The 56482-nt window shown below is 72.9% G+C and carries 51 protein-coding genes, 2 tRNA genes and 3 pseudogenes (2 of these 56 only partly in view); 16 read left to right on the top strand and 40 right to left on the bottom strand.

Annotation, left to right across the window (positions count from 1 at the left end):
• Positions 1–279, top strand: the 3' end of a protein-coding gene (locus tag QI554_RS14990) for a dynamin family protein (RefSeq protein ID WP_281470199.1). It extends 1698 nt beyond the left edge of the window; 279 of the gene's 1977 nt are visible here — the last part of the coding sequence; its start codon lies off the left edge, out of view; it ends in the stop codon at positions 277–279.
• An 82-nt stretch (positions 280–361) separates the two neighbouring features.
• On the opposite strand, the gene hemW is transcribed toward QI554_RS14990, so the two are convergent.
• Positions 362–1600, bottom strand: a complete 1239-nt coding sequence (gene hemW, locus QI554_RS14985) for a radical SAM family heme chaperone HemW (RefSeq protein WP_281470198.1) — start codon at positions 1598–1600, stop codon at positions 362–364.
• A gap of 104 nt (positions 1601–1704) precedes the next feature.
• Positions 1705–3582, bottom strand: a complete 1878-nt coding sequence (locus tag QI554_RS14980) for an AMP-dependent synthetase/ligase (protein WP_281470196.1) — start codon at positions 3580–3582, stop codon at positions 1705–1707.
• Positions 3583–4054: 472 nt separating this feature from the next.
• On the opposite strand from QI554_RS14980, the gene QI554_RS14975 reads away from it, so the two are divergent.
• On the top strand, positions 4055–4567 hold the full coding sequence (locus QI554_RS14975; RefSeq protein WP_281470194.1) for a C40 family peptidase: 513 nt from the start codon (positions 4055–4057) through the stop codon (positions 4565–4567).
• A gap of 100 nt (positions 4568–4667) precedes the next feature.
• Here the strand turns inward: QI554_RS14975 and lepA are convergent, their stop codons facing one another.
• On the bottom strand, positions 4668–6527 hold the full coding sequence (lepA, locus tag QI554_RS14970; protein WP_281470192.1) for a translation elongation factor 4: 1860 nt from the start codon (positions 6525–6527) through the stop codon (positions 4668–4670).
• Between the two features lie 281 nt (positions 6528–6808).
• Here lepA and QI554_RS14965 point away from each other — a divergent pair, with 281 nt between their 5' ends.
• The 3 genes from QI554_RS14965 to rpsT all read left to right on the top strand — a co-directional run bounded on the left by QI554_RS14965 (position 6809) and on the right by rpsT (position 8522).
• Positions 6809–7744 (top strand): phosphotransferase family protein, encoded by a 936-nt coding sequence (locus QI554_RS14965; protein WP_281470190.1) that lies wholly within the window; start codon positions 6809–6811, stop codon positions 7742–7744.
• A gap of 58 nt (positions 7745–7802) precedes the next feature.
• Positions 7803–8096, top strand: coding sequence for an antibiotic biosynthesis monooxygenase family protein (locus QI554_RS14960; RefSeq protein ID WP_281470188.1), 294 nt, complete (start codon positions 7803–7805; stop codon positions 8094–8096).
• 159 nt (positions 8097–8255) lie between these two features.
• Complete coding sequence (rpsT, locus tag QI554_RS14955; protein WP_281470186.1) at positions 8256–8522, top strand: 30S ribosomal protein S20; 267 nt, start codon at positions 8256–8258, stop codon at positions 8520–8522.
• 196 nt (positions 8523–8718) lie between these two features.
• On the opposite strand, the gene QI554_RS14950 is transcribed toward rpsT, so the two are convergent.
• The 13 genes and pseudogenes from QI554_RS14950 to QI554_RS14890 all read right to left on the bottom strand — a co-directional run bounded on the left by QI554_RS14950 (position 8719) and on the right by QI554_RS14890 (position 26106).
• The gene (locus QI554_RS14950; RefSeq protein ID WP_281470184.1) at positions 8719–9309 is read right to left on the bottom strand and encodes a hypothetical protein; all 591 of its coding nucleotides are present in this window, start codon (positions 9307–9309) and stop codon (positions 8719–8721) included.
• Positions 9310–9960: 651 nt separating this feature from the next.
• Entirely contained in the window at positions 9961–10938 is a 978-nt protein-coding gene (holA, locus tag QI554_RS14945; protein WP_281470182.1) for a DNA polymerase III subunit delta, read from the bottom strand.
• 384 nt (positions 10939–11322) lie between these two features.
• Positions 11323–11451: pseudogene (locus tag QI554_RS14940) on the bottom strand (SDR family oxidoreductase); the annotation flags it as partial.
• A gap of 436 nt (positions 11452–11887) precedes the next feature.
• A pseudogene (locus QI554_RS14935) lies at positions 11888–13354 on the bottom strand (ComEC/Rec2 family competence protein); the annotation flags it as partial.
• A 692-nt stretch (positions 13355–14046) separates the two neighbouring features.
• Positions 14047–15027: a ComEA family DNA-binding protein gene (locus QI554_RS14930; protein WP_281470180.1), complete on the bottom strand. Its 981-nt coding sequence runs from the start codon at positions 15025–15027 to the stop codon at positions 14047–14049.
• A gap of 424 nt (positions 15028–15451) precedes the next feature.
• Complete coding sequence (locus QI554_RS14925; RefSeq protein ID WP_281470178.1) at positions 15452–16297, bottom strand: DegV family protein; 846 nt, start codon at positions 16295–16297, stop codon at positions 15452–15454.
• A 133-nt stretch (positions 16298–16430) separates the two neighbouring features.
• Positions 16431–17009, bottom strand: a complete 579-nt coding sequence (locus QI554_RS14920) for a hypothetical protein (RefSeq protein ID WP_281470176.1) — start codon at positions 17007–17009, stop codon at positions 16431–16433.
• A 290-nt stretch (positions 17010–17299) separates the two neighbouring features.
• Positions 17300–20182: a leucine--tRNA ligase gene (gene leuS / locus QI554_RS14915; RefSeq protein ID WP_281470175.1), complete on the bottom strand. Its 2883-nt coding sequence runs from the start codon at positions 20180–20182 to the stop codon at positions 17300–17302.
• Between the two features lie 239 nt (positions 20183–20421).
• Positions 20422–21273 (bottom strand): lysoplasmalogenase family protein, encoded by an 852-nt coding sequence (locus tag QI554_RS14910; protein WP_281470173.1) that lies wholly within the window; start codon positions 21271–21273, stop codon positions 20422–20424.
• 138 nt (positions 21274–21411) lie between these two features.
• On the bottom strand, positions 21412–22203 hold the full coding sequence (locus QI554_RS14905; RefSeq protein ID WP_281470171.1) for a gamma-glutamyl-gamma-aminobutyrate hydrolase family protein: 792 nt from the start codon (positions 22201–22203) through the stop codon (positions 21412–21414).
• 276 nt (positions 22204–22479) lie between these two features.
• On the bottom strand, positions 22480–23244 hold the full coding sequence (locus QI554_RS14900) for a 3-oxoacyl-ACP reductase (RefSeq protein WP_281470169.1): 765 nt from the start codon (positions 23242–23244) through the stop codon (positions 22480–22482).
• A 69-nt stretch (positions 23245–23313) separates the two neighbouring features.
• A complete protein-coding gene (locus QI554_RS14895) occupies positions 23314–24681 on the bottom strand; it encodes an aldehyde dehydrogenase family protein (protein ID WP_281470167.1) in 1368 nt (455 codons plus the stop codon).
• Between the two features lie 66 nt (positions 24682–24747).
• The gene (locus QI554_RS14890; RefSeq protein ID WP_281470165.1) at positions 24748–26106 is read right to left on the bottom strand and encodes a glutamine synthetase family protein; all 1359 of its coding nucleotides are present in this window, start codon (positions 26104–26106) and stop codon (positions 24748–24750) included.
• Between the two features lie 157 nt (positions 26107–26263).
• Between QI554_RS14890 and QI554_RS14885 the strand changes: the two genes are divergently transcribed.
• Positions 26264–27046: a FadR/GntR family transcriptional regulator gene (locus QI554_RS14885; protein ID WP_281470163.1), complete on the top strand. Its 783-nt coding sequence runs from the start codon at positions 26264–26266 to the stop codon at positions 27044–27046.
• Between the two features lie 63 nt (positions 27047–27109).
• Here the strand turns inward: QI554_RS14885 and QI554_RS14880 are convergent, their stop codons facing one another.
• Together QI554_RS14880 and QI554_RS14875 are read right to left on the bottom strand one after the other, a co-directional pair.
• Positions 27110–27721 (bottom strand): LppU/SCO3897 family protein, encoded by a 612-nt coding sequence (locus QI554_RS14880; RefSeq protein WP_281470161.1) that lies wholly within the window; start codon positions 27719–27721, stop codon positions 27110–27112.
• A gap of 99 nt (positions 27722–27820) precedes the next feature.
• On the bottom strand, positions 27821–28474 hold the full coding sequence (locus QI554_RS14875; RefSeq protein ID WP_281470158.1) for a signal protein: 654 nt from the start codon (positions 28472–28474) through the stop codon (positions 27821–27823).
• 124 nt (positions 28475–28598) lie between these two features.
• Between QI554_RS14875 and QI554_RS14870 the strand changes: the two genes are divergently transcribed.
• Positions 28599–28895, top strand: a complete 297-nt coding sequence (locus QI554_RS14870; RefSeq protein ID WP_281470156.1) for a hypothetical protein — start codon at positions 28599–28601, stop codon at positions 28893–28895.
• Positions 28896–28905: 10 nt separating this feature from the next.
• The gene (locus QI554_RS14865) at positions 28906–29181 is read left to right on the top strand and encodes a hypothetical protein (protein ID WP_281470154.1); all 276 of its coding nucleotides are present in this window, start codon (positions 28906–28908) and stop codon (positions 29179–29181) included.
• 54 nt (positions 29182–29235) lie between these two features.
• On the opposite strand, the gene QI554_RS14860 is transcribed toward QI554_RS14865, so the two are convergent.
• From QI554_RS14860 to QI554_RS14830, 7 genes are all read right to left on the bottom strand, one after another.
• A tRNA-Ala gene (locus tag QI554_RS14860) sits at positions 29236–29308 on the bottom strand.
• A 35-nt stretch (positions 29309–29343) separates the two neighbouring features.
• A tRNA-Ala gene (locus tag QI554_RS14855) sits at positions 29344–29416 on the bottom strand.
• A 96-nt stretch (positions 29417–29512) separates the two neighbouring features.
• A complete protein-coding gene (locus tag QI554_RS14850) occupies positions 29513–30286 on the bottom strand; it encodes a glucose 1-dehydrogenase (protein WP_281470152.1) in 774 nt (257 codons plus the stop codon).
• 46 nt (positions 30287–30332) lie between these two features.
• Positions 30333–31283, bottom strand: coding sequence for an alpha/beta hydrolase (locus tag QI554_RS14845; protein ID WP_425527982.1), 951 nt, complete (start codon positions 31281–31283; stop codon positions 30333–30335).
• Positions 31284–31305: 22 nt separating this feature from the next.
• Positions 31306–32085: a glucose 1-dehydrogenase gene (locus QI554_RS14840; protein ID WP_281470148.1), complete on the bottom strand. Its 780-nt coding sequence runs from the start codon at positions 32083–32085 to the stop codon at positions 31306–31308.
• 83 nt (positions 32086–32168) lie between these two features.
• Positions 32169–32927 (bottom strand): glucose 1-dehydrogenase, encoded by a 759-nt coding sequence (locus QI554_RS14835; RefSeq protein WP_281470147.1) that lies wholly within the window; start codon positions 32925–32927, stop codon positions 32169–32171.
• 130 nt (positions 32928–33057) lie between these two features.
• Positions 33058–34206, bottom strand: a complete 1149-nt coding sequence (locus tag QI554_RS14830; protein WP_281470146.1) for an LLM class flavin-dependent oxidoreductase — start codon at positions 34204–34206, stop codon at positions 33058–33060.
• Positions 34207–34313: 107 nt separating this feature from the next.
• Here QI554_RS14830 and QI554_RS14825 point away from each other — a divergent pair, with 107 nt between their 5' ends.
• Complete coding sequence (locus QI554_RS14825) at positions 34314–34928, top strand: PadR family transcriptional regulator (protein WP_281470145.1); 615 nt, start codon at positions 34314–34316, stop codon at positions 34926–34928.
• An 89-nt stretch (positions 34929–35017) separates the two neighbouring features.
• On the opposite strand, the gene QI554_RS14820 is transcribed toward QI554_RS14825, so the two are convergent.
• The 5 genes from QI554_RS14820 to QI554_RS14800 all read right to left on the bottom strand — a co-directional run bounded on the left by QI554_RS14820 (position 35018) and on the right by QI554_RS14800 (position 39533).
• Entirely contained in the window at positions 35018–35662 is a 645-nt protein-coding gene (locus QI554_RS14820; protein WP_281470328.1) for a histidine phosphatase family protein, read from the bottom strand.
• Positions 35659–36075, bottom strand: coding sequence for a ribosome silencing factor (rsfS, locus tag QI554_RS14815; RefSeq protein WP_281470144.1), 417 nt, complete (start codon positions 36073–36075; stop codon positions 35659–35661). Before rsfS ends, QI554_RS14820 begins: the two co-directional genes overlap by 4 nt.
• A gap of 101 nt (positions 36076–36176) precedes the next feature.
• Positions 36177–38399, bottom strand: coding sequence for an LCP family glycopolymer transferase (locus QI554_RS14810; RefSeq protein ID WP_281470143.1), 2223 nt, complete (start codon positions 38397–38399; stop codon positions 36177–36179).
• The gene (nadD, locus tag QI554_RS14805) at positions 38396–39010 is read right to left on the bottom strand and encodes a nicotinate-nucleotide adenylyltransferase (RefSeq protein WP_281470142.1); all 615 of its coding nucleotides are present in this window, start codon (positions 39008–39010) and stop codon (positions 38396–38398) included. The genes QI554_RS14810 and nadD overlap by 4 nt, the downstream gene beginning before the upstream one ends.
• A 94-nt stretch (positions 39011–39104) precedes the next feature.
• Entirely contained in the window at positions 39105–39533 is a 429-nt protein-coding gene (locus tag QI554_RS14800) for a hypothetical protein (protein ID WP_281470141.1), read from the bottom strand.
• A 207-nt stretch (positions 39534–39740) separates the two neighbouring features.
• Here QI554_RS14800 and QI554_RS14795 point away from each other — a divergent pair, with 207 nt between their 5' ends.
• The 5 genes and pseudogenes from QI554_RS14795 to QI554_RS14775 all read left to right on the top strand — a co-directional run bounded on the left by QI554_RS14795 (position 39741) and on the right by QI554_RS14775 (position 42980).
• On the top strand, positions 39741–39989 hold the full coding sequence (locus tag QI554_RS14795) for a hypothetical protein (RefSeq protein WP_281470140.1): 249 nt from the start codon (positions 39741–39743) through the stop codon (positions 39987–39989).
• A gap of 63 nt (positions 39990–40052) precedes the next feature.
• Positions 40053–40796, top strand: a complete 744-nt coding sequence (locus tag QI554_RS14790) for a hypothetical protein (protein ID WP_281470139.1) — start codon at positions 40053–40055, stop codon at positions 40794–40796.
• Positions 40797–40822: 26 nt separating this feature from the next.
• Positions 40823–41017, top strand: a pseudogene (locus tag QI554_RS14785) (helix-turn-helix domain-containing protein); the annotation flags it as partial.
• 201 nt (positions 41018–41218) lie between these two features.
• A complete protein-coding gene (locus QI554_RS14780) occupies positions 41219–41758 on the top strand; it encodes a phage tail tube protein (protein WP_281470138.1) in 540 nt (179 codons plus the stop codon).
• Positions 41759–41873: 115 nt separating this feature from the next.
• Entirely contained in the window at positions 41874–42980 is a 1107-nt protein-coding gene (locus QI554_RS14775) for a hypothetical protein (protein ID WP_281470137.1), read from the top strand.
• Between the two features lie 249 nt (positions 42981–43229).
• Here the strand turns inward: QI554_RS14775 and QI554_RS14770 are convergent, their stop codons facing one another.
• Together QI554_RS14770 and QI554_RS14765 are read right to left on the bottom strand one after the other, a co-directional pair.
• Positions 43230–44555: a TerD family protein gene (locus QI554_RS14770; RefSeq protein WP_281470136.1), complete on the bottom strand. Its 1326-nt coding sequence runs from the start codon at positions 44553–44555 to the stop codon at positions 43230–43232.
• A 151-nt stretch (positions 44556–44706) separates the two neighbouring features.
• Complete coding sequence (locus QI554_RS14765; protein ID WP_281470135.1) at positions 44707–44868, bottom strand: hypothetical protein; 162 nt, start codon at positions 44866–44868, stop codon at positions 44707–44709.
• 218 nt (positions 44869–45086) lie between these two features.
• Between QI554_RS14765 and QI554_RS14760 the strand changes: the two genes are divergently transcribed.
• Positions 45087–46232, top strand: coding sequence for a M48 family metallopeptidase (locus QI554_RS14760; RefSeq protein ID WP_281470134.1), 1146 nt, complete (start codon positions 45087–45089; stop codon positions 46230–46232).
• A 46-nt stretch (positions 46233–46278) separates the two neighbouring features.
• On the opposite strand, the gene QI554_RS14755 is transcribed toward QI554_RS14760, so the two are convergent.
• From QI554_RS14755 to QI554_RS14735, 5 genes are all read right to left on the bottom strand, one after another.
• Positions 46279–47442 carry an SCO2583 family membrane protein gene (locus tag QI554_RS14755; protein WP_281470133.1) on the bottom strand — a complete coding sequence of 388 codons (1164 nt, stop codon included), beginning with the start codon at positions 47440–47442 and terminating at the stop codon, positions 46279–46281.
• Between the two features lie 84 nt (positions 47443–47526).
• Positions 47527–48825: an SCO2583/SCO2584 N-terminal domain-containing protein gene (locus QI554_RS14750; RefSeq protein ID WP_281470132.1), complete on the bottom strand. Its 1299-nt coding sequence runs from the start codon at positions 48823–48825 to the stop codon at positions 47527–47529.
• A gap of 75 nt (positions 48826–48900) precedes the next feature.
• Positions 48901–49467 carry an SCO2584 family spore wall biosynthesis protein gene (locus tag QI554_RS14745; RefSeq protein WP_281470131.1) on the bottom strand — a complete coding sequence of 189 codons (567 nt, stop codon included), beginning with the start codon at positions 49465–49467 and terminating at the stop codon, positions 48901–48903.
• A 92-nt stretch (positions 49468–49559) separates the two neighbouring features.
• Entirely contained in the window at positions 49560–50576 is a 1017-nt protein-coding gene (locus tag QI554_RS14740) for a hypothetical protein (protein WP_281470129.1), read from the bottom strand.
• Positions 50577–50648: 72 nt separating this feature from the next.
• Positions 50649–51947 (bottom strand): glutamate-5-semialdehyde dehydrogenase, encoded by a 1299-nt coding sequence (locus QI554_RS14735; RefSeq protein WP_281470127.1) that lies wholly within the window; start codon positions 51945–51947, stop codon positions 50649–50651.
• Here QI554_RS14735 and QI554_RS14730 point away from each other — a divergent pair.
• Entirely contained in the window at positions 51946–53721 is a 1776-nt protein-coding gene (locus QI554_RS14730) for a fatty acyl-CoA synthetase (RefSeq protein WP_425527978.1), read from the top strand. The two genes, QI554_RS14735 and QI554_RS14730, sit on opposite strands and share 2 nt — an antisense overlap.
• Positions 53722–53775: 54 nt before the next feature.
• Here the strand turns inward: QI554_RS14730 and QI554_RS14725 are convergent, their stop codons facing one another.
• From QI554_RS14725 to obgE, 3 genes are all read right to left on the bottom strand, one after another.
• Positions 53776–54216 carry a hypothetical protein gene (locus tag QI554_RS14725; protein ID WP_281470124.1) on the bottom strand — a complete coding sequence of 147 codons (441 nt, stop codon included), beginning with the start codon at positions 54214–54216 and terminating at the stop codon, positions 53776–53778.
• 91 nt (positions 54217–54307) lie between these two features.
• The gene (gene proB, locus QI554_RS14720) at positions 54308–55438 is read right to left on the bottom strand and encodes a glutamate 5-kinase (protein WP_281470122.1); all 1131 of its coding nucleotides are present in this window, start codon (positions 55436–55438) and stop codon (positions 54308–54310) included.
• Between the two features lie 90 nt (positions 55439–55528).
• Positions 55529–56482, bottom strand: partial view of a GTPase ObgE gene (obgE, locus tag QI554_RS14715; RefSeq protein WP_281470120.1) — the 3' portion only. Its footprint extends 486 nt past the window's final position; the window shows 954 of its 1440 coding nt (coding positions 487–1440); the start codon falls outside the window, past its right edge; it ends in the stop codon at positions 55529–55531.

The following is a 56482-nucleotide window of genomic DNA, read 5'->3' as shown; positions in this document are numbered from 1 at the left end:
GAGACCGTCGTCGAGGAACTGCGCGGCCGCGTCGAGCAGGACGTCACGAACCTGGGCGACGAGGTCACCAAGCAGCTCCGCACGATGCGCGACGCCATCGCCCAGGGCCTGGACGCCGAGATCAAGTCCATCCGCGACGAGGTCGGCCAGGCGCTCCAGACCAAGGAGCAGGGCGAGGAGGACGCCAAGAAGACCGGCGCCGACCTGCGGCGTTACGCCGGGGAGCTGAACCGCATCGACGAGCAGCTCGCCGACCTGATCATGGACGTGGCGATCTAGGTCCTCGCGGGACACCTTCGGGTTGCGACCGGGCAGGCCCTTCGGGGTCTGCCCGGGCCTGTTCACGCCCGCTTCGCGCGGCTCAGTCGACGAGGTCGCGGACCACCGCGTCGGCCAGCAGGCGGCCCTTCAGCGTCAGCACCGCGTGGCGGTCGGCGAACTTCGCCGGATCCAGGAGGCCCTCGGCGACGGCGTGTTCGGCGGCGGCCAGGCCCTGTTCCTTGAGCAGCGAGAGCGGGCAGCCGTCCTTCAGGCGCAGTTCGAGCAGGATGCGCTCGACGCGGCGGTCCTCGTCGCCGAGCAGCTCGCGGCCGTGGGCCGGGGACTCGGCGGCGCGCAGGCGTTCCGCGTAGGCCTTCGGGTGCTTGACGTTCCACCAGCGCACGCCGCCGACGTGGCTGTGCGCGCCGGGGCCGGCGCCCCACCAGTCGGCGCCGGTCCAGTACAGCTCGTTGTGCCGGCAGCGCGCGGCGCCGTCGGCGGCCCAGTTGCTGACCTCGTACCAGCCGAGACCGCCGGCGGTCAGGGCCTCGTCTGCCATGAGGTAGCGGTCGGCGAGCACGTCGTCGTCGGGCGCCGGGAGCTCGCCGCGCCGGATGCGGGTCGCGATGCGCGTGCCGTCCTCGATGATCAGCGCGTACGCGGAGACGTGGTCGGGCTCCGCGGCCAGCACCGCGTCGAGCGAGGCCTGCCAGTCCGCGTCGGTCTCGCCGGGCGTTCCGTAGATCAGGTCGAGGTTGATGTGCTCGAACCCGGCGGCGCGGGCTTCGGCGACGCACTCCTGGGCGCGGCCCGGGGTGTGGTGCCGGTCGAGCACCTGGAGCACGTGCGTGCGGGCGCTCTGCATGCCGAAGGACAGCCGGGTGAAGCCGGCCTCGCGCAGCTCCGCGAGGTACGCGGGGTCGACGGACTCGGGGTTGGCCTCGGTGGTGACCTCGGCGCCGGGGGCCAGGCCGAACTCGTCGCGGATGGCGGCCAGCATCCGGCCGAGGTCGGCGGCGGGCAGCAGCGTGGGGGTGCCGCCGCCGAAGAACACCGTCTCGACGGGGCGGTCGGCGTCGCCGAGGACGCGCCGCGCGAGGCGGATCTCCGCGACGGCGTCGTCGGCGTACCCGGCCTGGGACGCGCCGCCGCCCAGTTCGGCCGCGGTGTAGGTGTTGAAGTCGCAGTAGCCGCAGCGTGACGCGCAGTACGGCACGTGGACGTAGAACCCGAAGGGCCGCCCCGGGCGGCCGTCCGCGGGCAGGCCCTCGGCCACGGCGGACGCGGGCAGGGAGCCGTCGAGGGGCGCGGGCAGGCCGTCGGGAAGAGCGGAGGGCATGCGCCCAGTGTCCACGACGAGGCGGGCGGGGCCCAAAACCGCTGCGCGGCTCCCCGCCCGCCTCGTCGCACGTTGTCCTGGCGCCGCGCGGCCGCGGCGGGGTGTCAGGTGACGAGCGTGCCCTCGTACATGCCGTCTATGAGCCCGGAGTAGGTGCGCTCCACGACGACCCGCTTGACCTTGAGGCTCGGCGTCAGCTCGCCGGTCTCGACGCTCAGGTCGCGCGGGAGGACCTCGAACTTTTTGATGGTCTGCCAGCGCTGTAGATCGGTGTTGAGCTGCTCGACGTAGCCCTCGATCAGCGTCCTGACCTGGGGCGCCGCGACGAGCTCGGGGTAGGCCAGGTCGCCGAGGCCGTTGCCGGCGGCCCAGCCGGCGAGCGCGTCGGCGTCGAGGGTGATGAGCGCGGTGCAGAAGTTGCGGTTGTTGCCCAGGACGAGGATGTTGCTGACGTACGGGCACAGGCCCTTGAAGCGGCCCTCGATGTCGGACGGCGCGACGTACTTGCCGCCGGACGTCTTGATGAGGTCCTTCTTGCGGTCGGTGATGCGCAGCGATCCGTGCCCGTCGATCTCGCCGATGTCGCCGGTGTGCAGCCAGCCGTCGGGCTCGAGGACCTCGGCGGTCGCCTCGGGGTTGTTGTGGTAGCCGGACATGACGGACGGGCCGCGCAGCAGCACCTCGCCGTCCTCGGCGATCTTGATCTCGGTGCCCGGCAGCGCGAGGCCGACGGTGCCGATGTGGTTGTCGCCGAGGCGGTTGACGGTGCTGCCGGCGCTCGCCTCGGTCAGGCCGTAGCCCTGGAGGATCGGGATGCCGACCGCCTCGAAGAACTCGGCGACGTCGTCGGACAGCGCGGCGCTCCCGGAGATGCAGCCCTTGAGGCGGCCGCCGAACAGGTCGCGCAGCTTGCCGAAGACGAGCTTGTCGGCGACCGCGTTCTGCACGGTGAGCAGCAGCCCGGGCTGCTTGCCGGCGCGCAGGAGGCGGACGCGCTTGCGGCCGACGCCGACCGACCACGTGAAGATCGCGTACTTGGCGCCGCCGCCTTCCTTCGCGCGCGTGTGCACCGTGTTGTAGACCTTCTCGAACACGCGCGGCGCGGCGGCCATGAACGTCGGCTTCACGATCGGCAGGTTGGCCACGAGCCTGGGGATGCGGCCGTCGACGGCGGTCGGGTAGCCGATGCGCAGCTGCCCGGAGATCATCACCTTGCCGTAGCAGTGCGCGAGCGGCAGCCACAGGTACTGCAGGTCGTTGCCGTCGCTGATGGCGAGCTCGGACTGCGCGGCGGCCTGGTAGGCCCAGCAGTCGTGGGTGAGGCGGACGCCCTTGGGGCGGCCCGTCGTTCCGGATGTGTAGATGAGGGTGGCGAGCTGGTCGCGGTCGATCGCGGCGACGAGCCGTTCGACGAGCTCGGGGTCCTTCTCCAGGACCCCGCGGCCGGCCGCCTCCAGGTCCTCGAGCGTCATGACCCAGTCGTCGTCGGCGGCGGTGTCCTCGGACGCGGCGGTTCCGCCGGATGCGGCGTCGAACACCACGAGGCGGCGCACCGCGCTCAGTCGTTCGCGTTCACCGCGCAGCTTGGCGGCCTGCGCGGCGTTCTCGACGAAGACGATGGTGCTGCCGGAGTCCTCGAGGATGTAGGCGGCCTCGTCGGCGTTGGTGGACGGGTAGACGGTGGTGGTCGCGGCGCCGGCGCACACGATGCCGAGGTCGGCGAGGACCCACTCGACGCGGGTCTCGGACACGATGCCGACCCGGTCGGTGGGCTCGACGCCCAGGCTGTGCAGGCCGGCGGCGATGCCTTTGACGCGGGCCTCCGTGTCGGCCCAGGTGAGCGACTTCCACTCCTCGCCGCCGTCGGGCGTGGGCGAGGGGAAACGGTACGCCTCGCCGTCGGGGGTCGCCGTCACACGGGCGAGGAAGTCGACGGCTATGGACGCGGGGCGGTTCTCGATCGCGGCAGCTGAATCACTCACGTCGGCCTCCGAGACCCCGAATGGGGTGATGCGTGGTGGAGTGCTGTACCTCACGCCAATTGATGATCCGTCAACGTAGTCCGCCGGAGGTCTACGCGGTAGTAGCCGCGGGCGCCGGAACGATTTCTGTGGCCGGGCAACGAAAGCGGGCGAAGGCGGGGCGGACGCCGGGTCGCGGCGGGGCCGGAACGCCGGCGGCGGCAGCCATCAGGATTCCGCATCTCCGCTATAAGCAACTTATGGGACTAATCCGGACGTTCATGGTTAACCTCATCGCCGTCCGGAAGCCGCAAGGACCCCCGGACCGAACCCTCGCACCGGAACGCCTGGTCCCGCCCTCCGGCCGCGCGACACCAACCCCCAGGGCGGGAGCGTGCGTTCGGGGCGTCCCTCCCGGCAGGCCCAGGGCCGGTCACGGCAGCCTGCCCCGCCCCCGAGCGCGCATCAGCAGGCGTACGGGAGAAACCCACGCATGTCCTCAAGCCATATACGCACGCCCCGACGCGTCCTGACCCGGGTCGGGGTCACCGCGACCGCCGTCGCCGCTGTCATGGCGGTCTCGTCGGTCGCCACCGCCGAGGCCGCGCCCGCCGCGCGCCGCGCGCCGGTCACCGCCAAAGCGTCGCCGTCGGCCGCGGACGTCCTGTCCGTCGCGGCGTCCCTCAAGGGGACGCCGTACCGCTACGGCGGCAACGGGCCGAGCGGGTTCGACTGCTCCGGCTACACCAGGTACGTCTTCGCGAAGGCCGGCAGGAGTCTGCCGCGCACCACATCACAGCAGTACGCCGCGTCCCGGAAGATCCCGCTGGGCCGACTGCGGCCCGGCGACCTGGTCTTCACCCGCAAGGGCGGCGCCATCACGCACGTCGGCATCTACGCCGGCAACGGCATGGTGTGGCACTCGCCGCGCCCCGGAAAGACCGTCCGCCTGGAGCGGATGGACTGGGCGATGGGCAGGAGCGTCGTCGCGGGACGGGTGACCTGACGCCCGGCTGACGTCCGAACCCGGGAACGACGGAGGCGGCCTCCCCCTTCCTTTGGGGAGGCCGCCTCTTCGCCGTTCGGCGCCGCGAAGTCGCCGGGGACTACTTCTTCTTGTCCCCGCCGCCGTCCGAGTCGGTGGACAGGGCGGCGATGAACGCCTCCTGCGGCACCTCGACCCGGCCGACCATCTTCATGCGCTTCTTGCCTTCCTTCTGCTTCTCGAGCAGCTTGCGCTTGCGGGAGATGTCGCCGCCGTAGCACTTGGCGAGAACGTCCTTGCGGATCGCCCGGATGTTCTCGCGCGCGATGACCCGCGCGCCGATCGCCGCCTGGATCGGCACCTCGAACTGCTGCCGCGGGATCAGCTCGCGCAGCTTCTTCGTCATCTCGACGCCGTAGTTGTAGGCCTTGTCCTTGTGGACGATCGCGCTGAACGCGTCCACCGCCTCGCCCTGGAGCAGGATGTCGACCTTGACCAGGTCGGACATCTGCTCGCCGGTGGGCTCGTAGTCCAGCGACGCGTAGCCGCGCGTCTTCGACTTCAGCTGGTCGAAGAAGTCGAACACGATCTCGGCGAGCGGCAGCGTGTAGCGCAGCTCGACGCGGTCCTCGGACAGGTAGTCCATGCCCAGCAGGCTGCCGCGGCGCGACTGGCACAGTTCCATGATCGCGCCGACGTACTCGCTGGGCGCGAGGATCGTGGAACGCACCACCGGCTCGTGCACCTCGGCGATCTTGCCGCCGGGGAACTCGCTCGGGTTGGTCACCGTGTGCTCGGTGCCGTCCTCCATCACGACGCGGTACACCACGCTCGGCGCGGTCGAGATCAGCTCGAGCCCGAACTCGCGCTCCAGGCGTTCGCGAATGATCTCCAGGTGGAGGAGCCCCAGGAAGCCGCAGCGGAAGCCGAAGCCCAGCGCCACCGACGTCTCCGGCTCCCACACCAGCGCCGCGTCGTTGAGCTGGAGCTTCTCCAGCGCGTCGCGCAGCTCGGGGTAGTCCGAACCGTCCAGCGGATAAAGGCCGGAGAACACCATCGGACGCGGGTCCTTGTAGCCGCCCAGCGCCTCCGTCGCGCCCTTGTGCATCGACGTGATGGTGTCGCCGACGCGGGACTGCCGGACGTCCTTCACACCGGTGATGATGTAGCCCACCTCGCCGACACCCAGGCCGTCGGCCGGCTTCGGCTCCGGCGAGATGACGCCGATCTCGAGCAGCTCGTGCGTCGCGCCCGTCGACATCATCTGGATGCGCTCGCGCTTGGTCAGCTGGCCGTCGACGACACGCACGTAGGTGACGACACCGCGGTACGAGTCGTACACCGAGTCGAAGATCATCGCGCGGGCCGGCGCGTCCTTCACACCGATCGGCGCCGGCACCAGGCGCACGCACTCGTTCAGCAGCTCCGCGACGCCCTCGCCGGTCTTGCCCGACACCCGCAGCACGTCGGACGGCTCGCAGCCGATGATGTGCGCGAGCTCCTCGGCGTACTTCTCCGGCTGCGCCGCCGGCAGGTCGATCTTGTTCAGCACCGGGATGATCTGGAGGTCGTTCTCCAGCGCCAGGTACAGGTTCGCAAGCGTCTGCGCCTCGATGCCCTGCGCGGCGTCGACCAGCAGGATCGCGCCCTCGCACGCCGCCAGCGAACGGGACACCTCGTACGTGAAGTCGACGTGGCCCGGCGTGTCGATCATGTTGAGGATGTGCGTCCGGCCGTCCTCGGCGGTCCACGGCAGCCGCACCGCCTGCGACTTGATGGTGATGCCGCGCTCACGCTCGATGTCCATGCGGTCGAGGTACTGCGCGCGCATCTGCCGCGCCTCGACCACACCGGTGATCTGGAGCATCCGGTCGGCGAGCGTGGACTTGCCGTGGTCGATGTGGGCGATGATGCAGAAGTTGCGGATCAGCGCCGGGTCGGTACGGCTGGGCTCCGGCACGTTCACGGGGGTCGCGGGCACGCAGGCTTCCAGGTTCTCGATCGTGGAGTGAGGGGACGGACGGACCAGCGGACTGCTGATGAGGCTCGCTGGGTGGGGCTACTTGCTCGGGCTTGCGGTGTGACTCGGGTCCTACGGGTCCTACGGGTCTTACGGGTGTTACCGGTGTGGCTGGACGGTGCTCGGTCGGGCTCGGCACGCGGCCGCGCTCGGGGCCGGAACCGCCGCCGGAACCGCGCTCGCGACGAGCTCGGACCGACCGCGTCACCGGCGACCGCAACCGTGTAGACCATCATCGTCCCATGCGCGTCGACTTCCGGTCTCTCCCGGCCGAGGTGTATGCCGCCCTCACAGACCGACTGGGCGCTCCGGTCGCGTCCGCGACCACCCGGCCGGGCGGCTTCAGCGGCGGCGTCGCGGCCCGCGCCGTGCTCACCGACGGCCGCACGGTCTTCGTCAAAGGCTGCCCCGTCGACCACCCCGTCGTCGCGCAGTACGAGGTCGAGGCGTGGTTCGGCCGCCGCCTCGCCGACTGGACGCCGGGCCCGCCCGCGCCGGCGCTGCTCGGCGAGCTCACCGCCGCCGGCTGGTACCTGCTGCTCTTCGAGGACGTCGACGGACACGACGCCCGGCTCGCCGACCCCGCCGACCTCGCCGCCTGCCTGACGCTGTGCGACCGCTTGACCGCGACGCCCTACCCCGCGGCGTGGGCACACCGCATCCCGCCCGTCATGGTGTCGCTCGGCCACCTCACCACCGGCTGGCGACGGATCGCGGAGGCCCCGCCGCCGCGGCTGGACGCGTGGGCGCGCTCGCACCTCGACACGCTGTGCACGCTGGAGGCCGCCTGGCCGCGCTGGGGCGAGGGCGGCGTGCCGGCGCACACCGACCTGCACGGCGGCAACGTGCTCGTCCGGCGGGGACCGGACGGACCCGAGGCGGTCGCCGTCGACTGGACGCGGCCCTCGGTCGGCGCGGCCTGGGTCGACCCGCTCCTGTTCTGCCTGCGCGACCCCGACGTACCGGAGCTCCCGGCATGGTTCGGCGCGCGGTACGACCTGCCGCGTGCCGGCCTGACGGCCTTCCTCGCGGGCGCGGCCGGTCACTGGACCGACGCCGCCCGCCTCGAACCGCCTCCGTACGCCCCCGGCCTGCGCGCCTACGAGGCCGCGCGGGCGGCCAAGGCCCTGCGGTGGCTGCGGGCGGCCTTGGACCGGCCCTTCCGCCCGCGCATGTGACTCATGTGCTTTCCCTGCCCCCTGTGACTCGTGTCCTGTGTAGAGGAGACAAGCGAAGATGACCGTGCTCGAACACGCCCTGCTGAACGTCGGGCCGGGCCGGGAGGACGCCTTCCTGGCCGCCTTCGCCCAGGCCCGGCCGCTGATCGCGGCGCGGAAGGGCTTCCTCGACCTGCGCCTCGAACGCTGTGTCGAGCACCCGTCCCGGTTCCTGCTGCTCGTGCAATGGGAGACCCTGGAGGACCACACCGAGGGCTTCCGCGGCTCGCCCGAATACCAGGAGTGGCGGGCGCTGCTGCACCACTTCTACGAGCCGTTCCCCGAGGTCACGCACTTCACCACCGCGCTGTGACCCGGCGGGGCGGATCGCCCGGTTTGAGGACCCCCGACCGCCCCTGCTAGCCTGACCCACTGCGTGTGCCACTTGTCTCAGCCACGCAAGTCGTCAGTTCACGGAGGGCCCTCTCCCCGACGTGAGCGCAACACGTCCAAAAAGACGAGGCTTTTACCCGTGGCTAACATCAAGTCCCAGATCAAGCGGATCAAGACCAACGAGAAGGCCCGCCAGCGCAACAAGGCGGTCAAGTCGTCGCTCAAGACCGCTGTGCGCAAGGCGCGCGAGGCCGTCGAGGCCGGTGACCTCGCGAAGGCCAACGAGCTGAGCCGCGAGGCCGGCCGCAAGCTCGACAAGGCCGTCACCAAGGGCATCATCCACAAGAACCAGGCCGCCAACAAGAAGTCGGCGCTGGCCAAGAAGGTCGCCGGCCTCCAGGGCTGAGCCACCTCGGGTCGGCCGCCGCGGCGGCCGGTCAGTGGAACTGACGAAGGCGCCGCCCCCGCAAGGGGGCGGCGCCTTCGGCGTTCCCGCATGTACTCGGAAGCTGCCCGGGCGCTGTTCGGCAGCTGTCCGGCGTCGACCCGGCGACCGCTCGGCGTTGCGCAGGCCGTGGGCTCAGCGCTCCGCCGGCCGTCGGTCAGCTCTTGGCGGCGAGCAGCCGGGCCGCGACGGCCCGCAGCGTGTCCCGAACCTTCGCGGTGTCCTTGACGGAGCCGGTGTACGCCACGGTCACGAGCTTCTTGCCGTCCCGCGCCACCACCCGCACCTGCGTCGCCGCCGAGGCCGTCGCGGGCGGGGCCACACTCACCACCGCCTCGTCTCCGACACCGCTGAGCGCCGCGGCCGGGCCCACCGCCCGCGTCGCACCGTCCCGCTCGACGCCGTACTGGCGCTGCGTGTTCGCCGTGCCGCTGGTGGACTTCTTCTTGCCGTTGGTCCGCGTGGTCGTCTTGCCGTAGCTCTTCCACTGCATGTCGAAGAACGCCCCGCCCGCGGTGGCGGCCTGGAACAGGCACTGCGCGGACGTCGCACTCGCCATCGCCGCGGTCGACTGCGCCCGCCCCTGCCCCGTCACCCCGAGCGCGGCCAACTCGGCAGGCAGCACCTGCGCACACGGCTCCTTCGGCGGCTTGGCCGCCTTGTCCCCCGCGCTCCCGCACCCGGTCACCCCGACCAGCACCACCCCCGCCGCCGCACCTGCCACCCATATCCGCTGGGTCCGCCGCACAAGCCACTCCCCTCGTAGTCGGCGCACAGCATGGCAGCTCGGAACAACACCCCGTCAGAGACCGAAGAGTTGGCCGCCAGCGGGCCGCCGACACCACGAACCAGCCCAACGTGCCGCCCCCGCCACGGGGTGCGAGTCACCCGGCGACAGAGGCCTGACCCCGTTCGCGTCCGACGAGGGCCACAGCCCGACCTCATGCTCGACGCGGCGATCGGCGCGGCGCGGCGCGGTGCGGCCGAGCGTCGGCCCTCATAGGGGTATCCGCTCCCCCGAGCCTCGTCACTCCGGCGGGTCCTACGAAGCCGTCGGACGAAGCGGGGCCGTCGATCGGTGCCGTGCGGCCGAGCATCCGCCCTCGTAGGGGCATCCGCTCCCCTCCAGCCTCGTCACTCCGGCGGGTCCTGCGAAGCCGTCGGACGATGCGGGGCCGTCGATCGGTCCGGTGTCGTCGATCGGTGCGGTGTCGTCGAGGCCTGGCCCGTGCGGGGCGAGTCGGTCGCTGGTGCTGAGTGTTCCGCTGGGGCCGGCCCCCCGTTGGGCACTCTGTGGCTTGTCGGGCGCGGACGGCGGCAGGTGCGCGGTATCCGGCGTCCTCCGGCCCTCGCGCGTCGACGGCGGCCGTCGGCAGGTCCGCGGGTGGCGCGTCGGGGGTCAGGTGTTTCGGACGGTGGCTACGGTGACCACGGCCTTCTCCAGGGCGTAGGCCGGGTCGGAGCCGCCGCCCTTGACGGCGGCGTCGGCTTCGGCGACGGCTTGGAGGGCGCGCACGATGCCGTCCGGGGTCCACCCGCGCATCTGTTGACGGACGCGGTCGAGCTTCCACGGGGGCATGCCGAGTTCGCGGGCCAGGTCTCCTGGGCGGGCGCCGCGGGGGGCGCCGCCTAGGCGGGCGATGTTGCGGACGCCTTGTGCGAGCGCGCTCGTCACCAGCACGGGGGCGACGCCGACGGAGAGGGCCCAGCGGAGCTGCTCCAGCGCCTCCGCCGCTCGGCCTTCGACGGCCTTGTCGGCGACGTCGAAGCTGGAGGTCTCGGCGCGGCCCGTGTAGTAGCGGGCGACGATCTCCTCGTCGATCACGCCGTCGGTGTCGGCGGCGAGCTGGCTGCACGCGGCCGCGAGCTCGCGGAGGTCGTTGCCGACGGCCTCGACGAGGGCCCGGGCAGCGTCCTCGGTGACCGAGCGACCGGCGGTGCGGAACTCGGTCTTGACCAGTGCCAGCCGGTCGCCGGCCTTGGTGACCTTGGCACAGGCGACCTCGCGCGCACCCGCTTTGCGGGCGGCGTCGAGCAGGGCCTTGCCCTTGGGCCCGCCGAGGTGCGTGATCACCAGCACCACTTCGTCGGCGGGCGCGCCCAGGTACGCCTTGAGCTCATTGACGAGGTCGGTGCCGAGGTCGTGGGCAGCGCGCACGACGATGACCTTGCGCTCGCCGAACAGCGACGGGCTGGTCAGCTCCGTGAGCATGCCGGGCTGCAGGGCGCCCGGCGCGAGGTCGCGGATGTCGGCCTCGGGGTCCTCGGCCCGCACGGCGCGGGTGACCGCGGACACCGCCCGGTCGACGAGGAGTTCCTCCGGGCCGACCACGAGGGTCACCGGGGCGAGCGGGTCGTCAGCAGCTTTCCTGGCCATCACGCACAGCATCGCACGCTCCGGCGACAGCTCAGGCCACTGCCCGCTCGCCGACGCATGTTCACGTTCGGACGCGCTTCGCGCCTGTCAGGTCGCTGTTGTCGTGTCGCCGATCCGGCACGGAGCGTCAACCGGCCTGGCGCGGACGTCCAACCACGGGCCCGGGCCGTACGCGACAGTCGTACGGCGAGCCGGTTGCCGGCCGTGGCCTGGGAGCGCCGCGGCACGTCGCGCCGTGCCGCCCGGCGCCCTGGCGGCGCGTCGGCCCCGCCGACGCCACGGTTGCATCCGCCCGTGGGCGCCTACGGCCCCGGGCCGGGGGAACGATTGCGCCCGTACCCCGCCCCGGGGCCGCCTCACGAACGCGGTCAGGCGGTCAGGTGGTCAGGCGGGCACAGCCCCGAACAACCCGCCGTCGACGACGAGGTCCTGGCCGTTGACGTAGGACGCGTCGGACGAGGCGAGGAAGGCCACGGCCGCGGCGACCTCCTCGGGACGCCCGACCCTGCCGGCGACGGACGGTGTCCATCGGCGCGTCCACGGCGACAACGCGGCTGGCGCCGACAGCCCGTGATTGTCGGCGCACGGACTGGAGCACGCCCTGGAAGCCCGCGGTCGGCGGGGCTCTGCGGCGGGGTGGCAAGGCCTGGATCGCCGGCGGGGGTTGGCCTTGGGCGATGACGCGGTGGCGGCCACGGGTCGCGATGTGGAGGGTTGCGGGGGTGGTGCCGGTCAGGGCCACGGATCCGTCGCGGTCGGTGCGTGGTGTGCGGGTGGCGCTGCGGGCGAGCACGGCCAGGGTCGACGCCGCCGGGTGACCGTAGCGGTTGCCCGCGCCGACGGAGACGAGGGCGACGCGTGGGTGGAGGCCCAGGAGCAGGGACGGGTCCTGACGGGCCGAGCCGTGGTGCGGGACCTTGAGGATGTCGACCGTGGTCCCGGACAGTTCACCGCGGAGCAGGTGCTGGGCCTCGGGTTCGATGTCGCCGGTCAGCAGGGCGGTGAGGCCGCCGAGACGGGCGAGGACCACCAGGCTGGCGTTGTTGGGGACCGAGCCCGGCTGGCGGCGGACCGCGTCCGGGTCGCGGGGCGCCAGCACGCGCCAGGTCAACCCCGCGCCGGTGGAGCGGACTTCGCCGTACGGCGCGGGCTGCAGCGGGACGTGCGCCGCGCCGGTCCAGCGCCGGACCCGGGACACCTCGCCCGGCGGCTCGGTGATCGGCGTGGTCTCCACCGCCCCGACGGAGCGTCCGCCCAACGCCCCCGGCAGGCCCTCGACGTGGTCGGCGTGGAAGTGCGTGAGCAGGACCAACGGCAGCCGGTCGACGGAGAGTTCGCGGAGGCAGCGGTCGACGGCCCCCGGGTCCGGCCCGGCGTCGACGAGGATGCCCGACCGGTGCCCCGCGTTGAGGACCAGCGCGTCGCCCTGGCCGACGTCGCACATGGTGAGCACCCAGCCCGGTGGCGGCCAGCCCGTGAGCGGGCGGACGAGCGCGGCGGGACGCAGCAACGCGGCGCACAGGACGGCGGCCGCCGCGCACAGCGGCAGCGGTCGGCGGATCAGCACCCGGGCGACCGGGACGAGGGCCGCGGTGGCGACGGCGAGCGCCAGTCCGCCCCACAGGCCGCCGGGCCAGCCGATCGTGGCGCCGGGCAGTGCCGCGCCGGTGCGGGCGACCGCGACGATCCAGGCGACCGGCAGCGCGGCGAGGTGGGCGAGCAGGGCGGCGAGCGGCAGCCACACGGCGGCGGTGAGCAGGACCAGGAAGCCCAGCACCGTGGCGGGTGCGACGGCCAGTTCGGCGAGCAGGTTGCACGGGACGGCGACGAGGCTGACCCGCTCGGTGAACATGACGACGACGGGACCGCAGACGGCCTGCGCGGCACACGGCACCGCGACGGCCACCGCGAGCTTGTGCGGCCATCCGCGCCGCACCAGGGCGTCGGACCAGCGCGGCGCGAGCAGCAGCAGCGCGCCGGTGGCCAGGACGGACAGCGCGAAGCCGAAGCTGCGGGCCAGCCCCGGGTCGAGCAGAAGGAGCACGAGGGCCGCCGCACACAGGGCCGACGGCGCGTGCCGTCGGCGCCCGCCGAACAGCGCGGCCAGCGTCACCAGGCCCATGACGGCGGCCCGCAGCACGCTCGGCTGGGGCCGGGCCAGCACGACGAAAGCGAGCACGGCGCCGGTGCCGAGGACCGGCAGCAGTCGGCCCCGCACTCCGCCGATCCGGAGCACGAACAGCGAGGCGCCGAGCAGGATCGTGATGTTGGTTCCGCTGACGGCGACGAGGTGGGTGAGCTCGGCGGTTTTGAAATCCGCCGCCAGGTCCGGGGCGATGCCGCCGGTGTCGCCGATGACCAGGCCCGGCAGCAGCCCCCGCGCCTCGGCGGGCAGCCCCGCGCACGCCGCACGCATGCGGTCGCGCAGCCGCCCCGCCCAACGCTGATAGGCGGCGGGCTCCGACACGACGCGCGGCGCGGCTTCGGTGCGGAACACGGCGACGCTCTGCGCCCCGGGTCTGGGCGGCGCGAATCGGCCGGTGGTGTCGAGCGTCGTCGACGGCAGCAGCCGCGCCCACGCGCCTACGGCGGGCCCGCTGACCAGGAGGGTTACGGGAGTTCGCGTGCGGGTGGCGGCTCGCGATGGGGCAGGGGTGACGCGGTCGACGCGGACGCCGATCCGTAGCGCCGCGGAAACTCCGCCGGGAGCCTTGGCGGCGACCGGTACCGGGTCGTCGACGACCGTCAGCCGGACCGTGGCGGCGGCACCGCGGCTCGCCAGATCCGGGATCGGGCCGGTGCGTTCACCGGAGACCTGGAGTGCGGCGGCGGCTCCCCCGGCCGCGCAGCACAGCAGCGCCACGGCCACCGTCGCGTGCACCGCGCGCCGACGGGAGGGGGCACGGACGGCACCCGGGCGTTCGCGGACGACGAGGACGATCGCACCGACCGTGCAGCCGGCGGCGACGGACCAGGTGACGGCGGGTGGGGCGACGGGCGCGGACCATGCGGCACCCCAGGCGGCGAACGCCCCTGGCAGGAGGCGGAGATCGACGGCGGCGGGTGGTGAAGCCGCGGGGGTGCGGGCGGCGGTGCCGCCGGTCGCGTTCATACCCGGACCCTCGGGCGCAGGTCCTGGAGCCGGCGTTCGCCGATACCGCGGATCTCGCGGAGCTGGTCGACCGACGAGAACCTGCCGTGGTCGCGGCGCCAGTCGAGGATGTGGGCCGCCATGACCGGGCCGATGCCGGGCAGCGCTTCGAGCTGCTCGACGGTGGCGGTGTTCAGGTCGACGACGGCGCGCGGATCGGCGGCCGCCCCGGAACGCCCGGGCGCGGCGGCAAACGGCGGGGTCGCGCCCGGGACGCCGACGGGGATCTGCTCGCCGTCGGTGAGCTGGCGGGCGAGGTTGAGCGTGCTCAGGTCGGTGCCGGGGAGCACGCCGCCGGCGGCCTTCAGCGCGTCGTCGACCCGGGAGCCGGCGGGCAACGTGAAGAGCCCCGACCGGGCGACGTGACCGACGACGTGGACCGCGACGGGCCCGCCCGCCGACGAGGCCGGAGGCCCGACGGGTGAGGGCTCGGCCGCCGACGAAGCGCCGTGCCAGGCCGCCTTCGCGGCGGTGGACGGAACGCCGGAGGAGGAGGCGGCGACCGGCGGCGGCACGGCGACCTCGTGCGGCCGCGCCTGCCACCATCCGACGACCGCGAGCACGACGGCGAGGAGTGCGAGGACGGCGACGGCGAAGACGGCGCGGCGGTCCACACCCACCCGAAGTGCCTTGACGCCCGGCGGAATCCGATCGGACAACGCACCGACGAGCCGCTCCCCCGTCGCGAGCGGAACCGGCTCGTCCTCGACGGAAGACCGCTCAGGTGGCGGAACCCACGGGGCCTCGGGCGGTGGATGCCCATCCGAAAGGGAGTACGCCGAGTCGACCGAGGCCGGGTCGACAACGGACGGATGCCGCGGCGGCGGGACCCCGGGCCCGACGGGCTGACCGGGCTCGGCGGCCCCGGTCGCCGGAGTCGTCGGCGGAAACAGCGCGGCGAGGCGGGAAAGCGTGGGCGGCGTCGCGGAATTCGTCATGCATCGAAGCTAGGCCCGGCCCGCGGCGCGAAATGACGAGAAGCCCCGCGAGGACCAAATCTGTGGAAAAGCCGCAGGCGCGCAAGCCACCTGTGGACGACGGCTGCCCGGCACACGGAGCGGAAACCCGCGCCGACGCACGCGGAGTTGCGGTGGTGGGCGCGGAAGCGCACGCAGGGGCGAGCGCGGGCACGGGGGTGCACACGCAAGAGCAGGAACGCGTGACGAAGCAACGACGAGCGCCAGGGCCCTCGCCGAGCTCGGCGCAGGCACGGGCACAGGAACAGGAACAGGAACAACCGTGGGCGTGGGAGAGATGCGCCCGGGGATTGCGACGTGCCCTGAGCAGGCGCGGGAACGCACGCAGGCACGAGAACAACGGCGGGTGCACGGCCTCGGGCGGCCAACCCGCCCGCTCCCCGCCCTACTTCGGCGACACCACCACAGCCAGCAACCCCGGCCCCGCATGCGCTCCGATCACCGCGCCGACCTCGCTCGCGTACATCTGATCCAGCAGCGGCAGCCGGTCCTTCAGCCGGTCCGCCAAAGCCTCGGCGCGTTCCGGGCTGGCCAGGTGGTGGACGGCGATGTCGACCGGGTCGTCGCCGGCGGCTTCGATGGCGATTTCTTCGAGGCGGCTGATCGCCTTGGCCGCCGTGCGGACCTTTTCCAGTGGGGCGACGCGGCCGTCGGAGACGTAGAGGAGCGGTTTGACCGCCAGTGCGGCCCCCATCAGGGCCGCCGCGGCGCCGATGCGGCCGCCTCGGCGCAGGTATTCGAGGGTGTCGACGTAGAAGAACCCGTGGGTGGCCGCCGCACGCTTCTCGGCCGCCGCGGCCGCTTCTTCCGCCGAGGCCCCGTCCGCGACCGCCTCCGCCGCGGTCAGGACCGGGAAGCCCATCGCCATCGCCAGGGTCCGCGAGTCGACGACCCGTACCGGGACGGGCGATTCGCGTGCGGCGAGCAGTGCGGCCTCGTAGGTGCCGGAGAGTTCGGCCGAGAGGTGGACGGACACGATCTCGCGGGCACCCTCGTCGGCGATGCGCCGGTATGTCTCCGCGAACGTCTCGGGCGCCGGCCGCGACGTCGTCACCACGCGCTTCTGGCGCAGCGCTTCGGCGAGTCCGGCCGGTGTGGCCTCGGTCCCGTCGTCGAGCGGCCGGCCGCGCAGCACGACCTTGAGCGGGACCACGACGATGCCGTGCCGCTCGACGACCTGGTCGGGCAGGTAGGCCGTGGAATCGGTAACGATCGCGACTTCGGTCGTCATAGGGCTGAAGCTACCCGTCGGCGAAGGGACAAGGAACGAAGAAAGCCGGTCGTGCCCGGGTGTCGGCCCCGCCGCCGGGCACGCCTTCGTGCCCCGTTTCGGCGTTTCGTGACCGGATCAGCCCGGCCCCGGCTCACGGCCCGAGCGCCTCCTTGGCCGACTGCGCCGCTTCGCGGAGCGCCGAGACCTCGTTCTCGACATCGCGGCCGAGCCGGTCCAGCTCGTCGCGTTCGAACGCCCGCTCGCGGTCCTGCGCCGCCCAGCGCAGCGACCCCGCCGCGTGCTGGACGCGCTCGGCGCGCTCCCGCAGTACCGGAAGCTCACGGGCGACGCGCGCCGGGTCGGGCTCGCGTTCGAGCATCCGCAGGTCGGTGTCGAGGCCGTCGGCGAGCCGTTCGAGCCGGTCGAGCAGCCGCAAAGCCTCGGAGAGTTGCGCGTCGCGCGTGTATCCCGCGTCGAGCACGCGCCGGGTGTGTTCGAGGGACCGTCGCAGGGCGTTGCGCAGCCGGGCCGCCTCGCCCGCGCCGCCCATCCTGGTGTAGCCGCGGGCCCGCGAGGCGGCGTCGTCGACCAGCCCGCGCAGCCGCGGGGCGTGCCGCTCGATCCGGCGCCGTACCGACCGCCGTACCACCACCGCGAAGATCACCACCACACCGATGAAGACGAGCAGGGCCGCGACCCCGGCGCCCAGCACGAGTGCGACGGCCTGCATACCATCGGAGGCGAGTGACACGGTTGGTCTCCTCCCAGGTCGCCACCTGCGAATTCCAACACTAGCGCCGTATGGCGGCCAGGCGTTCACGCCGGACGAAATCCCCCCGTTCCCGGGCGATCCGTCACAGCGCGGAAATCGACCGGACACCGCGTGGAAACGGCCGGTCGCTCCACCGCCCCGACTGCCCGGGAATCACGCGAACAGTCGACACCGAGGGCAACCCGGGCGGGTACGCCGCGGGGCCCGCACCGGTCCGGAGACCGGGGCGGACCCCGCAGCGTGTCCGATCAGCTCGGGACGATGTTGACCAGTTTCGGTGCCCGCACGATCACCATGCGTACACCCGCGCCGTCCAGCGCCGCCTGCACCGTCGGGTCGGCCAGCGCCAGTTCGCGCAGGTCGTCCTCGCCGATCGCGGGCGGGACCTCCAGGCGGGCCTTGACCTTGCCCTTGATCTGCACGACGCAGGTGACGGTGTCGTCGACCAGATAGGCCGGGTCCGCCTCCGGGTAGTCGAGGTGCGCCAGCGAGCCCTCGTGGCCCAGCTGGGCCCACAGCTCCTCGGCGATGTGCGGCACCAGCGGCGCGACCATCAGCACCAGCTGCTCGGCGACGCCGCGCGGCACCGCGTCCAGCCTGGTCAGCTGGTTGTTCAGCTCGATGGCCTTGGCGATGGCGGTGTTGAACCGCATGCCGTCCAGGTCGCGGCGCATGCCGTCGATGGTCTTGTGCAGCGCGCGCAGCGTCGCCTCGTCCGGCTCGGCGTCGGAGACGCGCGGCAGGCCGGTGCCCTCGTCGACGATGTTGCGCCACAGCCGCTGCAGGAAGCGGTACGAGCCGACGACCGCGCGGGTCTCCCAGGGGCGCGACATCTCCAGCGGGCCCATGGACATCTCGTACAGGCGCAGCGTGTCGGCGCCGTACTCGTCGCACATCTGCTCGGGGGTGACCGAGTTCTTCAGCGACTTGCCCATCTTGCCGTACTCGCGCTTGACCTCCTGGCCGCCGTGGAAGAACTTGCCGTCCTCCTCGGTGACCTCGTCGGCCTGCACGTACACGCCGCGCGAGTCGGTGTAGGCGAACGCCTGGATGTAGCCCTGGTTGACCAGGCGGTGGAACGGCTCGAACGACGAGACGTGGCCCAGGTCGAACAGCACCTTGTGCCAGAAGCGCGAGTACAGCAGGTGCAGCACCGCGTGCTCGACACCGCCGACGTACAGGTCGACGCCGCCCGACGCGCCCTCGGTGCGCGGGCCCATCCAGTAGCGCTCGTTCTCGGGGTCGACCAGCACGGCGTCGTTGGTCGGGTCCAGGTAGCGCAGCTCGTACCAGCACGAACCGGCCCAGTTGGGCATGGTGTTGGTCTCGCGGCGGTACGTGCGCGGCCCGTCGCCCAGGTCCAGCTCGACGGTGACCCAGTCCTCGCGGCGCGACAGCGGCGTCTCGGGCTGCGTGTCGGCGTCGTTCGGGTCGAACGTGCGCGGCCGGTAGTCGTCGATCTCGGGCAGTTCGACGGGCAGCATCGACTCGGGCAGCTCGTGCGCGACGCCGTCCTCGTCGTAGACGATCGGGAACGGCTCGCCCCAGTAGCGCTGCCGGCTGAACAGCCAGTCGCGCAGCTTGTAGGTGATCGTCGGCGCGCCGACGCCCTCGGCGGCCAGGTGCGCGTCCATCGCCTTCTTGGCGTCGGGCACCGCCAGGCCGTTCAGGCTGAAGTCGCCCGCCGCCGAGTTGATGATCTTCGCGGTCTTCGAGTCGAACGCGTCGTCCCAGGTCGCCGGGTCGGTCGAGCGGCCGTCCTCCGGCTCGACGACGCAGGTCATCGGCAGGTCGAACTTGCGCGCGAACTCGAAGTCGCGGTGGTCGTGCGCGGGGACCGCCATGATCGCGCCGGTGCCGTAGCCGGCCAGCACGTAGTCGGCGATGAAGACCGGGACGCGGGCGCCGCTCGCGGGGTTGACCGCGTACGCGCCGGTGAAGACGCCGGTCTTGTCCTTGCCCTCGGTCTGCCGTTCGACCTCGGACTTGGCGGCGGCCTGCGCGCGGTACGCCGCGACCGCCTCGGCCGGCGTCGCCGCGCCGCCCTTCCACGCCTCGGGGGTGCCCTCGGGCCACGCCGCCGGGACGACGGAGCCGACCAGCTCGTGCTCGGGCGCCAGGACCATGTACGTCGCACCGAACAGCGTGTCCTGCCGCGTCGTGAAGACCCGCACGGTGGTGTCGGCGTGCCCGTCGAACGCGAAGTCGATGTGCGCGCCCTCGGAGCGGCCGATCCAGTTGCGCTGCATCAGCTTGACCGGCTCGGGCCAGTCCAGCTCGTCCAGGTCGTCGATCAGGCGGTCGGAGTACGCGGTGATGCGCATCATCCACTGCTTCAGATTGCTCTTGAAGACCGGGAAGTTGCCACGCTCGCTGCGCCCCTCGGCGGTGACCTCCTCGTTCGCCAGCACGGTGCCCAGGCCCGGGCACCAGTTGACCGGCGCCTCGGACAGGTACGCCAGGCGGAAGCCGTCGACGACCTTGGCCTGCTCGGCGCGGGACAGGTCGGCCCACGCTCCGCCGCCGGGGACCGCGCGGGTGCCCTTCTCGAACTGCTCGACCAGTTCGGCGATCGGGCGGGCGCGGCCGGCGCCGCCGTCGGCCTCGGTGTCGTACCAGGAGTTGCGGATCTGCAGGAAGATCCACTGCGTCCAGCGGTAGTAGTCCGGGTCGATCGTCGCGATCGAGCGGCGCTGGTCGTGGCCCAGGCCCAGGCGGCGCAGCTGGCGCCGCATGTTGGCGATGTTCGCCTCGGTGGTGACGCGCGGGTGCGTGCCCGTCTGCACCGCGTACTGCTCGGCGGGCAGGCCGAAGGCGTCGTAGCCCAGCGTGTGCAGCACGTTGTAGCCGGTCATGCGCTTGAACCGGGAGTAGACGTCGGTCGCGATGTAGCCCAGCGGGTGGCCGACGTGCAGGCCCGCACCCGAGGGGTACGGGAACATGTCCATCACGAACATCTTCTCGCGGCCCGCGACCTTGTCCGGCTCGGCCAGCGGACCGGCCGGGTTGGGCGCCTCGAAGGTGCCCTCCTCCGCCCAGCGGTCCTGCCAGCGCAGCTCGATCTCGCCGGCCATCGCGGCCGTGTAGCGGTGGGGCTCGGTCGGCTCGGCGGCCTGCGTCGTCTCGGTCATCGTCCTCAGGGCTCCTGGGTGCACACGTCGGCGCGTCGTTATTGCGGGGGCTTGTCCGGAAATACAAAAACCCCTCGCTCAGGAGGGGTCGCCGCGCCGAGGTGGGCGAGAGCCTGGTCTCGCCCGCCCGCTCAGCGCGGCCCGGTAAGCAGCAGTACGGCACGCATGGGGACAGGGTACCGCAGCGGGTGGGCGGGGCTTCGGGATATCCCGGTCCGGGCGGGACGCCCCTGGCGGGTTCACAGCAGCGAGACCACGAGCAGCACCCGCGCGAGGTGGTAGGCGACGGCAATGGTGGCGCGCGCGTAGGGCGTCGGTTCGCGGAAGCGGTTCCAGCCGGCGACCGCGTCCGCGCAGTAGTAGAGGAACGCGCCCGCGACGGCGGTGGGCTGCCCGGTGGCGGAGGCGGCGACGACCATCACGGACAGCACTCCGACGTAGAGCACGACCGGGACGGTGAGCGCCGGTTCGGCCGCGCGGGCGCCGAGGACGAGCCGGACCGCGTACGCGAGCGCGGCGACCAGCACGACCACGATCCCCGCCGCGGCCCACAGCCAGGACCACCCGACCTGCTGGAAGCCGACGATGTAGGCGATGTGCGCGCCCAGCGAGACGGTGACCGCCGCGGGGAACCACCGGTTGCCGTCGGGGGATATCAGGTCGCGGGCGAGCGACAGCACGAGTGCCGCGAGGAAGGCCGCCTGTTCGGCGCGGCTGGCCGGCTGGACGACGGCGGCGAACGCGATCAGGGCGAGGGTGACCGCGGGTCTGGTGCGGCGGTCGGTGCGCGAGGCGCGCGCCAGGTCGTCGGGGCCGACGTAGACGGCCTCCTCGTAACCCGGCGGCGGCGCGTACCCGGCCTCGGCGTAGCCGGTCTCCCCCGGCCCGGCGTCGGTGTGCCCCGTGTCCGCGTACGCCGCGAGCGACGCCCCGCCGCCCGCGCCTTCGGATGCCCCGGCGACCCGTCCCCCGCCGGCCGCCCCGGAGCGGAGCCGCAGCGCGGTGCCCACGTCCACGCGGGCGAGCGCGACCCAGTCGACGACCGCCAGGACGGCGGCCACCGCGAGCAGGGTCCACGCGAGGGGGGTCATGATCGGCGACCATACTGAGTGGTAACCGGTGAATTCGCCTCTCCGGGCGGTACGTCACGCAACCGTGATGCGCCTGAGTCCGGGCCGCGTCTTCGCGTCAGGGGCGTGCGTGGCCGGTTCCGGACGGCGCGCGGGGGCTCACACCGCGGCGGCCGCTCCGGCCGGTTGGGCGCCCGCGGCGGTCGCGTCGACCGGCGTGCGCTCCTCTGTTCCCGGCTCCGCGCCGGTGTGCGCCCACGCGGTCGCGGCGGCGACCAGCCCGGTGAACGGCGACAGGTCGGGGTCGACCTCCGGGTGCCACTGCACGGCGACCGCGAACGGCTGGCCGGGCAGCTCGACCGCCTCGACGGTCCCGTCCGGCGCGCGCCCGGTGACCACGAGGCCGGCGCCGAGTGAGTCGACGGCCTGGTGGTGGTAGGTCGCGACGTCGATCTCGGTGCGGCCGTACAGCTGCGCGGTGCGGCTGCCGTCGACCAGCGTGACGGCGTGCCGACCGTACTGCCCGGGCGCGGGCGCGTGCCGGGTGTCGCCGAGCCGGTCGGGCAGGTGCTGAACGAGCGTGCCGCCGCGCAGCACGTTGAGGACCTGGAGGCCGCGGCAGATCCCGAGCACCGGCATGCGGCGCGCGAGGGCGCCTTCGGCGAGCGCGAACTCCGCGGTGTCGCGCGCGGGGCGCACCCAGCCGGTCAGCTCGTGCGCCGCGCTGCGGTAGCGCGCGGGGTCGACGTCGCCGCCGCCCGCGACGACCAGTCCGTCGATCCGGTCGAGCGCCTCGGCGATGTCGGGCACCGACGGCAGCAGCACGGGCAGGCCGCCCGCCGCCGCGACGCGGTCGACGTACGCCTGGGGCAGCAACGTCGCCTGGACGTCCCACGCGGCCCACTTCGCCTGCTCGCTGTAGACGGTGATGCCGATGACGGGACGGGACATGCGCGAAACCACCTGTCTGACGGTCGTGCGGTGGGGACGGGCGGGCACGGGGCGCTCGCCAATACGGGCAAGTATGAGCGGATATAGAAACGTATGTGTCGGCGCCGCACGCGTTGTTCGTCACGCGCGGCTCGCCGCCGGGCGGTGGCACGGGGGTGGGTTCCGGCCGCCGCCCGGCGCAAGGCCGGCGGCGAGGGGCAGGCGCGGATCCCCCCTACGGGCCCGGGCCTGCCCCTCGTCGTCGCGGGCCGGACGCGAACCCGGCCCGCGTGCCGCTTACACGGGGGTGACGTACGCCCCCGAGATGCCGCCGTCCACGAGGAACTCGGCGGCCGTGATGAAGGACGCGTCGTCGGAGGCGAGGAACGCGACCGCCGCGGCGATCTCGTCGGCCTCGGCGAAGCGGCCGGTCGGGATGTGCACCAGACGGCGCGCGGCCCGCTCGGGGTCCTTCGCGAACAGCTCCTGGAGCAGCGGCGTGTTGACCGGCCCAGGGCAGAGCGCGTTGACGCGGATGCCCTCGCGGGCGAACTGCACGCCCAGCTCGCGGGACATCGCGAGCACGCCGCCCTTGGACGCGGTGTACGAGATCTGCGACGTCGCGGCGCCCATGCGGGCCACGAACGACGCGGTGTTGACGATCGAGCCCTTGCCCTGGCGCTGCATGTAGGGGATGGCGTACTTGCAGCACAGGTACACCGAGGTCAGGTTGACCTCCTGCACGCGGCGCCAGGCGTCGATGCCGGTGGTGAGGATGGAGTCGTCGTCGGGCGGCGAGATGCCGGCGTTGTTGAACGCGACGTCGACCGAGCCGTAGGCGTCGAACGCAGCCTGGTACATGGCCTCGACGTCGGCCTCGTCGGTGACGTCGGCCTTGACGTACAGGCCGCCGACCGCGTCGGCGGCCGCCTTGCCGGCCGTCTCGTCGATGTCGACGCACACCACGTTGGCGCCCTCGGACGCGAGGCGCTTCGCGGTGGCGAGCCCGATGCCGCTGCCGGCGCCGGTGATGACGGCCGTACGGCCTTCGAAACGCTTCACTTGGTCAGTCCTCCACGGTGCTGGTGCCGAGCGGGTGCTGGGCTGGTGCTGGGCTGGTGTGCCAATGGGTCAGTCGTTCGCGATGAACACGTTCTTGGTCTCGGTGAACGCGGACAGCGCGTCGGGGCCGAGCTCGCGGCCGAGGCCGGACTGCTTGAAGCCGCCGAAGGGCGTCCAGTAGCGCACCGAGGAGTGCGAGTTGACGGACAGGTTGCCGGCCTCGACGCCGCGGCTGACGCGCAGCGCGCGGCCCACGTCGCGGGTCCACAGGGAGCCGGCCAGGCCGTACGCGGTGGCGTTGGCGATGCGCACCGCGTCGTCCTCGTCCTCGAACGGGATGACCGCGGTCACCGGGCCGAAGATCTCGTCGGTGACGGTGCGGTCCAGCGGGTCGGCCGGGGTGAGGACCGTCGCCGGGTACCAGAAGCCCTTGCCCTGCGGCGCGGTGCCGCGGATCGCGACCGGCGCGTCCTCAGGGACGTAGCCGCGCACCCGCTCGAGCTGGCCCGCCGAGACCAGCGGCCCCATCTCGGTCGCGGGGTCGTTGGGGTCGCCGGCCTTGACCGCGAGGATGTGCGGCTCGAGCAGTTCGAGGAAGCGGTCGAGCACGTCGCGCTGCACGAGGATGCGGCTGCGGGCGCAGCAGTCCTGCCCGGTGTTGTCGCAGAACGACATGGGGGCGGCCGCGGCGGCCTTCTCCAGGTCGGCGTCGGCGAACACGATGTTGGCGCTCTTGCCGCCGAGTTCGAGCGTGACGCGCTTCATCGTGCCGGCGGCACGCGCCATGATCTCCTTGCCGACCGCGGTCGACCCGGTGAACACGATCTTGCGGACGTCCGGGTGGTCGACGAGCGCGCGCCCGGCCACCGCGCCGCGGCCCGGCAGCACCTGGAAGACGCCCTCCGGCAGGCCCGCCTCCAGGGCGAGTTCGGCGACCCGCACCGCCGTCAGCGGGGTCAGCTCGGCCGGCTTGGCGACGACCGTGTTGCCCGCGGCGAGCGCCGGGGCGAGGCCCCAGCCGAGGATCGGCAGCGGGAAGTTCCACGGCACGATCAGGCCGACGACCCCGAGCGGCTCCTGGAACGTGACGTCGACGCCGCCCGGGACCGGGATCTGGCGGCCCGTCAGGCGCTCGGGGGCGCCCGCGTAGTAGTGCAGGACGTCGCGGAGGTTGCCGACCTCCCACCGCGCGTTGCCGACCGGATGCCCGGCCTCGGCGATCTCCAGCGCGGCCAGTTCGTCGGTGTGCGCGTCGACGACCTCGGCGAAGCGGCGCAGCAGGCGCGCGCGGTCGCCGGGGCTGACGGCCCGCCAGGCGGGGTACGCGGCCGCGGCCTTGCGCACCGCGCGGTCGACCTCGTCGGCGTCCGCCATCGGCACGGAGGCGACCAGCTCCTCGGTCGCGGGGTTGATCACGTCGAAGACGTCGTCGGCCATCGCGGCCCTTTCTCGTGTCTGGTGGTACGGCACGGGGTGCCGCGGAAGCGCTGCGGGAGCGGGCGGCTACATGCGCTCGAAGCCGCGGAAGAGCTCCCAGTCGGTGACGGCGGCCTCGTACGCGGCGAGTTCGACCTTGGCGGCGTTCGCGTAGTGCGCGTGCACCTCCTCGCCGAACACGGTCCGGGCGAGCTCGCTCTTCTCCCACAGGTCGAGGGCTTCGCGCAGCGTGGTCGGAACGGTCTCGGCGCCCGAGGTGTACGCGTTGCCGGTCTGCGGTGCGATGAGCGGCAGTTCGTTCTCGATGCCGTACTGCCCGGCGGCGATCATGCCGGCCACCGCGAGGTACGGGTTGACGTCGCCGCCCGGCACCCGGTTCTCGACGCGCAGCGACTGGCCGTGGCCGACGAGGCGCAGCGCGCACGTGCGGTTGTCGACGCCCCACTGCACGGCGGTCGGCGCGAACGTGCCGGGCTGGAAGCGCTTGTAGGAGTTGATGTTCGGCGCGTACAGCAGGGTGAACTCGCGCAGGGTGGCGAGCTGCCCGGCGAGGAAGTGCTCACCGGTCTTCGACAGCCCGAACGGGCCGTCGCCCGCGAGCACCGGCGCCGTGTCGGTGCGCAGCGACAGGTGGATGTGGCAGGAGTTGCCCTCGCGCTGGTTCGGCTTGGCCATGAAGGTCAGGCTCATGCCCTCCTGCGCGGCGATCTCCTTGGCGCCGTTCTTGTAGATGCTGTGGTTGTCGCAGGTGGCGACGGCCTCGGCGTACCGGAAGGCGATCTCGTGCTGGCCGAGGTTGCACTCGCCCTTGGCCGACTCGACGTACATGCCGGCGTCGGTCATCTCGTTGCGGATGCGGCGCAGCAGCGGCTCGATGCGGGCGGTGCCCAGCACGCTGTAGTCGACGTTGTACTGGTTGGCCGGGGTGAGGTCGCGGTAGCCGCGGCTCCACGCCTGCTCGAACGTGTCGCGGTAGACCACGAACTCGAGCTCGGTGCCGACCATGGCGCGCTGCCCGAGGGCGGCGAGGCGGTCGGTCTGGGCCTTGAGGATCTGGCGCGGGGACGCGACGACGGGGGTGCCGTCCTCCCACGCGAGGTCGGCGAGCACCATCGCGGTGCCGTCGTTCCACGGCACGGGGCGCAGCGTGCTGAGGTCGGAGACCAGGACGAAGTCGCCGTAGCCCTTCTCCCAGGAGCTCATCGCGTAGCCGTCGACGGTGTTCATGTCGATGTCGACGGCGAGGAGGTAGTTGCAGCCCTCGGTGTTGTGGCTGAGGACTTCCTCCATGAAGTAGCGCGCCGAGAGGCGTTTGCCTTGCAGCCGGCCCTGCATGTCGGTGAAGGCGACCAGGACGGTGTCGATGACGCCGTCCGCGATCTGGGTGCGGAGCCGGTCCACGTCGTACGGCTGGCCTGCTGCCATCGCCGCCCTCCCCTGGGTCACACCGTTCTCCCGTCGTCCGTCATGCTCGTACGGTCGTTCCCGGGCTATCCAATCTCATTGGTCTAACATCAGTCCATTGATCTGAGGAAAGATTTTCCCGTGCCGGAACGCGGACGCTGCGAAGGGGGTGGGCCACATGCCGGCTGACGCCGACGAACGTGCCGACGAACGTGCTTCCGAGTCCCGGGAGTTTCCCGGCTGGAACGATCCGACGGCCGAGGCCGTGCTGCGGCCCGTACGGGCGGGCAACGCCTTCGAGGAGACCGTCGAGCGGCTGATGGCCGCCATCAAGCTCGGCGTCGTGCCGCCGGGCGCGCGCTTCCCCGCCGAACGCGACCTCGCCGCGCGGCTCGGCGTCAGCCGCATCACGCTGCGCGAGGCATTGCGCGCGCTCCAGCAGGCCGGACAGGTCGAGGTGCGGCGCGGCCGGTTCGGCGGCACGTTCGTCACCGGCCCCCCGCCCGCCCCCGAGCCCGGCGAGGCCCGGCGGCGCGCCGAGGACATGGGGCCGGCCCTGGACGACGCGCTGACGTTCCGGCAGGTCCTCGAGGTGGGCGCGGTCCAGGTGCTCGCGGCGCGCGGCCTGACCGACACGCAGCGCGAACTGCTGCTGTCGAGGCTGGCGGCCGTCGACACGGCGGCGCCCGAGGACTACCGGCGGCTCGACACCGCCTTCCACCTCACGCTCGCCGAACTGGCCGGATCGTCCTCGCTCACCGCGGCCGCGGCCGACGTGCGCATGCGGCTCAACGACCTGCTGAACGCCATCCCGGTGCTGTCCCGCAACATCGAGCACAGCGCGGTGCAGCACCAGGCGATCGTGGCCGCCGTCCTCGACGGCGATCCGGACGCGGCCCGCCTCGCCGTGATCGAACACCTCGACGGCACCGCGGCGTTGCTCCGCGGCTTCCTCGGCTGACCCCGGAACGACCGACGCGCCCGGCCCCGAAGCCACGGAGCCGGGCGCGTCGCTCCGGGCCGGCTACTTCTGGCCCGACGCCTTCAGCGACTGCTCCTTGAGCTGCTGGAACGCCTGCTCGTTGAAGCCGAACGGCGTGATGCCGATCCCGGTGACGTCCTGGTACGTCGTGGCCGGCGTCATCGCCAGGCACAGCACGGCTTTCTTGCCGCTCCCCGACCAGTACAGGGCCGAGATGACGCCCTTGGCGTCCGCCTCGCTCGTGCACAGCTTCGTGTCGGTCGTGTCGTCGTGCCGCGAGGCGACCTTCCACCGCGCCTTGTCCGTACCGCAGTCCACGATGTCGGGCATCTGGCTGACGGTGATCACGCCGCTCCACTGGCTGAGGCAGTCGCCGACCTTCGCGTCGGTCGCGTCGTCCTTCTTCGTCAGGTAGCCGACCACACCGAGGACGACCAGGACCGCCACGATCACACCCACGACGACGGCGACCCTGCGGCCACGCCGACGCGGCGGCACCGGCACCCCGCCGGGGAAGCCCCCGGGCACCTGCCCCGGATACCCGCCGGCCCCACCCTGCGGCGCACCCCAACCGGGCTGCTGCGGCTGACCGTACGCCTGCCCACCCTGCGGCTGCTGCCCACCCTGCGGCCAGCCGCCCATCGGATTGCTCATTGTGTGCCCCCCAAGTCGTCGAGCGCCCCACGAGGCGCTGTCCAGGACACGGAAAAGTCGTCCACGACGTTCACTTGGGGGTCCCGACGACGCTTCGGGCTAGCCGACCGTCAGGTTGTAGGTGACGTTCAGCTTGAAGGAACCCGTCACACCGGAGATCGTCAGCTTGTGCGCGCCGGGGCTCAGCGGAGCGAGGCTGAACCACAGCCCGCACGCCTGCTCGGTGACGGGCGCCGCGTCGCCGGTGACGGGGTTCCCGGCGACGCCCTGGAGGGTGACGGTCTCGGGGCCGAGCTTCTTCACGTCGGCCGGCTTGCCGTCGAGCACGACCTCGCCGTCCGCCGCCGCGACGAACTCCTGGCACTGCGCGGGGTCGTCGGTGTGCATATTCAACAGCGGCCCGGCGATCGGCCGTCCGGCGGGCACCGTGCACGAGCGGGTGACCTCGCCGCCGAACGTCCCGGCGACGAACCACACGTCGCCCGGCTGCCCGGTCGCGCACCGGGCTCCGGTGGTGTCCGCCACCGGGTTCGTCGCGCGCGGCTGCCCCGCCGCCCAGGTCCACCAGCGCTCCTGCAGCTTGGCGACGTCGGGGCCGGCCGCCGCCCCGGGCAGCGGCTGCTCCGCCGTCGCCGACGCGGGCGCCGACCCTGACGCGGCCGGCGCCTTGTCCCCCGACCCGCTGTCGCACGCCGCCACCAAAAGCCCGCACGCCACCAGCGGACCGACCACCGAGCCGAAACGTTTGATCACGGCCGCCATCGTAGGCGCGCCACGGCCCTGCGGGGCCAGGTCCGGTCCAGTCTCCTCGCACGCGTGCAAGGAGATGTCGCAGGCATGCAAGCTAGGCTCGATGTGACCAGACGAGGAGGCCCGCATGACCGTCCAGCCTGTGCACCACGAGAGCCGCGGTCTGCCGTCGCTCGACACGGTCGGCGACATCCGCGCAGCGTTGCACGAGGGGTTCGGGTTCCCCGACGATGCTTCGGACTTCGAGGCCGACTTCGCCCGTGCGATCGACGGTTCGGCGCCGGACCTGGCCGACGCCGCTCGGGTCGTCGCCGTCTACAAGGGGCACATCCTGTTGCGGCAGAATCCCGACCTGGACGCCGCGATCGCCGAGGGCGTCGAAGCCGCGCTGGCCGCGAAGGAGTCCGCCGTTGACCGGCCGTGAGGTTGTCGCGGTGACCACCAAGCGCGCACAGGTGGCAGCCGAGCAACTGGGCCCGGCCGCCGTCCGCGCGGTCGGGGCTTTACGCCGCGATCTGGCCGAGAACCCGAGGCTCGGATTGCTGCGAGGTGCCCGGGACGGCGCCGAGGTGTACGTCACGCACATCGAGCGCACGGCGGAGACGCCGGCCGTCACCGTGGCCTACGTCTTCGCGCCGGACCCGCCGCCGCCCACCGTCGCGATCGCGCTTGTTCAGCCGCACAGCAGCGCCGACGTGGGCGACAACTGAAAACCCGAGAAAACGACGAAGGCCGCCTCGGAGAGGCGGCCTTCGGTTTCCGGGTGGAGCTAAGGAGACTTGAACTCCTGACCCCCTGCATGCCATGCAGGTGCTCTACCAGCTGAGCTATAGCCCCGGGTGGCCGCTGACGCGGCCCATTCACTTGTGAGGTGGAGCTAAGGAGACTTGAACTCCTGACCCCCTGCATGCCATGCAGGTGCTCTACCAGCTGAGCTATAGCCCCTCACCTGATCAGCCGGTTTCCCGACTGGCCAGGCATTACTTTACATGGTCGGGCGGGCATCTTCCTAACCGATACCCGTGTGGGGAAAACCGCAGGTCAGTAGCGTCCCGCAGGGGGCACGGCGCCCGCCGTCATGCCGCCGTCGACGACGATCTCGCCGCCGGTCATGTAGGACGAGGCGTCCGACGCGAGGAAGGCGACGACCTCGGCGACCTCCTCCGGGGCCGCGATGCGGCGCAGCGGGACACCGGGGAACTTGCCCTCACCGCGTTCGACGCCGGCCTTGGCGATCATCGGGGTGTCGATGACGCCGGGGTAGACCGAGTTGACGCGCACGCCGTACTCGCCGGTCTCCAGGGCGACCGTCTTGGACAGGCCGCGGACCGCCCACTTGGTGGCGCCGTACGCGGAGTGTGACGGGAGCCCTTCGAGGCCGGACTGCGAGGAGATGTTGACGATCGAGCCGGAGCGCCGCTCCTTCATCGTCGGGAGCACCGCCTGCATGCCAAGGAAGACACCCTGGAAGTTGACCTTGAAGATGCGGTCGAGCCCCTCGAGGGTCTCGTCCGCGAAGGCCTTGGTCCAGTAGATCGCCGCGTTGTTGACGAGCACGTCGACCGTGCCGAACTCGGCGAGCGCGACCTCGACCACGCGGGCCCAGTCCTCGGGGGAGGACACGTCGTGCCGGACGAAGCGCGCCGCGTCGCCGAGCTCGGCCGCGACCTTCTCGCCCTCCTCCTCCAGCAGGTCGGTCAGCACGACGCGCGCGCCGCGGGCGACGAACAGCCGGGCCTCGGCCTCGCCCTGTCCGCGTGCCGCGCCGGTGATGACGGCGACCTTGCCGTCCAGCTGGTCGGCGAGCTGTGCCATGGGACCGCTCCTTTCCTCGGAAGTGCTCGTGGGTGGCGCCGACGGGTCAGGCGAGTGCCTTGCGCAGCGCCTCGGTCGCGTCGGCGAACGCGGTGACGGCGGCCGGGACCAGCGCGCCCATGCTGATCGAGCCGTGGAACATGCCCTCGTAGACGCCGTACGCCGCGGGGACGCCGGCCGCGGCGAGGCGTTCCGCGTATGCGACGCCCTCGTCCCGCAGCGGGTCCAGCTCGGGCGCGACCACGAACGCCGGCGCGAGCCCGCTGAGGTCGTCGGCGGTCCCGGGGGACGCGTAGGGGTGCGCGGGGTCGCCGTCCGGCCCGATGTACTGGGCCCAGAACCAGGCGAGTTGGGCCGCGGTGAGGAAGTAGCCGTCGGCGTTCTCGGTGTACGACGCGGTCGCGCGCCGGTGGTCGAGCACCGGGTACATCAGCAGCTGGAACGTCGGCTGCTCGGCGCCGCGGTCGCGGGCCATGAGCGCCACCGCCGCGGCGAGGTTGCCGCCCGCGGAGTCGCCGGCGACGGCGACGCGCGCGGGGTCGCAGCCGAGTTCGGCGGCGTTGGCGCGGACCCAGGTGTACGCGGCGTACGCGTCCTCGGCCGCGCCGGGGAAGCGGGTTTCGGGCGCGAGCCGGTAGTCCACCGAGACGAACACGGCGCCGGTGGCGTTCGCCAGCGCGCGGCAGGTCTGGTCGTAGGTGTCGAGGCCGCACAGGACCCAGCCGCCGCCGTGGAGGAAGACCACGGCGGGGAGGGCCTCGGCGTCGGTGCTGCCGGCCGGCCGGTAGACGCGTACCGGCAGGTCGCCGTCGGGGCCCGGGACGGTGCGGTCCCCGACGTGCGCGACGGGTATCGGCGGGGCGGGCGACTTGGGCGCGGCGGCCAGGATGCGGCGGGCCTCGGGGGCGTCGTCCAGCGTGGTGCCGACGGGCGGGAACGTCGCGGTCATCATGTCGATGAGGCCGCGCACCGCCGGGTCCAGCGGCTTGCCGGTCATGGAGTCGCTCATCGGGTCCGCGTCAGCCTTCCACGACGTTCTGCACGGTGGGACCGACAGTCCAGCCGCCGTCGACGGCGAGCTCGGCGCCGGTGACGTACGAGGAGGCGTCGGAGAGCAGGTACGCGACCGCGGAGCCGACCTCCTCGGCCTCGCCCGCGCGCCCCATCGGGGTCTTGGGGTAGTTGCCCTCACCGGGCTGGATACCGACGACCGCGGTCATCGGCGTGTAGATCATGCCGGGGTGCACCGAGTTGACGCGCACCTTGAACGGCGCGAGCTCGATCGCGGCGGTCTTGCCCATGCCGCGCACGGCCCACTTCGCGGCCGAGTAGGAGCCCGTGTAGGGCAGGCCCATGAGCCCGGCGGCCGAGGATATGTTGACGATCGACCCGCCGCCGTGCGCCTTCATGAACGGGATGACGGCCTGCATGCCGATCCACACGCCGGTCAGGTTGATCTTGATGACCCGCTCGAAGTTCTCCAGGCTCTCCACGTCGAACGGGCCGCCCGCGGTGACGCCGGCGTTGTTGACGAGGCCGTCGACCGCGCCGAACTCCGCGACGGTGAAGTCGACGACGGCCTGCCACTGCGCGGGGTCGCTGACGTCGTGCTTGTGGAAGCGCGCCGCGTCGCCGAGCTCGGCCGCGGTCTTGGCGCCGAGTTCCTCCTGGACGTCGGTGATGACGACCTTGCCGCCGCCCGCGACGACCTGCCGTGCCGCGGCGGCACCGAGGCCCCCGGCCGCGCCGGTGATGATGACGACCTTGCCCGCGAGGTTGGGGCCCTGCAGTTCCGCCATGGTGATCGCTTCCTCGGTGTCGTGCCTGCACTCACATGCACAGTACAACTAAAAGGCATATGACAAAAAGGATGAGTGCTACGTCATTCAGCACGCATGGGCGGCACGATGCCGGACATCGACCCGCCGTCGATGACGAACTCCGTGCCGGTCATCCACGACGACGCGTCGGACGCCAGGAAGACCACCAGCTCGCCGATGTCCTCCGGCTCGCCGACCCGGCGTAGCGGTACCGCGGGGAAGCCGCCGCGCCCGCGCTCCACCGTGCGGCCGAGCATCGCGGTGTCCACCGCGCCGGGGTGCACCGAGTTGACGCGGATGCCGTCCTCGCCCAGCTCCAGGGCCGCGGTCTTGGTCAGGCCGCGCACCGCCCACTTGGACGCCCCGTACGCGGCGTGCCGCGGGATGCCCTGCAGGCCGGCGAGCGAGGAGATGTTGATGATCGAGCCGCCGCCGCGCGCCTTCATGGCGGGCACCACGGCCTGGATGCCGTGGAACGCGCCGAACAGGTTGACCTTCAGGATCCTGTCCAGGTTCTCCGCGGTCTCCTCCATCAGCAGCGCGTGCCGCAGCAGGCCGGCGTTGTTGACCAGCACGTCGACGCCGCCGAACTCGGCGACCGCGGTCTCGACGACCCGGGCCCAGTCCTCGGCCGAGGAGACGTCGTGCCGGACGAACCGCGCCGCGCCGCCCAGCTTCTCGGCCGCCGCGCGGCCCTCCTCCTCGAGGACGTCGGTCATCACGACCCGCGCGCCGCGTTCGACGAACAGCCGGGCCTCGGCCTCGCCCATGCCGCGTGCGGCCCCGGTGACAACGGCTACCTTGCCGGAGAGGGTGGTCATGGATGCGGGCCTCTCATCGTGAGCGCGAACGGTCGTACGGATTACACATGGGTCGGGCCGCCCGTTCCAGTCCTCCGCACCGGAACGGGCGGCCCTGCCTGATGTGGCGTCAGGCCCCGTGGGGCTGCGCTCAGTTGCCCAGCGAGCTGCCGTACTTCTTGCGGAAGTGCGGGATGACCTCTTCGCCCCAGATGCGGATGGTCTCCATGCACGCCTCCTGCGGGACGGTGCCCATCTGGATCAGGCACATGATCTCGTCGGCGCCGGCGTCGATCAGCTTCTGGACGTAGCCGATCGCGTCCTCGGCGGTGCCGTAGGCGTGGTTGAGGTTGTAGGTCGCGGTCGCGTTGACGGTGACCGGGATCTGCGCCTCGTGCAGCATCGCGACCTGCTGCTCCGCCGCCTCCTGCATGACGGCGACCTCGTCGCGGCCCTCGACGACGGCCTCGTCCGGGATGCCGGACTTGCCGCCGGAGAACCAGTGCGCGATGGACTGCGCGAAGAAGCGCTGGCCGCGCGCGCCGATCTGGCGGGCCTTGGCGCCGTCCTCGGACACGATCGTCGGGCACAGCGCCACGAGGTGGTTGTTCTGCACGGTGGAGACGAACTGGCTGCCGTCGCGCGCCTCGACGGCGTCGCGGTAGATCTTGTTGAGGTTGGCGACCTCTTCGGGGCCCGCGAAGCCGAGGACCAGCGCGCCGACGCCCATGTTGGCGGCCTCGACGAGGCTGGGCTGCTTGCTGCACGCGAGGAACAGCGGCGGGTGCGGGGTCTGCACGGGGCGCGGCAGGATCGGGTGCGGCGGGATCTGGAGCAGCTCGCCGTTGTACTCGAGCTCGTCCTTCTGCCACGCGGCGCCGATGATGCGCAGCGCCTCCTCGACCTCGGCCTTGGTGGTCTCCACGTCGGCGCCGACGAGGCTGGTCTCCTGCAGCGTCCCGCCGCGGGCCGCGCCGACGTCGAGGCGGCCGCCGGACAGCGTGTCGAGCATCGCCATGCGCTCGGCGACGCGGGCGGGGTGGTTGAACTTGAACGGCATGCAGACCGCGCCGTGCGCGATGCGGATGCGGCTGGTGCGCGCGGCGACCCAGGTCAGGAAGATCTCCGGGGCACTCATGTGCGAGTACCACTTCGTCGAGTGGTGCTCCACCGCCCACACTCGGTCGAAGCCCATCTCCTCGGCGTAGACGGCCTGCTCGACGGAGTCGAGGATGACCTGACGCTCGTGCTCGGCGGTCGGGTTGGCCATCTGGGCCTCGAAGATCATCGAGAACTGCATGCCGTGCTCCTGGGGTCCGGGGAATACTCCAATTAGATGTATGACTGACTGCTACGTCAAGAGGTGAGCTGACGTAGAATCAGCTGGGTGAAAGGGAGGGACACACGATGAAGGACGCGTCAGCGCCACAACAGGAGCTGCCCAAGCTGCCGAACACCGCGTGGGCGGTCCTCGGCCTGCTGTCCTTCCCGGGCGAGCGGTCCGGGTACGACCTGAAGAAGTGGGCCGATTCGTCGCTGCGCTTCTTCTACTGGAGCCCCGCGCTCAGCCAGATCTACACCGAGCTCAAGCGCCTCGAACAGCTCGGCTTCGCCGTCTCGCGGATCGCGTCGCAGGACGAACTGCGCAACAAGCGGCTTTACTCCATCACCGACGCCGGCCAGCGCGCGCTGGCCGCGTGGGCCCGCGAGACGCCGGCCGGCCCGCCGGTGCTCAAGCACGGCGTCGCGCTGCGCGTGTGGATGGGGCACCTGTCCGAGCCCGACGAGCTCCGCAAGACCCTTGAGGAGCACCGCGACTGGGCGGACCGCACGCTCGCCGAGGTGCAGGCGTCCGAGGACACCGCGCACGACCGCTGGCCGTTCCCGGCCCTGGTGCTGCGCTGGAGCGAGCGCTACTACCAGTCCGAGCGGGACCTGGCCGAGGGCATGCTGGCGGACCTGGACGAGCTGTTCGCGAAGGGCGACGTGCACGTCGCGGAGCGCCCGGGAGGACGCGGCTGACCCGCGGCTGAGCCACGACACGCGACGAGGGGCGGCACCCGGCCGGGTGCCGCCCCTCGTCGTCTCTGCGTGTGGCTCCGTGGAGGAGCTCAGACCTCGTCGCCGAGCACCGGCTCGGGCAGCGTCCCCGCGTTGTGCTCCAGCAGCCGCCAGCCGCGCGCGCCGGGGCCCAGCACCGACCAGCAGCAGTTCGACAGCGCGCCCAGCGCGCCCCAGCTGTCCTCGGCCAGACCGATCATGCGGCCGATGGCGCACCGGATCGCGCCACCGTGCGACACCACGACCAGCGTGCCGTCGTCCGGCAGCTTCGCGGCCGCCTCCTCGATGACCGGCACCGCGCGGTCCGCGACCTCGGTCTCCAGCTCGCCGTCGCCGCGCCGCACCGGCTCACCGCGCCGCCACGCCGCGAACTGCTCGGGGAAGCGCGCCTCGATCTCGGCGTTGGTCAGGCCCTGCCAGTGCCCCGCGTACGTCTCGCGCAGGCCCGCGTCGACCCCCACCGACAGACCGGTCAGCCGCGCCAGCTCACCCGCGGTGTCGGACGCCCGGACCAGGTCGGACGACAGGATCGCGTCCGGCTTGAGGGCGGCCAGCAGCCGCGCCGAGCGCTGCGCCTGCGCGACCCCGGCCTCGGTCAGCGGAATGTCGGTCTGCCCCTGGAACCTGCGCTCCAGGTTCCACGGCGTCTGACCGTGCCGCCACAGCAGGATGCGGCGGCCGCCGCGCCCGCTCAGCTCGCGTCCTCGAACGCCGCGCCGGCCTCCGCGCGCTCGCGGTTGACCCGCTCCACGCTCTCCGGCAGCTCGATCTTGGGGCAGTCCTTCCACAGGCCCTCGAGCCGGTAGTAGGCGCGCTCCTCGGCGTGCTGCACGTGCACCACGATGTCGATGAAGTCGAGCAGCACCCACCGCGCCTCGCGGTCGCCCTCCCGGCGGACCGGCTTGGCGCCGAGCTTGCGCAGCCGCTCCTCGACCTCGTCGACGATGGCCTTGACCTGCCGGTCGTTGGGGGCGGACGCGAGCACGTAGGCGTCGGTGATGCCGACCACCTCGCTCACGTCGTACGCGACGGTCTCGGTGGCGAGCTTCTCGGCGCACGCCTCGGCGGCGGCGGTGACGAGCTCGATGGCGTGCGGTGTGGCGGTCACGATCGACTTTTCTTCAGGCGACGAGGGACGCCTTCCAGGTTCTCACACCGCGCGGGGTGGCCGCCGCCGAGTAACCGGCGGCGGCCGCCCCGAGCCGGGTCCTACTGCTTCGGCGGGTCGAACTTGAAGTCCTGCCCCAGCGTGATCACGACGTCCGCGAGCATCTGGCCCTCGGCCTTCTTCGCGGCGGTCTCCGGGACCCCGAGGGTGAGCGCCATCTGGCGGGCCACATCGGCGTGTGCGTCGTCGGAGTACTGGATGAGCGTGGTCGGCTTCGGCTTCGGCTCGGCGACACCGCCGGGCACGTAGGTGTAGCCGGCGTTGATGATCTTGATCTTGGCGGCGTCCTGCGCGCCCTTGCCGCCGTTCGCGTCGCCGATCATGACCCGCGCCGGGCCGTCCGCCTTGGCGACCTTCACCGTGCCGCCGAGCAGCTCCTTGACCACCGGGCCCGCCGTCGCGACGTTGAGCATGCCGTCCGGCTGGATGGGCAGCGCGCCGGACTTGAACTTCTGGGTCTGGACGGCCTGGCCCATCTGCGTCAGCAGCTCCGCCAGCCGCGCGTCGGGCAGCGACGGGTCCGCGATGTTGGCGAGGTTGCGCAGCAGGTCGTTGACGTACTGCGCCTTGGTCGGCAGGCCCTTGAGCACCGCCTGCATGACCTTGCCGAACCGCTCGGCGGACCGCGACGGGTCGTCGCCCTGCGGCTGGAAGGCGGCGTACGCGCGGGCCATGATGCCGTTCATCTTGTTCGGCCCGGCGGCCACGACCACCTTGCCGTCGGCGCCCTTGACCTCGACGTCGGCGTTGAGCTCGATGCCGCCGACGCCGTCCACCAGCGCCTGCAGCACCGGCTCGTTGACCACCCACGAACCGTCGATCCTGACGCCGAGCAGACCGGCGAGCGCGTCGCGCGTCGCACCGGTGCCGTCGCTGGCCATCAGCTGCCCGACCGGGACCGGGCCGGCGCCCGCGGTGTTGACGATGGTCCCGGACGGCACGGTCAGCATCGTCGCGGTGCCGGCCTTCGCGTCGCTGCCGAACACCGCGCCGGCCAGTGCCTGCCCCTGCGAGCCGCGCAGCTGGATGAGCACGGCGCCGCCGGTCGCCTCCTTGGCCGCGGCGGACGTGCTCTTGAACCACGTGTCGTAGGCGAAGTAGCCGCCCACCCCCACGCCCGCGACCGCCAGCACGACGAGCAGCACGATCGCGCGGCTGCGCAGCATGCGGCGCCGCTCGTCGCGGCGCTCGCTGCGGGTCTCGGCGAACTGCAGCCAGTCGATGACGTCCTCGGACTCCTCCGAGTCGTCGTCGACGAAGTCGAACTCGTCGGCCGCGTAGCCGACCCGCTCGCTGGGGCCGGACGCCGCGGTCCCCGGGCGCCGAGGGGCGCCGGGCCGGGCGGGGCGCTGCTGGCCGGGAATCGCCGTGCCGGACTCGCCCGGACGGCGGGCTCCCGCGGCTCCCGCTGCTCCGGGCGCGGCGGGTGTCGTGCCTGGCGCGGCGGCAGTCCCGCCCGTCGGGACCTGGACGCGGAACGACCCGGTGGTCTGCGTCGCGCCGGTCGGGGCCCCCGCTCCGGTACGGCGCACCTGCGGTTCCACCGGCGCTCCGGTCGGCGCCGCGGCGCCGGGCGCGGCCGCGACGGCACCCGCTCCGGGCGCGCGCCGCCCGTCGAACGCCGCGTAGGCGCCGGAGTCGTCGCCCCCGGGTGCCGCTGCCGGATAACTGGGCTGCTGCGGGACGCCGCCGTAGGCGCCCGAGTCGGGCGCGGGCACCGGCTGTTGCTGTTGCTGTTGCTGTTGCTGCGGGATCGCGCCGTATGCGTTCGGGTCGCCGCCGCCCGGCGCCGCGTAGCCCGGCTGCTGCGGGGCGGTGTAGCCGCCGGAGCCCTGGCCGGTGTCGTAGCCGTAGCCGTCGCCTATGCCCGGGGCCGGCGGGTAGGCCGTGCCGTAGCCGGGCGCGGCCTGCCCCTGGTCGTAGCCGGTGCCGTAGCCGGGGGTGCTGTCGTAGCCGGCCGGGGCGGCCGGGTAGCCGCCGCTGTCGGCCGGCGGGGCGTAGCCGTACGGGGACTGCTGCCCGTAGCCGGACTGCTGGTAGCCCTGGTTCTCGTACGCGCTGGGGTATCCGGGTTGCGCGCCGTACTGCGCGCCCTGGCCCTGGTCGTAGCCGTACGCGGGGTCCTGGGGGTAGCCCTGGCCGGGCGCGCCCTGGCCCTGGTCGTAGCCGTAGCCCGGCGCCGCCGGGTCCGGTTGTGCGCCGTCCTGCCGGTAGGGCCCGCCCTCGTAGTGCTGCCCGTCCCGCCGTTCGCCGTTTGCGGTCACGTCGCCCCTCGGTACAGCCCTCGCTTGCTGATGTATTGCACGACGCCGTCCGGCACGAGGTACCAGACCGGTTCGCCGTCGTGCTGGCGACGGCGGATGTCGGTGGAGGAGATCGCCAGCGCGGGCACCTCCACCAGGCTGACGCCGCCGTCGGGGAACCCGGGGTCGGACAGCGTGTGCCCGGGCCGGGTGCAGCCGATGAAGTGCGCGAGCTCGAACATCTCCGCGGCGTTGCGCCACGAGAAGATCTGCGCCAGCGCGTCGGCGCCGGTGATGAAGAACAGCTCGGTGCCCTCGCCGGCTTCGCGGCGCAGGTCCTTGAGCGTGTCGACGGTGTACGTCTGGCCCGGCCGGTCGATGTCGACGCGGCTGACCGTGAAGCGCGGGTTGGACGCGGTGGCGATGACCGTCATGAGGTAGCGGTCCTCGGCCGGCGACACGTCGCGGCCGGTCTTCTGCCACGGTTCGCCGGTCGGCACGAAGACGACCTCGTCGAGCTGGAAAAGGCCCGCGACCTCGCTCGCGGCCACGAGGTGGCCGTGGTGGATGGGGTCGAACGTGCCGCCCATGACGCCGACGCGTCTGTTCCGCTGTGCCGTGCCTTCGTCCATGGGCGGCCAATCTATAGGGCCCGCTTCCGCTTGAACACGCCCGCATGCGCGCCCCCGCGGGACGTGTCGCGGCGCGAGTCGTACGGCTTCGCGGCTATTCGCCCGCGGTGCGTGGATCCGGTACGCCGCCCAGCGGGAGCTGTCCCGCGGCCGCGCGGCGCGCGAGCACCCGGCGCAGCACCACCTCGGCGACCTCGGCGACCTCCTCGGCCTCGGCCTCGGTCAGCTCGTCGAGCGCGGCCTGGAGCGCGCGGATGCGCGGGCTCGACGCGGTGCGGATCTCGTCCGTCCAGTAGCCGGCGTCGTCGCGGGCCGCCTCTATGAGCAGGTTGGGGTGCACACCCATGCCGCCGGCGAGCGCTTCGAGCGTCCCGCGCTCGACCATGCGCCGGGACTGGCCGCTGCGGCCGAGCAGCGAGTAGACGGTGGTCCGGCTGACGCCCGCGGCGTCGGCGAGACGGCGGGCGTTGCGCCCGGGTTCCGCGTCGATCCAGCCCTCGACGAGCTGCTTGAGCCGGTCCATCGCTCCCGTTCCGCCGTTGCTGACGGGATGCCCGCACGCGCCCCGATGCACCGCGCGACACCTGTCGACACGCAGCGTACCTGGCGGGTCCGCCAGCGGCCGACACGCGGTACGCACTGCGTGGACAGCGGATACGCAGACCGCTAACGTGGTGCCTGTGATCGAACGACAGTTCGAATCACTGGGCGAGATCGAAGAGTGTCCGACATGAGCAATGCCAACCCCGGCACCCCACCGGAGCCCGCCTACGCCCGGGCGCTCGACGCGCTGCGCGAGCTCGACGTGGAACTGGGCCGGCTCAGCCGGGCCGACCGCACGGCGGCCGAACTGCGGGCGACCGTCGCGGCACTGCTCGACTCGATCCACACCGCCACACCCCACGACGACGGCACCACGACGCTCGTGGTCGGCACCGACGCGTGGCAGCGGCTGCGTACGGCGGCCGGGGCCGGCTGACCGCCCCGCGTCCGCGACCCACCCTTCGCCTCCCCCGCCCGCACCCCGCGTCAGGAGGAACCCATGACCCGCACCGCCGCCGGCCCCCGGCGACGCACCCCGCGCGGCGAAGGCTTCGCCGCCCAGGCACGCCGCGCCGTCGACGCGCTGCTCCGGCAGTTCCCGGAACTGCGCGAGGAGTTGGGCCGGGGCGGCGTGCGGTCCCCGGCCTACCGACTGCCGCTCCCCGCGCCCGCGCCCGCGAACCGGCACGCCGCGGAGGCGGTCGAGGACCGGGCCGCGGCCGTGTGGAACACCCGGCGCGGGCTCGTGCCGCCGGGGCCCGGCGGCACACCGGTGGACCTCACCGTCCTGGAGACCGAGCTCGACATCACGACGAGCCTGGCCGAACTCGAGGAGGCCGTGCACGACCGGTTCGGCCTGCCCGAGCCGCGCACGGCGGACGTGCCGACCCGGCTCACCCGGCTGCACGGCCGCCTCGACACGATCGCGCGCGACCCGGACCTCGCCGCCCACGTGCTGTCCGAACTGCGGCGCATGGCACGGCGATGCGCGCGGGCGCTCGGCGACACCGAGCCGATCCGCCGCATCCGGCCGCGCTGCCCGCTGTGCGACTCCGTCTCGCTGCGGGTGTTCAGCGCCCGGCACGTCGTGCTGTGCGTCAACCCGGGGTGCCGCTGCGAGGACGCGTCGTGCGCGTGCCACCACGCCGCGGGCGCCCGGCACCGCTGGGAGCGCGCGGCGTGGGCCGACCTGGCCCTGCTGGTCGGCTGCACCGTGGCCGACCTCGACGAGGCCGCCGCGTGAACACCGTTCCCCCGCAAGGGGGTTCCATGCAAGCCGTGGACCTGGCCGGCACCCGCGCCCTGGTGACGGCGGGCGAGGCCGCGGCCGAGGTCCGGGTCGTTCCGGCGACGATCCGCAAGTGGGTGCAGCTCGGGCACCTCGCCCCGGCGGGCAAGCGGGGGCGGGAGCACCTCTTCCGGCTCGAGGACGTCTTCCGTGCCGAGCGGGCCGCGCACCACCGCTTGGAACCGGCGCCGGCGGACGGCGTCGACGCGGGCGACGGGGTGAGCGACGGGCGGCCTGACCGAACACCCCACTCGAACAAACTTGCGAATCCGGCGCGCGTCGATCACACTTGAGGCAGCGGCGAAGCTGTGCCCACCGAGGGGGCCTCAGCTTCGCCGTTTCCCTTTTCCCGTCCGCCCCGCGGAAGGAGCACACAGATGGCCGGCCCGCACCCGCACGGTCTCCGCGTCACCGGCACCGGGCGCGTCCTCGTCGCACCGCTCGGCAGCACGCCGCCGACCGGGGTCGAGCGCGACTGGGACGCCGCATGGCGCGACCTCGGCCACACCTCCGCCGACGGCGTCCTGTTCACCGACGCCGGCCGCCCCGGCCGCGCGGACGGCTGGCGTTCCGTCGGCCCCGCACGGTTCGTGTGCGCGGACCGCGGGCTGGGCCTTCGGTTCGCGCTCATGCGCACCGACGCCGCGGTCCTGGCGCTGCTCGTCGGCGCGACCCCTCCCGCACCCGAAGGCGTCATGCTGGGCGTCGAGTTCGCCGAGACCGACGCGAGCGGAGACACCGGGCCGGCCAAGTACCGCTTCGTCATACCGCGCGGCCGCATCGTCCGCACGACCGGCGCCACTCCGGCCCGCGGCTCCGTCCTGCCGTGGGGCGTGACGTTCCGCGCGCTGCCCGCCGCGGACGCCGCGCCACCGGCCACCCTCCTGATGAACGACCGGGCGTACGCCACCGTCTGACGCCCGGTCACCCCGGAACCGCAACGACCACCTCGGAAAACGAACGGCCCGACGGCAGCCCGCCGCCGGGCCGTTCGGCGTTCCCGCACCACCCTTTCCAGAAAGCGACCGGCCCATGGCGACCCCGTTCCGCGCCCTCGTCTGCGACCTGCGGACCGACGACATCCTCGACTCCTTCCCCCTCGACCACGTGCGCTTCGACGACCGGATCGGCGGCGGGGGAACGCTGACCGCGCGCGTCGAACTCGGCGCCGACGCCGACCTCGCCTTCCGCACGGACACCGCGCTGCTGCCCGCGCGCACCGCCGTGTGGATCCAGCGCGACGGCGACCTGTGGTGGGGCGGCGTGGTGTGGCGCACCACCCGGCACACCGGCGACGACGGCCCCGAGTTCCTCGAACTGCACGCCGCGACCTGGGACAGCTACCTCGACCACCGGATCCTCTACGCGGGCCTGCCCGGCGACCCGGCCGAGCAGCTCGCGCTCGCCCGCGAACTCGTCGAACACGCCCAGGCGCAGCCCGGCGGCGACATAGGCATCAGCGTCGCGCCGTTCACCGCCTCGGGAATCGAACGGCAGCCCGCGTACGACGACTTCGACCTGGTGCACATCGGCGAGGCGCTGCGCGGCCTCGCCGCGCAGGACGACGGTTTCGAATGGCACATCACGAGCGCCCGCGAACCCGGCAGCGGCTACCGCATGAAGCGCCTCGACCTCGGCTATCCGGTGCTCGCCTCGGACCTGCCCGACCTGCGCCTCGACGACCCCGGCGCGGTACTCGGCTACGCGTACACCAACGACGGCGCCCGCCGCGCGACGTTCTGGCGCAGCAGGGGCGCACGCTCCGGCACCGGCCGCCTCATGTCGCACATCTGGGAGGTCGCCGACGTCGTCGATCCCGCGGAAACCGACACCACGACGTGGCCGCGGCTGGACGGCGCGGCCGAACTCCCCGGCTGCGCACGGCGCGAGGAACTCGACACCGCCGCCAAGCAGGCCCTCCGTCGGGCGTGGGACCCGTCCCCCGTCCTCGATGTGACGGTGCGTCTGGACGAACGCCCGACGCCGTCGCTGATCGGCCGTCATGTGCGCCTGCCGCTCGGCACCCTCGGTGCCGACGACGCGCGCGACGGCCGGCTCCGCGTCGTCGCCGCTGCGGTCGAGACCCCCGCGGGGGACGAGCCGGAGACCGTCCGGCTCACGCTGGGCGCCGCGGCCTGAACCCCGACGAACCCCGTGGATTTCGGAGGCACATGATGTTCATCCCCGCACAGCGCGGCACACGTCGCGCCACCCGCGACGGCGGCTCCGGCACCACCGGGCGCGTCCCACGCCCGCGCGTCCCCGGGCCCGCCCCCTCCGAACCGCCCGCGGAACCGGCCGCCGGCCCGGAGGGGAGCTGACGGCCGGTACCGCGGGCACGCGCGCGGCTCCGGCCGTCACGGGGGTGCGGCCGGGCCGCGTCGGAGGTCAGCCGGTCTCGGGGGTGACCGTCCAGTCGCCGTCGGCCTCGATCTCGACCAGGCAGGGGCCGGCGGGAAGGATCGACTCGCCGTCGTACGGGCCGATGGTGTTCGCGAGCGAGGCCAGGTACGGGTCCTCGGCGCGGTCGGGCGTCTCGGCGTACACGCGCACCATGAAGTTGCTGTGGCCGCCGTGCGTCATGGCCACCACCGTGCGCGGGCCCGTCCAACGCAGCACCTCGGGGCCGTGGCCGGTGGCCGGGCCGATCAACCACGGTGCGGCGGTCGGCGGTTGGACGGAGATCGTCCAGGCGCCGTCGCTTTCGATCTTGAGGCGTTCGGTGCGGGTACCGCGCTCGTCGAGCAGGACGCGGCCGGTGTACGCACCGATCTCGTTGACGAGCAGCTTGTCCTGCTCCAGCGCCGTGTTCAGCGTCCAGACCGCGAAGTTGCCGGCCCCGCCGCAGGTGATCTCCGCGACGACCGGGCCCGACTCGACCGGACGGGTGATCCGCAGGATGCGGTCGCCGCTGCCCTCGTAGGTGGCGACGGAGGGAACGGGGGCGGGCGGAACCGGCGGCACGGGCTCCGCGACGGGCTCGGCGGCCGGTTCGGGCTCGGGCTCGGACTCCGCCGCGGGCTCGGGCTCGGACGCGGACTCCGCGGCGGGCTCGGCCACCGGCTCCGGCTCTGCGGCGGGCTCGACGGCGGGCTCGGGCTCGGACGCGGCGACGGGTGCCTCAGGCGGCTCGGCGACCGGCTCGGGCTCTGGCTCGGGCTCGGGAGCCGCCTCAGTGTCCGTCCCGCCGCCCAGCAGGGCCCTCGGGTCCGCGCCGTGGTCCCGGACGAGTTGTTCGAGTCCGTCGCGGTAGCCCTGCCCGACCGCGCCGAAGCGCCAGCCGTCGCGCCGGTAGACCTCGCCGAGGATGAGGGCGCGCTGGCCCTTCATCTCGGCCGCGGTCATCGCGAAGCCGGCGATCTCCACGCCGTCGGCGACCAGCACGAGGCCGCCGGAGTCCAGCGCGATCTCGGGGCCGACCGAGGCGACCACGAACAGCAGCCGGTGGACGTCGTCGGCGACCGCGTCGAGGTCGAGGTCGAACGCCGCGTCCGCCCCGCCGCCCTCGACCAGCGCCACGGCACTGGCCAGCGACGCCGGACGGGCCGCGCTGACCGGCGGCCGGTGTCCCCCGATCCGGCCCGCCTCGTCCAGCGCGAAGCAGAACGCGGCGATCTCGGTGCCGCGTGCCGCCGCCGTGACGTCGATCCGCAGCGCGGTCGCCGGTGTCAGGTCCGCGAGTCTGGCCTTCTCACCCATCGCGAAGGTACGCATTCCGCCCTCCCCTGACCGCGCGCCCCACGCGGTCCGCCCCGAAGATTAACGCGCCGGGGCGGCGAAGACCCGGGAACGGGCCCGGACAGCACGAAGCCGGGGCCCGCCGCACGGCCGGTCCCGGTTCGGTGCGCCGTGGTGCGTCGGCGGCTCAGCGGTCCTTGTTGAAGGACAGCGTGATGATGAGCAGGACCATCAGCGTGATGAACGCGCCGAGCCCCGCGCCGAGCGGGCTCAGGTTCTCGTGGTTGCCGCCGTGCTCGCCGCCCTCGGAAGCGAGGCGGGTGAGGACGGTCATGGCCTGCTCGGTCATCTGGTCAACCCTTGTGTGTCTGGTGGTGGACGGCGGCCGCCGCCCCTCGGCGTGCGCCGGGCATGCGGTCGCGCACGACATCGTACGGAAGTCCCTCACGACACGCGCGCGCAGGATCGCCGGATGGCCGATGCGCTTAGGCTGAACAGTTGATGCGGCGCAGGTCGCGCGGGCCCGGCCGCACAGGTCCACTGGTCTGCCACAAGGGGGATGGATCCATGGCCGATACGACGAAGCAGCCCGGTCCCGGGGATTCCGAAGACGGCGTCCCGGCGCGTACCCGCACGCGCTTCCCGGGCATATCGTCCCGAGCGTACGAACACCCCGCCGACCGCAGCGCGCTGGTGGCGCTCCGGAAACTGAACGGCTTCGACGCGATCCTCAAACAGCTGTCGGGGCTGCTCTCCGAACGTGCCGTCCGGCTGATGTTCCTGGCCGGCGCGGTGCGGACGAGCGACCAGCAGTTCCGGCGGCTCCACGACCTGGCGCGCGACGCCGCCTATGTGCTGGACATGCCGCGCGTCCCCGAGCTGTACGTGATGCTGGACCCGCAGCCGAACGCGATGGCGATCGGCATGGACAAGCCGTTCATCGTGGTGACCAGCGGCCTGGTCGAGTTGCTCGACGACGACGAGATGCGCACCGTGGTGGGCCACGAGATGGGCCACATCCTGTCCGGGCACGCGGTGTACCGCACGATGCTGCTGATCCTGACCAACCTGGCGGCGAGCGTGTCCGGTATTCCGTTGGGCACGTTGGGGATTCAGGCGGTGATCGCGGCGCTGCGCGAGTGGTTCCGCAAGTCGGAGCTGAGCTGCGACCGGGCGGGGCTGCTCGTCGGGCAGGACCCCGAGGCGTCGATGCGCGCGCTGATGAAGATCGCGGGCGGATCGCAGCTGCACGAGATGAGCACGGACGAATTCCTGGCCCAGGCCGCCGAGTACGACGCGGCCGGGGACCTGCGCGACAGCGTGCTGAAGCTGATGAACGTGTTCGGCCGCTCGCACCCGTTTCCGGTGGTCCGGGTCGCGGAGTTGAAGCGCTGGTCGGACGGCGACGACTACCGCGCGATCCTGGCCGGCGACTACCCGCGCCGCGAGGACGACGGGGACGCGTCGGTGCGTGCCGAGGCCAAGGCGTCGGCGGAGTCGTACCGCGACTCGGTCCGGCAGACCGCGGACCCGCTGTTCGGGCTGCTGCGCGACATCGCGGGCGGCGCGGCGGACGCGGGCGGACGGCTGCGCGACCGGTTCGTGCCGCGGCCGAACGACGGTACGGCGACCGCTCCCCCGTCCGAAGCCGCGGCCGCGGCGGACGGTTCGCCCGACGAGTCGGGCAACGGGCGGGCAGGGTCCCAGGACTGACGCCGCGTCATGCAGGTGCGGCGGCCTGGCCGCGATCGGTCGCGGATCAGACGGAGACGGCCAGGACGCCGCACAGCGTGCCGGTCGCCATGCCGGGGCGCAGCGGATCGGCGCCCGGCGGTGTGGCACCGGGCACGGCGAGCAACGGCGAGGTCGGCAGCGGGGGCACGCCCTGGCCCGGCGCACCGGATGCGCTCGGCGCGCTCGACGCACCGGGCGCGGCGGGACTCTGCGTGACCCCGGCCTGCGCCGGGTCGCCGAACACCGGCCTGAAGAACGCCGACGAGTCGACGGCGCACGACTGCGGCGCGGCGACCGTCACGATGCGCCGCACCCGCAGCCGGCCGTGCCGCAGGCCGTCCTCGGTGACCTCGAACTCCCACGACCGGTGGACCACAAAGCGCGTCCAGACCTGGGTGTCGACCTGGTGCACGGCGTACACGAAGACGCCGTCGACGCCGACCAGCAGCTCGCCGGTCGCCGCCTCGACCGCCGAAGTCCCGCCCTGGACACGGACCCTGGTGTCGGCCACCACGATCTGCGCCGGGTCGAAGCGGGTCACCCAGCCGGTCGCGGAGTGCACGTCGTCGTCGGCCGGGTGGTCGAGCGCGTCGATCAACTGCCGGTGCTGGTCGGGGTCCAGGCCCACGGCGGCGGCCCACGGCCGTACGCCGCGCCACACTTCGGTGTCCAGCTGTGTGCCGGTCACGAAGTCGCGGACCATCTCCATCGACGCGCGGATCTGCGCGGCACTGAAGTTCCGGGTCCCGGACACGTCGGGAACCACGATGCCCGCGCGGCCGTCACGCCACTCGGCGGCGGCGCTGCCCGCGAAAGGGTCCGCGCCCATCGGGCCGCTGCCCACGTGTACGCCGTCGGCCGGCACGAGCGAGACGCGGACCAGCACCGTGGGCCCGTACCCCGCCCGGGCGTTCGGCGCGGCGCCCCGCCGTGCGCCGAGGTAGAGGGCGCCGGCCAGCACGAGGACGACGGACAGCAGCAGGACGCCGACCCGGATCGTGGCGATGGGCACGCCGAAGACGCGGCGCAGGCGCCGGGGGCCTCGCCCGGTTCGCATCCGCTCCTGCGCCGATGGTTCGTGGAGCACCGCGGCGCGGACGAACGACTCGTCGAAGACGACGCGGAATTCGTCCTCGCCGTCGGGCCCACCCCCGCGGCGGCCTTCAGGGGGATCGCCCTGACCCGACATGACTCCATGGTAGGTGGCGGCGCGACCGTCGGGAACTGCGGAAATCCCCGACGGGAAAGATCTTCTGACGGGTGGTCAGGGCGGCTAGATACGGGAGGCCGTGCCGCACGCGTCCGGGTCCGGGCCGGTCGCTCCCGGGCTCGGCTGCGGGCCGCCGGGCGGCTGCGTGTCGAGCGGCTTGGTCCGGTCGTACGGGTCCGTGGTCGGCCCGGTGGCCGGTGTGCCCGGGTCGGACGCGAACGTGGGGTGCATGAAACCGTCGCCGTACCGCGCGCAGTCGGAGTTCGTGAGGTCGCGGTCGGTCAGGTGCAGCCACAGCGTGCCGTCCTTCGTGGCCCGGTACTTGCCACGCTTGAAGAGCTTGGTCGTGAGCGTCCGCCGCACCAAGGCACGCGTCACCTCGGTCGAGCCGGGCTTCGCGACGGGATAGACGAACGAGTAGTCGGCGTCCACGGTCAGCACGCCGTCGTCGTCCAGCTTGTAGGACATGATGCCGGACACCTTCACGACCGGACCGACGAGTTCGATCTCCTTCGGGTCGAACCTCGTCACCCAGTTCAGCGCATTGTCGTCACGGCTCGGTGTGGTGAAGGCCTTGCGGAAGGCCGCGACGAGGGGGTCCGCCGGGTCGATCAGGTCCACGAGGCCCGTCGGGAACTCGCCGCGCAGCGTCGCGGGGTCGAGGTTGGCCAACTCCACCATGCGCTGGCTGCGTTCGAGCGCGGTGCGTACCTCGGCCGCCGTGTAGCCGGCCACCGGCTTGGCCTCCGGCAACGCCAGGCCTGCCGCCCCGTCGGCGTAGTTGATCGCCGGGGAACCCGCGAACGGGTGGTCCCGTGTGGGCACGTCGGGGTCGATCGGCTTGAGGTCCGACGGCAGCGGCGCCGCCGCCGAAGCCACTCCGCTCACCGAGGGCTGCGCGGTCATCGGGTCGGACGAGTAGCCAGCGGCGTCGTCGCTGTTCCCGCCCAGCAGGTCGCGGAAGTAGCCCTGGTTGGTGCCGACCAGCAGGATCAGCGCGAGCAGGACGAACCACACCGCGATCTTCAGGTTGGTGCGGTCACGGCGTACGGGACGGCCCCACGGGTCGCGGCGGCGCTTGAAGAACGTGCGCCGGCGACGCGGCATCCGCGTCACGTTCGACGAGTCCGCCGCCTCGCGGAAGCCGGTGTTCTCGGGCGGAGTCTCCCGCCAGCGGGCGGCGAGCATGCGCGCCCGGGCCGAACCCTCCGATTTCCCGGCCCCCTTGATGAAGTCCTCGTCGAGGACCAGTCCTTCGAACGGGTCGTCCGCGGACGGGGTCTGATCCCCCGTCACGTTCGGCTCGGAACCGTCCCCCGCGGGCCGCCGAGGCCCGCCCCCACCGCTCTCGCGCTCAGACACGCGGCGCAACCTATCGGATGGCGCCGACAGCCGAGCGGCCGGGTGGCCCAGATCACGTTTACGGCGGCGGAACGGTCAGCCGCAGTCCGGCCTCGGCGTTGTCGACCGGGCGCAGCCCACCGGCACGAACGCGGCGTTGACCGGCGTGCTCGCCGCGGGCGAGGGCACCCGGTCTCCCGGCTGCGGTACGGGCGTCCCCAGCGTCGGCTGCGGCCCGGAGGGGCCCTGCCCGCCGCGGCCCGGCGCCACCGCCGTCACGGCCATGGCCACCACGCCGATGCCCATCAGCAGCGCGAGCACCCACGCCACGGACTGCCGCCACCACGCGGTGCGCGGCGGCCCGGCCTCGTCCCCCGGCGGCGGGTTCGGCACGTGCCTCGGCTTGACGCCGCGCAGGTCGCCCGGCGCCCGGTGCACCAGCGGGTCGAACCCCGGCTGCGGCGGGAACACCCCGTCCCCGCCCGGCGGCGCCTGCGGGGCAGCGCTCAACAGCCGTTCGGCGGCGGTGGGTTCATGGATCAGCGCGGCTCGCACAAAGTGCTCGTCGAAGACCACGGAGGACAGTTCGTCCTCCGCGCGCTCGGGGTCCTCCCCGAACTCCGGTGGGCCGTCCGGATGATCTGGCCCTCGCGAATCGGGCACTCCACCACACTATTACCGTGAGCCCCTCACGGGGAACGGATTCGCGGGAACCCCTCGAAGCAACCTCACTGCGCCACCCGCCTGACGAACCGTCAGACCTGCCCCGAAGGATGGCAGTCGCTGTCGTCCGGCGCCGCCCCGGCGGTGGGGCTCGGGCTCGTGTACGGGTCGAGGGTCGGACCGGTGAGCCGCGGCCGGTCCGGGTTGGTCATCGCCGGATGGACGAAGCCGTCGTGCTTGCCGCACGACGTGTTGAACACGTCGACCTCGGAGCGCTGCAGCCACAGCTTGCCCTCGGGCGTCGGGAGCGCGCCGGTCGTGGCGTACGACACCTCGATGGTGCGACGCACCAGGGAGCGGTCGACCCGGCCGCCCTTGCCGCCCGCCGGGGTCAGCGCGTACACGAAGTCGACGGTGCCGTTCACGACCAGGTACCCGTGCTCGTCCACGTGGTAGTCGAGGGCGCCCTTGACCTTGACCGCGGGCCCCACCACCTCGACCTCCGCCGGGTCGAACCGGGTGACCCACGTGGTCGCGTCGTGCCCGGCGCCGGACCCGGCGATCGCCGCCTCGATCTTCTTGCGCTCGTCGGAGCCGGGGTGGTCGACGATCGTCAGGAAGGCGGTGGGCGTCTCGCCGCGCAGGGTCGCCAGGTCGAGGTTGCCGGCGGCGAGGAGCAGGGTCGTCAGCCCGGTCACCTGGCGCACCTGGTCGGCGGAGTAGCCCTGGACGTCCTTCGCCTCGGCGACGGTGATGCCGGCAATGCCGTCGGCATAGTCGGCCGCCTTCGAGCCCGCGAAGGGGTGTTCCAGGGACGGTTTCTCGGCGGTGGCCGAGGGGGCGGGCGTGCCGGGGGCGCCCATGCCCGCCGTGGACGGCGCCGCGAGCGGCGGCACGGGGTGCCGTGTGTCGTCCGACCGGGCGTCGAACAACGCGTGCAGGCCGGCAGTGACCAGGGCCGTGGTCACTACGCCCACGCCTATTTGCAGGATCACCGGTAGGCGACGGTGCTGGGCGCGTTCCGCCTGCGCGGCCTGTTCGGCCTCACGCCAGTCGGGTTGCGGGGGCGGTTGTTCCGTAGGGGACGGTTCTCCCGTCGTCTGCGACACGCGCGCACTGTAGCGAACCCATTGATTGAATCAAAGAATCGATCAACGGGTTGTTCTCCGGCGGGGCGGCGGTCAGCAGCTGGGCTGGGTCGGGGCCGCGTCGCGGAGGTGGCCGTCGCCGGTGACGACGTACTTGGTGGAGGTGAGCTCGGGCAGGCCCATCGGGCCGCGGGCGTGCAGCTTCTGGGTGGAGATGCCGATCTCGGCGCCGAAGCCGAACTGGCCGCCGTCGGTGAAGCGGGTCGAGGCGTTGACCATGACCGCCGTGGAGTCGACGAGCCGCACGAAGCGGCGCGCCTCGGCCTGCGAGCGGGTCACGATGGCCTCGGTGTGGCCCGAGGTGTGGCGGCGGATGTGCGCGACGGCGTCGTCCAGCGAGTCGACGACGGCGGCGGCGATGTCGTACGAGAGGTACTCGGTGTCCCAGTCCTCGTCGGTCGCCGGAACGACGTCCGCCGAGTACTTCTGCACGGCGGCGTCGCCGTGCACGGTGACGCCGGCGTCCTTGAGCGCGGCGAGCGCGACCGGCACGAACGCGTCGGCGATGTCGGCGTGCACGAGGAGCGTCTCGGCGCTGTTGCACACCGACACGCGCTGCGCCTTCGAGTTGATCAGGATGTCGACGGCCATCTGCAGGTCGGCGTCCGCGTCGACGTACACGTGGCAGTTGCCGACGCCGGTCTCGATCACCGGGACGGTCGAGCCCTCGACCACGGTGCGGATCAGGGACGCGCCGCCGCGCGGGATCAGCACGTCGACCAGGCCGCGGGCACGCATCAGCTCGTTGACGCTGTCGCGGCTCTCGCCGGGCACCAGCTGGACCGCGTCGGCGGGGATCCCGGCCGACACGACCGCGTCGCGCAGCACGGCCACGAGGGCGGTGTTGGAGGCGTACGCCGACGACGAGCCGCGCAGCAGGACCGCGTTGCCCGACTTCAGGCACAGCGCGGCGGCGTCCACGGTCACGTTCGGGCGGGCCTCGTAGATGATGCCGACGACGCCGAGCGGCACACGCACCTGGCGCAGTTCCAGGCCGTTGGGGAGCGTCGAACCGCGGACGACCTCGCCGACCGGGTCGGGCAGGCCGACCACGTCGCGCACGTCGGAGGCGATGGCGGCGATCCGCTCCGCGGTCAGCGCGAGCCGGTCGATCGTCGACTCGGGCGTGCCGTTCTCGCGGGCGCGCGCCACGTCGACGGCGTTGGCCTCGACGATCTCGGCCGAGCGGGCCACCAGGGCGTCGGCGACGGCCAGCAGCGCCGCGTCCTTGACCTTGCGCTCCAGTGGCGCGAGCAGCGCCGCGGCTTCCCGGGCACGACGGGCGGTGTCGAGGACATCCGAGGACGTGGAGGAGGCTGCGCTGCTGGTCATGCAGCCAGCCTACCGAGCCCGCGCGGTGACCCGGCCGGGATTTCCGCCAGGCGAGACGGCCCGTCACCCGCGGGGGTCGGGCCGCTCACCGCACGGCACACGGGCGGGTCCCGGAGCGGGCATGGGACGCAGGTGCGCGGACAACGGCGCGTACGTCTTCCGCAGCGGCGCCGCGACGGCCCACAATGCTCCCCTGGCACGGCCCAGGGACCCCCCTGGCCCACACCTGACCAGGACGAACGGAGCGGAACGTGACTTCGGAGAAGGCCTTGACCCCTGCCGTCCGCGCGCGCCGGCACGGGCTCGCCGACCTGCTGGCCCGGTCCGCCGCCCGCACCCCGCCGGGTTCGCCGAGCGCGGGGTGGCCAAGGGCGACCGCGTCGTCCTGCTGGCCCGCAACTCACACGGCTTCGCGACCGCCTACTTCGCACTCGCCCGGATCGGCGCCGTGTCGGTCCCGGTCAACTTCATGCTCAACCCCGACGAGGTCGCCTACGTCCTCACCCACGCCGGCGCCACCGGCGTCGTCGCAGGCGCCGACCTGACCGCCACGGCGGACGCGGCGCTCGCCGCCGCGGGCCTCACCCCGCACGCGCTGAACGTGCGCGCCGTGATCCCGGCCGGCGACACCGCCGGGGCCGAGGGCTGGGAGCCGTTCGCCGCGCTCGGCGCGTCCACCGCCCCGTGCCCCGACGTCGACCTGGACGACGACGACCCCGTCCAGATCATGTACACCTCCGGCACCGAGTCGCGCCCCAAGGGCGCCGTGATGACCAGCCGCAACCTCATCGCGCAGTACACCACCGCGATCGTGGACGGCGGCATGGCGGCCGACGACGTCGAGATCCACGCCCTGCCGCTCTACCACTGCGCGCAGCTGCACTGCTTCCTGACGCCCGACATCCAGCTCGGCGCCACCTCGATCATCCTGCCCGCGCCCGATGCCGCGACGATCCTCGCGACCGTCGAGGCCGAGAAGGTCACCAAGCTGTTCTGCCCGCCGACGGTGTGGATCTCGCTGCTGCGGCACCCCGACTTCGACACCCGCGACCTGTCCACACTCCGCAAGGGCTACTACGGCGCGGCCGCCATGCCCGTCGAGGTACTGCACGAACTACGGCGCCGCCTGCCGCAGTTGGCGCTGTACAACTTCTACGGCCAGACCGAGATGTCCCCCGTCGCCACCATCCTCGGACCCGCCGACCAGGAGCGCAAAGCCGGCTCCGCCGGCCGTGCCGGGCTGAACGTCGAGACCCGCGTCGTCGACGACAACGACGAGCCGGTCCCGCCGGGCACCGTCGGCGAGATCGTGCACCGCGGCCCGCACACCATGCTCTGCTACTGGAACGACCCCGACCGCACCGCCGAGGCCTTCCGCAACCAGTGGTTCCACTCCGGCGACCTGGGCGTCCTGGACGACGAGGGCTACCTCACCGTCGTCGACCGCAAGAAGGACATGGTCAAGACCGGCGGCGAGAACGTCGCCAGCCGCGAGGTCGAAGAGGTCATCCACCAGCACCCCGCCGTCGCCGAGGCCGCCGTCTTCGGCATCGCCCACCCGTACTGGATCGAGGCCGTCACCGCCGTCGTCGTCGCCAAACCCGGCGAGAAGATCGACCCCGACGACGTCATCGCCCACTGCCGCACCCGACTGGCGGGCTTCAAGGTCCCCAAGTACGTCGCGGTCGCGGAGGCGCTGCCGAAGAACCCCAGCGGCAAGATCCTCAAGCGCGAGCTGCGGGGCGGCTACGCCCACCTGGCCGACGAGGCCTGACCCCGGCCCCGGCGGGCCCGGCACCCCGGGCGGGCCCGCCTCCTGAGGGCGGCGTCAGAACGGCTGGACGCCGCCCGGGATGACCGGGCCCGTGTTCGGGGACTTCGCGCGGAGCTGCCATATTCCGCGGTCGACGACCTCCAGGCCGATGATCTCCCACTGCGGGAGGCCGGCCGAGCGGCGGTGTTCGCCCCACAGCCGGAGCGCGAGGGCGGCGGCGTCCTGGAGGTCGCGGGCCTCTTCCCAGTAGCGGATCTCCGCCTGATCGGTGGCGTACCGGCCGGCGAGGAGGAACGGGTGGTCGTGGGCCAGGCGTTCGAGCGCACGGCGGATGTCGTCGGGTGGGACGGCCTGCCCGGCGACGGTGAGGGTGATGTGCCACATCCGGGTCTCCTCGATCCGGATGGTGGCCTCGTCGGCGCGTCCCTCAGGCCTGTCGTCCGGTCGCACCGACGGCGCGGCCTCCCACGGCAGTTCCCTGCCACGTCCCTGCACCGGTCCGCCTCCCGTCGATGACACGGGACGGCGCCCCGGCGGCGCATCCGCCGCCGGGCCCCGCACAGGTGCCGCTCCCGTGTCGCGTACGTCAGCGGCGCAGCAGCACGAGGTCGTCGCGGTGCACGACCTCGCGCTCATACGCCGGTCCCAGTTCCCGGGCCAGCTCGTGGGTGGAGCGGCCCAGGAGCCCGGGGAGTTCCTTTGCATCAAAGTTGACCAGTCCGCGGGCGATGATGTTGCCGTTTTCGTCGACAAGGTCGACCGGGTCGCCCGCCGCGAAACCGCCCTCGACCGCCGTGATCCCGGCCGGGAGCAGCGACTTGTGCCGTTCCGCGACCGCGCCGACGGCGCCCGCGTCGAGCACGAGCCGGCCGCGCGCGGTGGTGGCGTGCGCCAGCCACAGCAGCCGGTCGGCGCCGCGTGCGCCCGTGCGGTGGAAGAACGTGCCGGTCTCCTTGCCGGTCAGCGCCTCGGACGCGTGCCGTGCGGCGGTCAGCACCACGGGGATGCCGGCGGTGGTGGCGATGCGCGCCGCCTCGACCTTGGTGACCATGCCGCCGGTGCCGACCCCGGCCTTGCCGGCCTTGCCGATCTCGACGCCCTCGAGGTCCGCGGCGCCGCGCACCTCGGCGAGCCGGGAGGAGGTCGGCTTGGCCGGGTCGCCGTCGTAGAGGCCGTCGACGTCGGACAGCAGCACGAGCAGGTCGGCCCGCACCAGGTGGGCGACCAGCGCCGCGAGCCGGTCGTTGTCGCCGAACCGGATCTCCTCGGTGGCGACGGTGTCGTTCTCGTTGACGACGGGCAGGACGCCGAGCGTCAGCAGCCGGTCGAGGGTCTGGTAGGCGTTGCGGTAGTGCGCGCGCCGGGTCATGTCGTCGACGGTCAGCAGGACCTGGCCGACCCGCAGCCCGTACCGCGCGAAGGACGCGGTGTAGCGCGCGACCAGCAGCCCCTGCCCGACGCTCGCGGCGGCCTGCGCGGTGGCGAGGTCGCGCGGTCGGCGGTCGAGTCCCAGCGGCGCGAGGCCGGTCGCGATCGCGCCGGACGAGACGAGGACGATCTCGGTGCCCTCGGCCCGCTTGGCGGCGAGCACGTCGACGAGCGCGTCGACACGGTCCGCGTCGAGCCCGCCGGCGGCGGTGGTCAGGGACGACGACCCGACCTTGACCACGACGCGGCGCGCGGAGGTGACGTCCTCGCGCCGATCCGGGACTGACATGCGCCGTACTCCCACTCCCCTGACGTCACGTCAGGACACAGGCTGCGTCGAGCTGTTGGTGCGTTCCGACAGTGCCCTGCCGGCGGCGTGCTACTCGCTGAACGGGTCGAAGTCCTCGTACTGCCCGCGGATCGACTCGCGCTCGCGGCGCCGCGTCACGGCCGGGCGCGGCTCCTCGAAGCGGTGGTCCTCGCCGCGGCGGCCGAGCATCTCGGCGCCGGTCGCGACGGTCGGCTCCCAGTCGAAGACCACGCCGGTCTCGTCGTCGCCGATGACCACCTCGGCGCCGGGACGGGCGCCGGCCTCGAACAGCGCCTCCTCGACACCGAGCCGGGCGAGCCGGTCCGCGAGGTAGCCGACCGCCTCGTCGTTGGAGAAGTCGGTCTGCCGCACCCAGCGCTCGGGCTTGGCGCCGCGCACGATGAACGCGTCGCCGCGCCGCGTGACGGTGAAGCCGCTGTCGTCGACCGCGGCCGGGCGCAGCACGACGCGGGTCGCCTCGGCCGGCGGGGCGGCGTCGCGCGCCGCCTGGACCAGCCCGGCCATCGCGAAGGACAGCTCGCGCAGGCCGGCGCGGCTGACGGCGGAGACCTCGTACACCTTGAGGCCGCGGCCCTCGAGCTCGGCGCGCACGAGGTCGGCGAGGTCGTGGCCGTCGGGGATGTCGGTCTTGTTGAGCGCGACGATGCGCGGCCGGTCGTCCAGGCCGCCGTACGCCGCCAGCTCGGCCTCGATCGTGTCGAGGTCGCTGATCGGGTCGCGGCCCGGTTCGAGGGTCGCGCAGTCCAGCACGTGCACGAGCGCCTTGCAGCGCTCGACGTGCCGCAGGAACTCCAGGCCGAGGCCCTTGCCCTGGCTCGCGCCGGGGATGAGGCCGGGCACGTCGGCGACGGTGTAGACGACGTCGCCCGCCGTGACCACGCCGAGGTTCGGGACCAGGGTGGTGAACGGGTAGTCGGCGATCTTGGGGCGGGCCGCGCTGAGCGCCGCGATCAGCGAGGACTTGCCGGCGCTCGGGTAGCCGACCAGCGCGACGTCCGCGAC

Origin of the sequence: Yinghuangia seranimata (assembly GCF_029953285.1) — a bacterium.
GTDB classification, from domain to species: Bacteria; Actinomycetota; Actinomycetes; order Streptomycetales; family Streptomycetaceae; genus Yinghuangia; species Yinghuangia seranimata.
This window is presented reverse-complemented; position numbering and strand designations above follow the sequence as displayed.

What these genes read in the sequence shown, in the direction of transcription:
- hemW (WP_281470198.1), bottom strand. Translation starts at nt 1,600, where the DNA reads ATGCCCTCCGCTCTTCCCGACGGCCTGCCCGCGCCCCTCGACGGCTCC.
- QI554_RS14975 (WP_281470194.1), top strand. Translation starts at nt 4,055, where the DNA reads ATGTCCTCAAGCCATATACGCACGCCCCGACGCGTCCTGACCCGGGTC.
- QI554_RS14850 (WP_281470152.1), bottom strand. Translation starts at nt 30,286, where the DNA reads ATGGCACAGCTCGCCGACCAGCTGGACGGCAAGGTCGCCGTCATCACC.
- QI554_RS14795 (WP_281470140.1), top strand. Translation starts at nt 39,741, where the DNA reads ATGAGCAATGCCAACCCCGGCACCCCACCGGAGCCCGCCTACGCCCGG.
- QI554_RS14870 (WP_281470156.1), top strand. Translation starts at nt 28,599, where the DNA reads ATGACCGTCCAGCCTGTGCACCACGAGAGCCGCGGTCTGCCGTCGCTC.
- QI554_RS14925 (WP_281470178.1), bottom strand. Translation starts at nt 16,297, where the DNA reads ATGACGACCGAAGTCGCGATCGTTACCGATTCCACGGCCTACCTGCCC.
- leuS (WP_281470175.1), bottom strand. Translation starts at nt 20,182, where the DNA reads ATGACCGAGACGACGCAGGCCGCCGAGCCGACCGAGCCCCACCGCTAC.
- QI554_RS14845 (WP_425527982.1), bottom strand. Translation starts at nt 31,283, where the DNA reads ATGACCGGCAAGCCGCTGGACCCGGCGGTGCGCGGCCTCATCGACATG.
- QI554_RS14895 (WP_281470167.1), bottom strand. Translation starts at nt 24,681, where the DNA reads ATGGCCGACGACGTCTTCGACGTGATCAACCCCGCGACCGAGGAGCTG.
- proB (WP_281470122.1), bottom strand. Translation starts at nt 55,438, where the DNA reads ATGTCAGTCCCGGATCGGCGCGAGGACGTCACCTCCGCGCGCCGCGTC.
- QI554_RS14755 (WP_281470133.1), bottom strand. Translation starts at nt 47,442, where the DNA reads ATGTCGGGTCAGGGCGATCCCCCTGAAGGCCGCCGCGGGGGTGGGCCC.
- QI554_RS14730 (WP_425527978.1), top strand. Translation starts at nt 51,946, where the DNA reads ATGCAGCCAGCCTACCGAGCCCGCGCGGTGACCCGGCCGGGATTTCCG.
- QI554_RS14880 (WP_281470161.1), bottom strand. Translation starts at nt 27,721, where the DNA reads ATGAGCAATCCGATGGGCGGCTGGCCGCAGGGTGGGCAGCAGCCGCAG.
- QI554_RS14890 (WP_281470165.1), bottom strand. Translation starts at nt 26,106, where the DNA reads ATGGCAGCAGGCCAGCCGTACGACGTGGACCGGCTCCGCACCCAGATC.
- QI554_RS14920 (WP_281470176.1), bottom strand. Translation starts at nt 17,009, where the DNA reads ATGCAGGCCGTCGCACTCGTGCTGGGCGCCGGGGTCGCGGCCCTGCTC.
- QI554_RS14790 (WP_281470139.1), top strand. Translation starts at nt 40,053, where the DNA reads ATGACCCGCACCGCCGCCGGCCCCCGGCGACGCACCCCGCGCGGCGAA.
- QI554_RS14910 (WP_281470173.1), bottom strand. Translation starts at nt 21,273, where the DNA reads ATGACCCCCCTCGCGTGGACCCTGCTCGCGGTGGCCGCCGTCCTGGCG.
- QI554_RS14830 (WP_281470146.1), bottom strand. Translation starts at nt 34,206, where the DNA reads ATGCAGTTCTCGATGATCTTCGAGGCCCAGATGGCCAACCCGACCGCC.
- QI554_RS14800 (WP_281470141.1), bottom strand. Translation starts at nt 39,533, where the DNA reads ATGGACCGGCTCAAGCAGCTCGTCGAGGGCTGGATCGACGCGGAACCC.
- QI554_RS14775 (WP_281470137.1), top strand. Translation starts at nt 41,874, where the DNA reads ATGGCGACCCCGTTCCGCGCCCTCGTCTGCGACCTGCGGACCGACGAC.
- holA (WP_281470182.1), bottom strand. Translation starts at nt 10,938, where the DNA reads ATGGCCAGGAAAGCTGCTGACGACCCGCTCGCCCCGGTGACCCTCGTG.
- QI554_RS14905 (WP_281470171.1), bottom strand. Translation starts at nt 22,203, where the DNA reads ATGTCCCGTCCCGTCATCGGCATCACCGTCTACAGCGAGCAGGCGAAG.
- QI554_RS14765 (WP_281470135.1), bottom strand. Translation starts at nt 44,868, where the DNA reads ATGACCGAGCAGGCCATGACCGTCCTCACCCGCCTCGCTTCCGAGGGC.
- QI554_RS14965 (WP_281470190.1), top strand. Translation starts at nt 6,809, where the DNA reads ATGCGCGTCGACTTCCGGTCTCTCCCGGCCGAGGTGTATGCCGCCCTC.
- QI554_RS14885 (WP_281470163.1), top strand. Translation starts at nt 26,264, where the DNA reads ATGCCGGCTGACGCCGACGAACGTGCCGACGAACGTGCTTCCGAGTCC.
- QI554_RS14780 (WP_281470138.1), top strand. Translation starts at nt 41,219, where the DNA reads ATGGCCGGCCCGCACCCGCACGGTCTCCGCGTCACCGGCACCGGGCGC.
- QI554_RS14760 (WP_281470134.1), top strand. Translation starts at nt 45,087, where the DNA reads ATGGCCGATACGACGAAGCAGCCCGGTCCCGGGGATTCCGAAGACGGC.
- QI554_RS14770 (WP_281470136.1), bottom strand. Translation starts at nt 44,555, where the DNA reads ATGCGTACCTTCGCGATGGGTGAGAAGGCCAGACTCGCGGACCTGACA.
- QI554_RS14960 (WP_281470188.1), top strand. Translation starts at nt 7,803, where the DNA reads ATGACCGTGCTCGAACACGCCCTGCTGAACGTCGGGCCGGGCCGGGAG.
- QI554_RS14835 (WP_281470147.1), bottom strand. Translation starts at nt 32,927, where the DNA reads ATGACCACCCTCTCCGGCAAGGTAGCCGTTGTCACCGGGGCCGCACGC.
- QI554_RS14825 (WP_281470145.1), top strand. Translation starts at nt 34,314, where the DNA reads ATGAAGGACGCGTCAGCGCCACAACAGGAGCTGCCCAAGCTGCCGAAC.
- QI554_RS14735 (WP_281470127.1), bottom strand. Translation starts at nt 51,947, where the DNA reads ATGACCAGCAGCGCAGCCTCCTCCACGTCCTCGGATGTCCTCGACACC.
- QI554_RS14930 (WP_281470180.1), bottom strand. Translation starts at nt 15,027, where the DNA reads ATGACGAATTCCGCGACGCCGCCCACGCTTTCCCGCCTCGCCGCGCTG.
- nadD (WP_281470142.1), bottom strand. Translation starts at nt 39,010, where the DNA reads ATGGACGAAGGCACGGCACAGCGGAACAGACGCGTCGGCGTCATGGGC.
- QI554_RS14840 (WP_281470148.1), bottom strand. Translation starts at nt 32,085, where the DNA reads ATGGCGGAACTGCAGGGCCCCAACCTCGCGGGCAAGGTCGTCATCATC.